Source organism: Mesorhizobium hawassense (assembly GCF_003289945.1).
Classification (GTDB): domain Bacteria; phylum Pseudomonadota; class Alphaproteobacteria; order Rhizobiales; family Rhizobiaceae; genus Mesorhizobium; species Mesorhizobium hawassense.
Map to the genome: position 1 here is coordinate 344620 of NZ_QMBP01000002.1, position 55654 is coordinate 400273.

A 55654-nucleotide genomic window follows, 5' to 3' on the forward strand; every position below is an offset into this window, starting at 1 on the left:
ATGGTTTGTCTGCAGGGGTGTGGAGCGCCAGCATCGACACCTGCATGTCGGTGGCGCGCGGTGTGCGTTCGGGGACGGTCTGGGTGAACACGTTCATGGAAGGTTACCCCGAGCTGCCTTTCGGGGGCTACAAGCAGTCCGGTCTCGGACGCGAACTCGGCAAACGCGCCGTCGAGGATTATACCGAAGAAAAGACTATCCAGTTTCATCGCGGCCAGCGCACCGGTTGGTGGGTCGGCTGAGTTGGGAGACCCCGGCGGACACCCGCCGGTTATGTGCATGCAACAAGGGAGGTAGTACATGTTGCGCAAACTGCTTATCGGAACGGCTCTTGCGACGAGCTTCGCGTTCTCGGCGCACGCCGCGGACGTCAAGGAAGTGCAGATGCTGCATTGGTGGACGTCGGGCGGCGAGGCGGCTGCTCTGAACGTGCTGAAGCAGGATCTGGCCAAGGAAGGCTATGCCTGGAAGGACGTGCCGGTGGCCGGCGGTGGCGGCGACGCCGCCATGACCGCGCTGAAGGCCATGGTCGCGGCCGGCAACTACCCGACCGCCTCGCAGATGCTCGGCTACACCGTGCTCGACTATGCCGCCGCCGGCGTCATGGGCGACCTGACCGAGACAGCCAAGAAGGAAGGCTGGGACAAGTCGGTCCCGGCGGCCCTGCAGAAGTTCTCGGTCTATGACGGCAAGTGGGTTGCCGCTCCGGTCAACGTCCACTCCGTCAACTGGCTGTGGATCAACAAGGCGGTGATGGACAAGATCGGCGGCACCGAGCCGAAGACCTTAGACGACTTCGTCGCCCTGCTCGACAAGGCCAAGGCTGCCGGCGTCACCCCGCTCGCTCTGGGCGGGCAGAACTGGCAGGAAGCCACCATGTTCGACTCCGTCGTGCTGTCGACCGGCGGACCGGAGTTCTACAAGAAGGCGATGAACGACCTCGATGAGGCCTCGCTCAAGTCCGACACGATGAAGAAGTCGTTCGACAACCTCGCCAAGCTCGTCACCTATGTCGACCCGAACTTCTCGGGCCGCGACTGGAACCTCGCCACCGCCATGGTCATCAAGGGCGACGCGCTGGTTCAGGTCATGGGCGACTGGGCCAAGGGCGAGTTCCACGCCGCCAACAAGACCCCGGGCACCGACTTCCTCTGCTACCGCTTCCCGGGCACCGACGGCTCCGTGATCTACAACTCCGACATGTTCGGCATGTTCAACGTTCCGGACGACCGCAAGGCCGCCCAGGTCGCTCTGGCCACCGCCACCCTGTCGAAGAGCTTCCAGTCGGCCTTCAACGTGGTGAAGGGTTCGGTCCCGGCCCGTACCGACGTGCCGGACACCGACTTCGACGCTTGCGGCAAGAAGGGCATCGCCGACCTGAAGAAGGCCAATGATGGCGGCACGCTGTTCGGCTCGCTGGCTCAGGGTTATGGCGCCCCGCCGGCCGTCGCCAACGCCTACAAGGACGTCGTGTCGAAGTTCGTCCATGGTCAGATCAAGACCTCGGACGAGGCCGTGACCGAACTGGTCAAGGCGATCGACGACGCCAAGTAAGGCCTTTTGGCATAGATTGACTCTCCCCCGCTTCGGCGGGGGAGGTCTCCAGTCGAGACAATATCCGGGATTGCTTCCTGGCGTGCACGGCACGCCGGCGGATTCCCGCTAACCGGTACTGGATGAGCCGATGAGCACAGTTGCCGAAACCCAGATCAAGCTGACACCGGAGCATGACGCCCGTCCTGGCGCGTCGGTCCGATCGCGGCTGCAGGATTTGTTGCCGAAGATCGTTCTGGCGCCGAGCTTCGCGGCGACGATCGTCTTCGTCTACGGCTTCATCCTCTGGACGATCTATCTGTCCTTCACCAACTCCAAGACCTTCCCGTCCTATGACATCACCGGCGCCCGCGCCTATCAGCGGCTGTGGCGCTGGACCTTCGAGAGCGACCCGCCGTCGAGCTGGTACACCTCGATCACCAACATGGGCATTTTCGGCTTCCTCTACATCGGCATCTGCCTGGCGCTCGGCCTGTTCCTGGCCATCCTGCTCGACCAGAAGATCCGCGGCGAAGGCGTGCTGCGCCCGATCTACCTCTACCCGATGGCGCTGTCCTTCATCGTCACAGGCGTCGCCTGGAAATGGTTCCTCGACCCTGGCCTCGGGCTGGAGCAGACGCTGCATCAATGGGGCTGGACGAGCTTCCATTTCGACTGGATCAAGAACAAGGATTTCGTCATCTACACGGTGGTGATCGCCGGCGTCTGGCAGGCTTCCGGCTTCATCATGGCGATGTTCCTGGCCGGCCTGCGCGGCATCGACGGGGAGATCATGAAGGCGGCGCAGATCGACGGCGCCACCACCTTCCAGCTCTACCGCCGCATCGTCATCCCGCTGCTGCGGCCCGTCTTCCTGTCGGCCTTCATCGTGCTGGCGCACCTCGCCATCAAGTCCTACGACCTCGTCGTGGCGCTGACCAGCGGCGGCCCCGGCGGTTCGGCCTGGCTGCCATCGAACTTCATGTATGAATTCACCTTCAAGCGCAACGAGATGGCGGTCGGCTCGGCCAGCGCGGTGATCATGCTGATGACGCTGACCGCGATCATCGTGCCTTATCTCTATTCCGAGCTCAGGGAGAAGCCGCGATGAGCGCTGTCACCTCACCTGCCCGCCAGGCTTCGAGCGGCATGAGCGCCAGGACGATCAACCGCATCGTCATCTACGGCCTGCTCGCGCTGTTCGCGATCTTCTATCTGATGCCGCTCTTCGTCATGCTGGTCACCTCGTTCAAAACCATGGACGAGATCCAGAACGGCAACATGCTGGCGCTGCCGCAATCGCCGACGATCGAGCCCTGGTTCAAGGCCTGGGGCCAGACCTGTGTCGGCCTCACCTGCGCCGGCATCAAGGGCTATTTCTGGAACTCCATCAAGATGGTGGTGCCGGCGGTGCTGATCTCGACGCTGCTCGGCGCGCTCAACGGCTATGTGCTGACCAAGTGGCGCTTCCGCGGCCACACCCTGGTCTTCGCCATGATGCTGTTCGCCTGCTTCATCCCGTTCCAGTCGGTGCTTTTGCCGATGGCGACCATCCTCGGCAGCATCGGCCGCTTCGGCGTCACGCTGCAGAACGCGACCGGCTTCAATTTCGGCCTCGGCAACTCGACGGTCAACCTCGTCTTCGTCCATGTGGTCTACGGCCTCGGCTTCACCACGCTGTTCTTCCGTAACTACTACGAGGCCTTCCCGACCGAGTTGATCAAGGCGGCGCAGGTCGACGGCGCGTCCTTCTTCCAGATTTTCCGCCGCATCATGCTGCCGAACTCGATGCCGATCTTCGTCGTCACGGTCATCTACCAGTTCACCAACATCTGGAACGACTTCCTGTTCGCCTCGGCCTATGCCGGCACCGGCGACGTGATGCCGATGACGGTGGCGCTGAACAATGTCGTCAACACCTCGACCGGCGTCGTCGAATACAATGTCAACATGGCCGCGGCGATGATCGCCGCGCTCCCCACCCTGATCGTCTATGTCGTCGCCGGCCGCTATTTCGTGCGCGGGCTGATGGCTGGCGCGGTCAAGGGCTGACCACATTCGGAAGGAACGACCATGGCTTTTCTGGAAATTGATGGGCTGAAGAAGCGCTTCGGGAATGTCGAGATCCTGAAGGGCATCAATGTCGAGCTCGAAAAGGGCGGCTTCCTCGTGCTGGTCGGTCCTTCCGGCTGCGGCAAGTCCACGCTGCTCAACACCATCGCCGGTCTCGAAAACATCACCGAGGGCGAGATCCGCGTCGAGGGCCGGGCGATCAACGACCTGCATCCTTCGAAGCGCGATATCGCCATGGTCTTCCAGAGCTACGCGCTCTACCCGAACATGACCGTGGCGGGGAACATCGCCTTCGGCATGGAGATGCGCGGCGTGCCGGCGGCCGAGCGCCAGGCGGCGATCGACAAGGTGTCGAAGATCCTGCAGATCGGCCATCTCCTGCAGCGCAAGCCGAGCCAGCTGTCCGGCGGCCAGCGCCAGCGCGTCGCCATGGGCCGCGCCCTGGTGCGCGACCCGAAACTCTTCCTGTTCGACGAGCCGCTCTCCAACCTCGACGCCAAGCTGCGCGTCGACATGCGCATCGAGATCAAGCGCCTGCATGCCACGACCGGCACGACGATCGTCTACGTCACTCACGACCAGATCGAGGCGATGACGCTGGCGACCAAGATCGCCGTCATGCGCGACGGCGAGGTGCAGCAGTTCGGCACGCCGGCCGAGATCTACAACAACCCGACCAACATCTTCGTCGCCGACTTCATGGGCTCGCCGGCGATGAACCTGATCCCGGCCAAGATCGACGCCAATGGCGGCGGGCTTTCCGTGGTGCTCGACCGCGAGTCGCGCCAGCCGATCGTGCTGCCGATGCCCGGCGCGCCCGCCGGCCTCGCGGCTTTCAAGGACAAGCCGGTGATCTTCGGCGTCCGCCCCGAGGCGCTGACCGACCCTGAAGGCGCCGAGCGCAATGGCTCCAGCATCGCCACCGCCGACTGCCACATCGAAGTGGTCGAGCCGGCCGGTTCCGACACGTTCGCCGTCACCAATCTCGGCGGCAAGGGTGTCGTGGCGCGGCTCAGGGCCGATGCCAAGATCCAGCCCGGCACCAGCACGCCCTTGGCCTTCAACCTCAGCAAGGCGGTGTTCTTCGACCCGGCCACCGAGAAGCGCATTCTCTGATGCATGTCGCTCAAAAGTGGCTCCGGTTTTGGGGCGACGACATGCATCGAAACAAAGACCTTTAGACCATGAACCCGGATATCGTCATCATCGGCTCCGGCATCGGCGGCGCCACGATCGCCTCCGGCTTGGCCGGCAGCGGCGCCTCGATCCTGATCCTGGAGCGCGGCGAGCCGCTGCCCGCGACGCCGCATGCACGCTCGACGCGCTCGATCTTCGTCGACGAGCATTACCGGCCGAAGGAGATGTGGCGCGAGGCCGGCGGCCCTGCCTTCAACCCTGGCAACTACTACTATGTCGGCGGCAATTCGAAATTCTTCGGCGCGGTGCTGATCCGCTACCGCAAGGAGGATTTCTCCGAGCTCGAACATTTCGGCGGTGTGTCACCCGCCTGGCCGTTTTCCTATGACGAGTTCGAGCCCTGGTATTCGAAGGCCGAGCAATTGTTTCGCGTGCGCGGCACCCTCGGCGAGGATCCGACCGAGCCGTTCCATTCGCTTCCCTACGCTTTCAGGCCGGTGCCCGACGAGCCACCGATCGCGCGCGCCCGCGCCGAACTGAAGGGGCTCGGCTTGCACCCAGCCTCGCTGCCGCTCGGCGTCGACATCGAGGCCTGGCTGAAGGATGGCAAAACGGGCTGGGACGCTTTCCCCAACACCGGCCAAGGCAAGATCGATGCGCAGACCGGCCCGCTGACCGAAGCGCTGAAGGACCCGAACATCCGGCTCGAAACCGGCGCCTATGTCGACTGGCTGGAGACGACGCCGGATGGCAAGACGATCGCCGCGATCCACTACACCCAAAACGGCGCGCGAAAGACGCTGTCGCCGAAGCTCGTCATCCTGTCGGCCGGCGCCATCAATTCCGCCGTCATCCTGCTGCGCTCGCCTTCCGCGACAGGCAAGGGTCTCGCCAACAGCTCCGACCAGGTCGGCCGCAATTTCATGAACCACAATTCGAGCGCGATGCTGGCGATCGATCCGCGCCGCCGCAACGACAGCGTCTACCAGAAGACGCTGATGCTCAACGACTACTATCTGTCGGACGGCAGGGGCGGCAAGCCGCTCGGTAATGTGCAACTGCTCGGCAAGATCGACGGCAACATGCTGAAGGCCAATGTGAAGCGGGTGCCAAAATTCGCGCTCGACTTCATGGCCGGCCGCGCCGTCGACTGGTATCTCATGTGCGAGGACCTACCCGACCCCGAAAGCCGCATCATGGTCGACGGCAAGGAGATCGTCATGCAATGGCGCCGCTCCAACATGCAATCGCTGGAAGGCCTGACCAAGGTGATGCGCGAGAACCTTCGCGCCTGCGGCTATCCGATCGTGCTGTCGCGTCCCTTCGACAAGCGCACACCCTCGCACCAGTGCGGCACAGTGAAGATGGGCAACGATCCGGCCACTTCGCCGCTCGATCCGTACTGCCGCGCCTATGATCATCAGAACCTGTTCGTCGTCGACGGTGGCTTCCTGCCGACGTCCGCCGCGGTCAACCCGGCGCTGTCGATCGCGGCCCAGGCGCTGCGCGTCGCCGACTATATCCGCAAAACGGAGCTTGCCGCATGACCCGCCCGGCGGCCATCGTCACCGGCGGCGCGCGCGGCATCGGGCTCGCCTGCGCCGAGGCGCTGGCCGATGCCGGCTTCGACATCCTCGTCGCCGACCTCGCGGAGAAGCACGACGATAGCGTCGCTTCCAACATCACCGGGCGCGGCGCGAAGTTTGCCTACCATCGTTGCGACATCGCCGATCTTACCGGCCATGCCGCTCTTGTCGAAGCAGCGATCGATGCCTTCGGCCGCATCGACTGCCTGGTCAACAATGCCGGCGTCGGCGCCCTCGTGCGCGGTGATCTGCTGGAACTGAAGCCCGAGAATTTCGACCGCGCACTGGATATCAACCTGCGCGGCACGGTGTTTCTCAGCCAGGCCGTCGCCAAGGCGATGCTTGCGGCACCTGCAAACGTCGCCAAGTCGATCATCACCATCACCTCGGTCAGTGCGACAATGGCCTCGCCCGAACGCGCCGACTACTGCGTGTCCAAGGCCGGCCTTTCCATGTGGGTGAAGAACCTGGCGCTGCGGTTGGCGCCCGAAAACATAGGCGTGTTCGAAGTGCGGCCCGGCATCATCCGCACCGACATGACATCGGTCGTTTCCGCCAAATATGACGCGCTGATCGATGGCGGCCTGGTGCCGGCAAAACGCTGGGGCGAGGCCGCCGATATCGGCGCAGTGGTTGCAGCGCTGGCCTCGGGAAAATTCGGCTTTTCGACCGGCTCGGTCATCGACGTCGACGGCGCGCTTTCCGTGCCGCGTTTGTGAGGAACAATGGCTGACTACATCATTGTTGGCGCCGGTCCGGCCGGCTGCGTTCTCGCCAACCGGCTGAGCGAGGACCCGGCAAATTCGGTGCTGCTGCTCGAAGCCGGCGGCAAGGACTGGCATCCCTATATCCACATGCCGGCTGGCTTCGCCAAGATGACCAAGGGCATCGCCTCCTGGGGCTGGTCGACCGTGCCGCAGAGAAACATGAAGGACCGCGTCTTCTGGTACACGCAGGCCAAGGTGGTCGGCGGCGGCTCGTCGATCAACGCGCAGATCTACACGCGCGGCAATGCCCGCGATTACGACGCCTGGGAGAAGGAAGAGGGGCTTATCGGCTGGGGCTATCGCGACGTGCTGCCCTACTTCAAGCGCGCCGAGAACAACCAGCGCTTCGCCAATGATTTTCATGGCGACCAAGGTCCGCTCGGCGTCTCCAATCCGATCTCACCGCTGCCGATCTGCGAGGCCTATTTCCGCGCCGGCCAGGAAATGGGCATCCCCTTCAATCCGGATTTCAACGGCGAGAGACAAGAAGGCGTCGGCTACTACCAGCTTACCCAGAAGAACGGGCGCCGCTCATCCGCGTCGGTCGCTTATCTGAAGCCGATCCGCGACCGCAAGAACCTGACGGTCCGGACCGACGTGCTGGTCACCCGTATCGTCGTCGAGAAGGGCCGTGCGATCGGCGTCGAGGTCGTCGACAGACCGGGCGGCGAAAAGACCGTCCTGCGCGCTGAAAGCGAGGTGATCGTCTCCTCAGGCGCGATCGGCTCGCCCAAGCTCCTGATGCAGTCCGGCATCGGCCCGGCAGACCACCTGAAGTCCGTCGGCGTCACGCCAGTGCATGACCTGCCTGGCGTCGGCTCCAACATGCAGGACCATCTCGACCTGTTCGTGATTGCCGAATGCACCGGCGACCACACCTACGACAATTATGCCAAGCTGCACCGCACCATGTGGGCCGGCCTGCAGTATCTGCTCTTGAAGAAGGGGCCGGTCGCCTCCAGCCTCTTCGAGACCGGCGGCTTCTGGTACGCCGACCCGACTGCCGCCTCGCCCGACATCCAGTTCCATCTCGGACTCGGCTCCGGCATCGAGGCCGGCGTCGAGAAGCTGAAGAACCCGGGCGTAACGCTGAACTCCGCCTTCCTGCGCCCGCGTTCGCGCGGTACGGTGCGGTTGAAGAGCGCCGATCCGGCCGACCATCCGTTGATCGATCCGAACTACTGGTCCGACCCCTATGATCGCGACATGTCGATCAAGGGCCTGCGGCTGGCGCGCGAGATCATGCGGCAAAGAGCGCTGCAACCCTATGTGCTGCGCGAAGTGCTGCCCGGTCCAAACCTGCAGAGCGGCGACGACCTCGTCGACTATGCCTGCCGCACCTCCAAGACCGATCATCACCCCGTCGGCACCTGCCGCATGGGCCGCGACGCGATGGCGGTGGTGACGCCGGATCTCAGGCTGCGCGGCATCGAGGGTCTGCGCGTCTGCGATGCCTCGGTGATGCCGCGCGTCCCCTCCTCCAACACCAATGCGCCGACCATCATGGTCGGCGAAAAGGGCGCCGACCTCATCCTCGGCCGCGAGCCGCTGCCGCCGGCCGTGTTCAAGGGCAACCAGGCGGCGTGAGGCATAAAGGATGATCCGCCACTGCGTCTTTGTCCGCTTTCGTGACGACGTCCCGGCAACCGAGCGCGCGGCGATCCATGCCGACCTCGAAGCACTGCGCGCCGTCATCGACGGCATGGGCAAGGTGCATCTCAGCGCCAATGTCAGCCCGGAGCCGTTCGCGCGCGGCTTCACGCATGGCTTCACCATCGACTTCCGCGAAGCCGCCGCCCGCGATGCCTATCTCGTGCACGAGGCGCATCAGCGCGCCGGCGCCCGGCTGGTCGCAGCACTTCAGGGCGGCACCGACGGGCTGATGGTCTTCGATCTCGAGTTTACGCAAATGTGACCGGAAACTGGCCTCCGGAGCGTTCTCTTTTGCACATAACAGGACATATCGTTCCTTTGGCGGGGGCAAAGGAGGAATGTCTTGGATCTCAATTCACAACAGAAGAAGACCGTTATTGCATCATTTCTGGGCTGGACGCTCGACGCGTTTGATTTCTTCCTTCTGACTTTCCTGCTCACCGATATTGCTGCTGAGTTTCACACCGAGGTGCCCGCCGTCACCAAGGCGATATTCCTGACGCTTGCGACGCGCTTCATCGGCGCGTTCCTCTTCGGCATGCTTGCCGACAAATACGGCCGCAAGCCGATCCTGATGCTCAACATCGTCAGCTATTCGGTGATCGGTGCTTTAGCCGCGTTCTCGCCCAATCTCGGTATCTTCCTGGCGCTCCGCGCCCTGTTCGGCATCGCCATGGGTGGCGAATGGGGACTGGGCAGTTCGCTTGCCATGGAGTCCATCCCGCCCAGCGCCCGCGGCATGGTTTCGGGCATTCTGCAATGCGGTTATCCGGCCGGCTATCTGCTGGCTGCGGTTGTCTACGGCCTGCTCTACGGCCAGAAGGTCGGCGAATTCACCTTCGGCTGGCGCGCCATGTTCCTCTTGAGCTTCGTGCCGGCGCTGATCGTGCTCTTCATCCGCTCGCATGTGCCGGAATCACCCGCCTTCGTAGAGGCCCGCCAGCATGTGAAGCCGGGACTGCTCGAAACGCTTCAGAAGCACTGGGGCATCGCGCTCTATGCCGTGGTGCTGATGATGTTCTTCAACTTCTTCAGCCACGGCACGCAGGACCTCTATCCGACCTTCCTGAAGAAGCAGCACGGCTTCGACCCGCACACGGTGAGCTGGATCACCATCGTCGCCAACCTCGGTGCAATTGCCGGTGGCCTGGGCTTTGGCGCGCTGTCGGAGAGGATCGGCCGCGTCAACGCCATCACGCTGGCCTGCCTGATCGCGCTGCCGGCGCTCCCTCTATGGGCCTACTCGACCACGCCCTTCATGCTGGCGGTCGGCGCCTTCGTCATGCAGGTGGCGGTGCAGGGTGCCTGGGGCGTCATACCGGTGCATCTCAACGAGCTCTCGCCCGGCGCCGTGCGCGCGACCCTGCCCGGCTTCATCTACCAGGCCGGCAATCTGGCGGCGTCCTATGGCGGGCCCTACCAGGCCGGCATCGCCGAGGCGCCCGGCAGCAGCTATGGCTACGCACTGGCGCTGTTTGCCGGCGTGGTCGCCGTCTGCATCATCATCGTCATCCGCTTCAGCCCGGAGAAGCGCGGCCAGGTGATGACCGTGTTGGACCGGGAAGTCAGCGCAATTCCAGGAAAAGTGTGAAGCAGTTTTCCGTCCGGGATTGCGCCGAAACAAACGAGAGATAGAGCGGTTTGCCGTTTCCGTGAAACGGTGAACCGCTCTATCCAAGTCTGAGTGCAACGACGCCGGCGACGATGCTGAGTGCGGCAGCACCCCGCCAGCCCGTCATCTTCTCGCCCAGCGCGAAGACCGAGATCATCATCGCGAACAGGATCGAGGTCTCGCGCAGCGATGCCACCGAGGCGATCGGCGCCTTGGTCATTGCCCACATGACGATCCAGTAGGCCGCGCCGCTGAGCACGCCAGTGAACAGCCCGGCCTTCCAGTCGCGCGCCAGCAAGGGCAGCGACTGTGTTCCGCGGAACACGACGCACAGCACCAAGGCCCATGCCGCGTCGCAGACGAACAGCCATGCCGCGTAGCTCTGCGCGGTCGCCGCCAGCCGCGCGCCGCTGCCGTCCGACAGCGTGTAGCTGGCAATGAAGATCGAGGTGCCGAGCGCAAAGCCGACAGCTCGTAGATTGAATCGCTCGAGATGTACGCCGCCACGAAACGACATCACCAGCGTGCCTGCCGACAACAGCAGGATGCCGAGAATGGCGAACGGCGCCGGCACCTCCCGCACCACCACAATGCCACCAAGTGCCGCCAGCAGCGGCGCCGTGCCGCGCGCCAGCGGATAGGTCTGGGCGAAATCGCCGGCCTTGTAGGCGCCGATCAGGAACGTTCGGTAGCCCATGTGGAAGACCACCGAAGCGAGAATGAATGGCCACACCTCGGCCTTCGGGAACTCGACGAAGGGCAGCACGAACAGCGCGGCAAACCCCATGCCCAGTGTCATCAGTGTGATCGACAGGAAGCGGTCGAGATGCACCTTGACCAGTGCATTCCAGATCGCATGCATGGCGGCGGCTGCAAGCACCGCGAAGAAGACGAAAAGCGTCATGCCCGGCTCATCCGCCTCCGGAAGTCGTGGCGAGCCCCGGCGTCTCCAGGTCGATGTCGATCCTTACCGGAAAATGATCCGAAGCGACTTCGCCGATGTCGGCGCCGACCGAGCGCACGCGCCCGGCAAACATGCCACCGACGAAACAGTGATCCAACCGGCGTTCTGCCAGCCTGCCATCGATGATCTTCTCATGCGTATGGAAGTCCGTCGCCGGCTCGATGGCCACAGAAGCGGCATCGACGAAGCCGTCGAGATAGGCAGCCTCGCGATGGTATGGCGTGCTGCCGACGATGCGGCGGTATTCGACGCTGCCAGGTTCCATGTTGAAGTCGCCCAGCCAGATCGCCGCCTGCGGGTTCTCCGGCTCCGGCTGGCCGTTCGTCCAGTTGCGTTGCGGCTCGTCGTCGGCGCCGCTCCAGGGGCCGCCGTCCCAGCGCGCGCGGCGATGCTCGGCCAGCAGATAGTCGATCTGTTCCAGCCGCTCCTCGGTCGCGATATGCGCCAGATGCAGCGAAAGCACCCGCACCGGCCCCGCCGGCGTGCGGATCATGCATTCGAGCGCCGCGTTGCGGGTGTTGAGCGGCCTGACCGTGCGCCGCAGCGGCAGCGTGTGCAGGCGCGACCAAACGATCGGCAGCTTCGACAGGATCATCGTGCCGAATTGCCGCCGCCGGTTGACGACGCGGCCGTCGCGCGTCTCGCTGGCGTCCATGTCGAAGGCCGGGCCGTAGACCCAGTAGTAGCCGGGCAGCAGCCTGGACAGGATCTCGGGCTGGTCGTCGCCATTGCTGCGCTGCCAATGCCGCTCGACCTCCTGCAGCGCGATGATGTCGGCGCCGGCCACCAGCCTTGCGCAACGGGCAAGATCGTAGCGCCCGTCGCTGCCATAGCCGTACTGGATATTGTAGCTGATCAGCTTCATCGATTAACCGGCTCACTTCTGATGATCGCACTAGCGCCACGCCCCTTGCGTTGCAATGGACCGCGAGGGCAAGTGGAATGGTCCAATGGAACCCGGCGGAACCGGCACTCTAGTAGGTTGTGAGCGGCTGGTAAGTTCCGGCGGGCGATGCCGCCAGCTCCGACCAGTCGATCTCCTCTTCCAGCCGGTGATAGGCCTCGTCGCCGATGGTGCCATTGCGGCGCAGTTCCTCCAGCGTGTCGCGCTGGCGTTTGATGGCATAGAGGCGCAGCCGGTCATACTCGGTCGCCGCTTGCGCATCCTCGGGGTTTTCCGCGACCTTGCGCTGCGCCTCATACTGCTCGCGCACCACCGCCGCCGCCGCCGATGTCTTGCGGCTCAACACGTCGAGCGCGGCTTGCATGATGGCAACGCGCGCCAGCGCCACCTCGCCGTCGACCGTGGTATCGCGCGGGAAGTCGAGCCAGCGCAGCAGCGGCTTCAGGCTCATGCCTTGCAGCACCAGCGTGCCCAGCACCACGGCGAAGGCGGCAAGCACGATCGGGTCGCGGCCGGGAAAACCGGCAGGCAAGGCAACGGCCGCGACAAGCGTCACCAGCCCGCGCATGCCGCACCAGCCGACGAGCACGGCGCCGGGAAATGTCGGGCCATCGCGCCTTTCTTCTTCGCTGGCGTAGCGGGCGAACCAGCGTATGACCGCGACATAGCCTGCCACCCAGGCGATACGCGCCACGATGACCACGGCCAGCACCGTTGCCGCGAACAGAAAGGCCTCGCCCTGTCCGTCGCCGGAGAGCCGGCCGACGATCGACCGCGCCTGCAGGCCCATCAGCACGAAGGCCAGCACGTTGAGCACGAACACCGCCGACTCCCAGACCGAATAGGTGCTGACGCGGCGTCTCGCGGACATGCGGCGCGGCGCCCTGCGCGCAAGCGTGATGGCATAGACGACGATGGTGATGATGGCGGAGAGGCCGAGCTTGTCGGCGATGATCCAGACGGCGAAGGTCCCGGCGAACTGCACCACGGTGCTGCTTGCCGCATCCTCGATGCGCGTCAGCGTCAGCAGCGAGAAGCGGCCGAACAGATAGCCGGCAACGACGCTGCCCACCGTCGACAGAAGGATCACAGGCACCGCGTCTTTCAGCATCAGCGTGCCGACCGCTGCCGCAACCGAGATCCGGTAGATCAACAGCGCCGTAGCGTCGTTGAGCAGGCTCTCGCCCTGCAGGATCGCGGTCAGGCGGTGCGGCACCTTGAACTGGTTGAGCACCGCGCTTGCCGCCACCGCATCCGGCGGCGCGACGATGGCGCCGAGCGCGATCGCCGCCGCGATCGGCAGACCGGCCATCTTCCAGCCGACGAAGGCAACCACCACGGCGGTGAAGATGACGGCGCCGAGCGCCAGAAGCGCCAGCGACAGCCGGTAGCGCTTCAGGTCGCGCAGCGAAGTATCGTAGGCGGAATCGAGCAGCACCGGCGCGATGAACAGCGCCAGCGCCAGTTCCGGATCGATCTCGATCGTCGGCGCGCCCGGCACGAAGGCCAGTCCGACGCCGGCAAGAGCGAGCAGGGACGGATAGGGAACCTCAAGCCGCCGCGACAGCGCCGTCAGCGCGACGGCGATCAAAAGCAGGATGAGGGTGAGTTCGAACAGCGCCATGGCTCATCGTAACGATGGAACCAGGCGTTTGGCACTGCAAAAGTGAATGGTGAATGGTGAATGGTGAATGGTGAATGGTGAATGGTGAATGGTGAATGGTGAATGGTCATCGTCATAAGAATTCGAGCACGTAAAGTACTTTCTTCGCTGACTACCATTCACCATTCACCATTCACCCTCTCCCCTTAGTGCAGGACCAGCATATCGCCCGACGAAAACGAAATGTCCGCCTTGTCGCCGACGGCCGGGGGCGGTGTCGTCGAATTGTTGAAGGTGTCGAGCGACACCGTGTTGCCGCCGATACCGACACGCACGCGGATGACCGAGCCGAGGAAATGCACTTCGGCGATCTCGCCCGACAGGCTGGTGTCGTGGCCGGGCTGGCGCGCCAGCGAGATGGCCTCGGGGCGCAGCGCCAGCGACAGCGTATCGCCGGACTTTGAGCCGTTGAGCTTGCCCTTGAGGTCGACCTCCTGGCTGTTCACGCGCACCCTGCCGGCGCCGGCATCGGTCACCGTGCCTTCGAGCACGTTGAGCGTGCCGACGAAATTGGCGACGAATTTGGTCGCCGGCCGGTTGTAGATCTCGAACGGCGTGCCGACCTGCTCGGCCCTGCCGCCATACATCACCGCGATGCGGTCGGAAATCGACAGCGCCTCTTCCTGGTCGTGCGTGACGAAGATGGTGGTGATGTCGAGCTTCTTCTGGATCGAGCGGATTTCCTCGCGCAGCGACACGCGCACCTTGGCGTCGAGCGCCGACAGCGGCTCGTCGAGCAAGAGCAGCTTCGGCTTCGGCGCGATGGCGCGCGCGAGCGCGATGCGCTGCTGCTGGCCGCCCGAGAGCTGGTAGGGATAGCGGTCGGCCATCTGCGGCAGCTTGATGATGTCGAGCATTTCGGCGACCCGCCTGTCTGAGTCAGCCTTCGGCATGCCGGCGACCTTGAGGCCGAAGGCGATGTTCTGCGCCACCGTCAGGTTCGGGAACAGCGCATAGGCCTGGAACACCATGCCGACATTGCGCTGGTTGGGCTTCAGCCGGGTGATGTCCTTGCCGCCGACGACGATCTTGCCGGCCGACGGCTCCTCGAAGCCGGCGACCATGCGCAGCACCGTCGTCTTGCCACAGCCGGACGGGCCGAGGAAGGAGACGAATTCGCCGGGTTCGACGTCGAGATTGAAGTCCTCCACGACCGTTGTCGCACCGAAGGATTTTCGCACGTGCTGGATGGAGAGGAATGGGTCGGCCATGGCTTTGACTTTCAGTTCGGTCGATTTGCCGATTTCGGCGCGAAGCGGGACAGGATCTGGATCAGCGACATGCAGCCCCAGGTGATGGCGAAGGCGATGATGGCGAGCGCCGCCGGTTCATACGCACGGTTGGCCCCGATATTCTGCAGATAGGGGCCAAACGCCGGACGGTTGAGCAGGCTCGCCATCGTGAATTCGCCGATGACGATGGCGAAGGTCAGGAAGGCGCCCGACAGCACGGCGATCAGCACGTTGGGCAAGATAACCCGGGTGATGATCGTCGACCAGCCCGCCCCGAGGATCTGTGCAGCTTCCGTCAGCGTGCGCACGTCGATGGTGCGAAGACCGGTATCGACCGCCCTGTACATATAGGGCAGCGACAGCGTCGCATAGCCGATGACGAGCAGAGCATTGGTGGCCGTGTCGTTTGCCAGGAACGGCAGTGGCGAATTCGAGCCATACATCCGGATATAGCCGAAGACGATGACGATTGCCGGGATGACCAGCGGCAGCAGCGTGATGAACTCGACGATCGGCCTGAGCTGCGGCAGGCGCAGCCTTATCCAGTAGGCCGCCGGCACCACTATCAGCACGCCCAGAATGATGGTGAAGACTGCGGCAATCACCGAATACATGAACGTAGCCTGGAAGCGGGCATCGCCCAGCACAATCTGGTAGGCGTCAAAGGAATAGGCCCCGCGTCGCATGCGCATGGAAAATTCCACTGTCGCGATCAGCGGGATGAAGAAATAGGCCGCGCCGAGAATAAAGACGACCCAGGCCCAGAATCTGCCGGACTTCATTTGAGCCACCTTTCGGAACGGGTCCGGAACCAGATGTAGAAGACATTCGCCAGCCCGGTGATGACGATCATGCCGAAGGCGATCGCATAGCCGAGATGTGCGTTGTGCAGCACGTCGCCGCGGATTTGCGCATAGAGCAGGATCGGCACGATGTTGAGGGACGAGCCTGTCAGCGCATAGGCTGTGGCAATGGCGCCGAAGGCGTTGGCGAAGAGCAGGATCACGGTGCCGAGGAAGCTCGGCCAGATCACCGGGATGACCACCATGCGCCAGTATTGCGCCGTGGTCGCGCCCAACGTAGCGGCTGCCTCGCCCCATTCCTTCTTCAGTCCGTCGATCGCCGGGGTGATGATGACCACCATAAGCGGAATCTGGAAATAGACGTAGGTCAGCGTCAGCCCCCAGAACGACAAGATGTTGAAGCCGTGGGCGTAAATGTTGAGGCCGAACAAGGTGTTGAGCAGCACGGTGGCGAGGCCGAGCCGACCGAGTGTGGCGAGGAAGGCGAAGGCCAACGGCACGCCGGCGAAATTCGAAGCGACGCCTGAGAAAGTCAATGTCGCTGAGCGTATCCACTCCGGCAGGCCGCCGCGCACGATGGCGATAGCGATCGCCAACCCTGCAAACGCCCCTATCAGTGCCGATGCAAGGCTCACCTTGATCGAGATCCAGTAGGCGGCAACGATTGACGGTTGCGCCAGCGCCACGATGTTTTCCAGCGTGAATTCGCCTGCATCGTTCTGGAACGCGCCCAGCATCAGATAAAGCGTGGGCAGGATCAGGAACATCAATGCAAAGATGAAGAACGGCGCAACGCCGATCCATTGCGTCGGAAGCCGCAAGGCCCGCGCCTCGCTGGGCGGCGCGGTCTTCCCCGCAATGGCCTGGTTGGAAAGCGAGAGATCGGTCATGCGCCGGCTACCGTTTCTGGGAAGCTCCGGGCGGCCTTGTGGCCGCCCGGACGATTTGCATGATTACTTCACATTGGCGCCGACGACGGCGTCCCAGTTCTTGGTGATGGCTTCCTTGGCCTTGCCCTGCTCGTCGAGCGTCGGAAACACCGCGGAGGCGTAGGCCTCGGCCGGCGGCAACTTGGCCAGCACGTCCGCCGGGATCTTGCCGTTCTTGGCAAGATCGTTGAAGCGGATCGGGTGGCAATAGCCCTTCAGCCAGGCGATCTGGCCTTCGTCGGAGTAGAGATACTCCAGCCAGAGCTTGGCGGCGTTCGGATGCGGCGCGTAGGCACTGATCGCCTGCACGTAGACGCCGGCGACGACACCCGTCTTCGGCACGACGACGTCGACCGGCGGGTTGCCCTTCAGCGTGTCGCGGCCGGCAAGCGCGTTGTAGTCCCATGTGACCAGGATCGGGGTCTGGCCCTGGGCGAGCGTCGCCGGCTTGCCAATCACCGGCACGAAATTGCCGGCCGCATTGAGCTTCTTGAAGAAGTCGAGGCCGGCGGTGCCAGCAGCTTCACCGGCGGCTGCGCCACCGGAAATGCCGGCGGCGTAGACAGCCTGGATGGCCTGGTTCGAGGCTCGCGGATCGCCGGCGAGCGCCACGGTGTTGGCATAGTCCGACTTCAACAGATCAGCCCAGTCGGCCGGCGCTTCCTTGACGAGGTCCTTGTTCACCAGGAAGGACAGCACGCCGTAATAGTCGCCGGTCCAAAAGCCCTCGGCATCCTTGGCGCTGTCCGGGATCGAATCCCAGGTGGACACCTTGTAAGCCTGGATCAGGCCATCCTTCTTGGCGGAGGGGCCGAACGACAGACCGACGTCGATGACGTCGGGAGCCTGCGGGCCCTTGTTGTCCTTGTTTGCCTTGATCGCCTCGACCTCGTCGCCGGAGCCGGCATCGGGATTGAGTTCGTTGATGGTGAGCTCAGGATATTTCGCCTTGAAGCCGTCGATCACTGCCCCGTAGCCGCACCAGTCATGCGGAAGCGCGATGACAGTGAGCTGGCCTTCAGCCTTCGCGGCCTTGACGAGATCGTCCATCGAAGCGGCGGACGAAATCACCGTCGACGCGAAGAGCGCCGCGGCCGAGAGGGAAAGCACCTTCCCCGTGAACTTGAACATGTGTTCTCTCCGTTGAACTGGCGCGCTAAGCGCCTGCGATGCGGGTATCGTTTTCGTGTGACAGCCAGATGAAGGCTTTTTGAAACCCGAGCCCCGCGGCACAAAAAGTTAACTCTTTTTAACGGACTGTAGCAATTAGCCCGCACTTAATTTTCCGGCTAATGGTTAGTCACCTTGTTTTTTGCCCTCTTCCCTCCCCTTTCGAACGCCTCTTAATTCAACTTTCGGCATTGAAAAGCCGGCTCTTAGACGGAGCCGGCGATCGCATTTTCGAGCAGCGTCAGCGCCGCTTTCTTGGTCAGCTTGACCGGGTTGCCGCCGGCCGTCGGGTCGACCACCGCCATGTCGGCGATCAGTCCCTTGCGCTTCTTGTCCATGTCGAGGCCCTTGATCAGGCCGGGAAGCGCATGCGGCACCTTGAGCTCCTTGCGCAGCTTGATGATCGCCTTGGCGAAGCCGTCGAAGCCGCCCCTGATGCCGCAATAGGCGGCGAGCCTGGCGATGCGGTCCTCGACCGCCTCGCGGTTGAAGGCGAGCACATAGGGCATGAACACTGCATTGGTCATGCCGTGATGGGTGTCGTAGAGCGCGCCGATCGGGTGCGACAGCGAATGGATGGCGCCGAGCCCTTTCTGGAAGGCGGCCGCGCCCATGGCCGCCGCGCTCATCATATGGGCGCGGGCTACCAGATCCTTGCCATTGGCGAATGCCTTGGGCAGGTTCTCGAACACCAGCCTTATGCCCTCCACCGCGATGCCGTCGGCCATCGGATGATAGCCCGGCGCGCAATAGGCCTCGAGGCAGTGGGCGAGCGCGTCCATGCCGGTGCCTGCGGTGATGAAGCCGGGCATGCCGACCGAAAGCTCCGGATCGGCAATGACGATTGCCGGCAAAAGTTTCGGATGGAAGATGACCTTCTTGGTGTGGGTCGCCTCATTGGTGATGACGCCGGCGCGGCCGACTTCCGACCCGGTGCCGGCGGTCGTCGGCACGGCGATGATCGGCGCGATCGCATCGGAATTGGCCCTGGTCCACCAGTCGCCGACATCCTCGAAATCCCACACCGGGCGCGTCTGCCCGGCCTGGAAGGCGATCAGCTTGCCGAGGTCGAGCGCCGAGCCGCCGCCAAAGGCGATGACGCCGTCATGCTTGCCTTTCTTGAACACGGCGATGCCGGCAGTGAGGTTGGAATCGACCGGGTTCGGCTTCACTTCCGAGAACACGCCATAGGGGACCTTGGCGTCGTCGAGGATCTTCAGCGTCGAGGCGACGACCGGCAGTTTGGCCAGGCCCGGATCGGTGACGAAGAGCGGCCGCTTGATGCCCGTGGCCGCCAGCACGTCGGGCAGTTCCTTGATGCGCCCGGCGCCGAAGCGGACGGTGGTGGGGTAGTTCCATTTGGAGATCAGCTTGGACATTTCGACCTTCTAGAATGCTGGGATTTTCGTTTCGTCGTTAGTTCACAAAGGTGTTGGCCACACGCGCGGATCGCATCATGTAAGGAATCCAGATGATCGCGCCCCAGATCGTTCGCGAGATCGACCGGACCGTGTCCTTGTCGTAAGCGTCGGCCAGCGTCGGAAAGGTGTCGGGAAAGGTCAGATGCGCGGCCCACGGATCAAGGAGCAGATAGACCGGCGTAACCGCGGCCCAGATGATGTACCAGCCAGGAAACATCTCCGAGCGCCTGAACATGAAGAGCAACAGCAGCGCCGGGGCCGTGAGGTTCAGGATGCCGCTGGCCACGAGCTCCGCGACAACCAGCACGATTTGCGAAGCACTCAAGGCGTGCCAGTTCTGCAGGATGCCGACATAGTCCGTGTCGTATAGCAGTATCAGCCCCACGATTGGCGTAAGCATCAGCCCGAGCATCGGCAGGACGAGCCATCCGCCAATGCCCTCAGGCCCTTCGCGCGCCGGCAAGGCCGACGATTGCTGCGTCTCCGCCATCACTCCTCTCTCTAAGCCTATCCGATGCCCCCCTATCGATCGCCCGCTCAGATCGCCTCACGCAGGTGGTATGATTTCGGCCGGGTCAGATTGTCGTAGCCGATGGCCGAGAGAGCGGCGCCCTTGCCGGTATCCTTGACGCCGGTCCAGACCAGCGCCGGGTCGAGATAGTCGCAGCGGTTCATGAACACCGTGCCGGTCTCCACACGATCGCCGATGGCGATCGCCCGCTCGCTATCGCGCGTCCAGATCGAGGCCGTCAGGCCGTAGGGGCTGTCGTTCATCAGCGCGATCGCCTCCTCGTCGTTGCGCACCTTCATGATGCCGACGATCGGGCCAAAGCTTTCCTCGCGCATGACGCTCATCTGGTGGTCGACCTCGGTCAGCACCTCCGGCGCCAGATAGGGCGAGCCCGCTCTGTCGTTCTCGACCTTCATGTGGATGTGGGCTTTGGCGCCCTTGCGCAGCGCCTCTGCCTTCTGCTCGCGGATCAGGTCGGCGAAGCGCGCCTGCGCCATCGGCCCCATCGTCGTCGCCTGCTCCAGCGGATTGCCGACGACATAGTTCCTGGTCTCGGCGGCAAAACCCTCGACGAACTCGTCATAGACCTTCTCATGCACATAGACGCGCTCGATGCCGCAGCAGCACTGCCCCGAATTGAAGAAGGCGCCGTCGACCAGATTGGCAACCGCGTGGTCCATCTTCGCGTCGGGCAGCACATAGGCCGGGTCCTTGCCGCCGAGCTCTAGGCCGAGCGTCATGAAGGTGCCGGCCGCGGCCTTCTCGATGGCGCGTCCGCCGCCGACCGACCCGGTGAAGTTGACATGGTCGATCTTGCCGGAGCCGAGCAGCTTTTCGGTCTGGCCGTGGTTCATGACCAGGTTCTGGAACAGGCCCTTGGGCAGGCCGGCCTTGTCGAAGGCTTGGCTGAAGCGCTCGCCGACCAGCAGCGTCTGCGCCGCATGTTTGAGAATGACGGCGCTGCCCGCCATCAGCGCCGGCACGATTGTGTTGACCGCGGTGAGGTAGGGGTAGTTCCACGGCGCGATGACCATGACGACGCCGAGCGGCACCTTCTTCACATAGCGGCGGAAGCCGTCCTTCGGATTGGAGGCCGGCACCGGCTTCAGCGCGGCTTCAGCGATCTCGACCATGTAATTCGTGCGTTCCTTGACGCCGCCGAACTCGCCGCCATAGCGCACCGGCCGGCCCATCTGCCAAGCGATCTCCGGCACGATTTCGTCGGTCATGGCGACCAGGGCTTCCAGCATCGCCAGCATGTATTTGCCGCGCTCGACGACCGGCGTCTCGGCCCATTTCTCCTGCGCCGCCCTGGCGCGCTCGACCGCCGCGTTGATCGCATGGTCGGTCGCGACCGGCCGCTCGGCATAGATCGAGCCATCGATGGGGGATTTGAGTTTTACCGTTTCCAAAAGATGCTCCATTAGCAGGCTAGTGTACGCAAATGGCCGTTGCGGCCGTAGCGAAGGATGGGCTCGTCTCGCGTCACAAGAACCATGTCCAAGACTCTTGCGGTGGAAATCAGTATTCGATCCATGGGATCGCCATGAGGCGACCCGGGCAAGTTGGAAGACGCAATCAGAATGGCCGGCGAAATCGCGCTGAGCTTTGCCGACATGCGCTCAATGAATCGCTCTACGAAATCGAGCGGCGCTATGGGCAAGTTGAGCCGGCCTTTGGCTACGCCGATGCCGATCTCCCATGCTGACATTGGCGAAAGGTAGAGACGGCCGTCATAGGCCGCTTCCGAAATGTCCTGACTTGCCTGAGGATCGATTTTACTGTCGTTGGCAATGAAGATCATCGCGCACGTGTCCAGGAGCAGGCTCGGCTCTTCACTCATTTGCGCACCACATGTTTGCCATGGTGCGCCTGAGTTTCACCGCCCAGATATCCCTGGTCCCAGGGCTCATCATCGAAAGGTTTGGTGGCGTCAAATCCGGCCTCGATCGTTATCAAGCCCTTCATGAAACCGAAACCGGGGTGACGGCGCTCACGAACCGCAGGTGCGCCGTCGCCGGGTGCCAGCTTGCGAACGCGGCGAAAGACAAGCTTGCCGCTGCCTACGTTGACGGATTCGGTTTCGAACCCAGCCTCAAGCCACTCCCTGGTCATTGGATTGTTGCTCGGATTGTTGCTCCACCACGCGGGGTATTGCTTCGATGCGGGCAACGGCAGGCTAAGCACAGTCTCGATCTCGTCGAATGACATAGGCACACGGTCCGCATTCTGGGCGACCAGAAATTCCTTCAGCGGCGCATATTTGGACATCGCGAATTCCTCAATGTAACAAACTGTAGTTTACAGCCTTTATATGGGCCGAATTAACCACACTGTCAACATTAAAGCTGCATAAAGCTTCAGTACCGTTCAAAACCCCGGTGCAGTTCCCAATCCGTGATGCGGCGGTCGTATTCGAACTGCTCCCAGCGGGCGGTGTGCACGTAGTGCTCGACGACGTCGTCGCCGAAGGCCTGCTTTAGCATCTTCGACTTGGCGAGCGTCTCGGTCGCGTCGCGCAGCGTCTTCGGGATCTCGGGCAGGCGCGAGGCCTGATAGGCGTCGCCGACGAAGGGCTTCTGCAACTCCAGCTTCTCGTCGATACCGGCGAGGCCCGACGCGATCAGCGCCGCGAAGGCCAGATAAGGGTTGAGGTCGGCGCCACCGATGCGGCACTCCATGCGGATGCCCTTGGTGCCTTCGCCGCAAAGCCGGAAGCCGGCGGTGCGGTTGTCCTCGCTCCACATGATCTTGGTCGGCGCGAACGTGCCGGCCTGGAAGCGCTTGTAGGAGTTGATGTAGGGCGCCAGGAACCAGGTGAACTCCTTGGCGTATTTGAGCTGGCCCGCCGCCCATTGCTGGCCGAGCGTGGAGAGTGTCCATTCAGCCTTCTTGTCGAAGAACAGCGGCGTCTTGCCGTCGGCGCTCCACAGCGAATTGTGGATATGGCTGGAATTGCCGGCGAGGCCGTAATTGTACTTGGCCATGAAGGAGATGGCCTTGCCTTCGGAGTCGGCGATTTCCTTGGCGCCGTTCTTCAGGATGACGTGGCGGTCGGCCATGTCGAGCGCCTCGGCGTAGCGCACGTTGATTTCTTCCTGGCCGGGACCCCACTCGCCCTTGGAATTCTCGATCGGGATGCCGGCGGCTTCCATCTCGTTGCGGAGCCTGCGCATGACGCCTTCTTCCTTCGAGGTGATGCCGATCTGGTAGTCGCCGATATAGGGCGAAGCGGAATCGAGTCCCTGCCAGTGTTTCTTGCGGGCGGAATCGTAGGTTTCGCTGAACAGATAGAATTCGAGCTCGGAAGCGAAATAGCCGATATAGCCGCGCTCCTGCAGACGCTTGACCTGCTTCTTCAGGATGGCGCGCGGCGAATGCGCGAGGTCGTCATGCGTGTGATGGTCGAGCACGTCGCAGATGACCAGCGCCGTCTTTTCCAGCCACGGAATGCGCCGCAGAGTCGAAAGGTCCGGCTTCATGACGAAGTCGCCATAGCCCTTCGACCAGCTCGCCGCCTTGTAGCCCGGCACCGGCTCCATATCGATGTCGCAGGCCAGCAGATAATTGCAGCCATGCGTCTCGCCATGCGCGGAATCGACGAAATACTGAGCCAGGAAGCGTTTTCCCGAGAGCCGACCCTGCATGTCGACGATACAGGCCAGCACCGTGTCGATCTCGCCATTCGAGACCGCCTTCTTCAACTGATCGAACGAGAAATTCCCGGCCATTCCTTTGGCGCTCCAACACTTGTCGATTGAAAGGGAGAAACGAAACCCTGGCCGGCATGACGCCGGCCAGGGCGATGATGGTCGAGTCAGTGGCCGGTTTCGCCCACTGCCTGCTCCGCTGCCTGGATGGCTGCCTGGCGCGCCGCGATGATGTCGCCGAGCGGTGGGCCCTGGAAGCGGTTGCGCTCGAAAGCGAACCAGACGATCGCCGTCAGGATGAAGAAGCCGACGGTGATGTAGAGCGCCCAGTCGTTCGGCGGCTGGATGCCGATGACGAAGATCAGGATCATCGACACGATCGAAAGGAAGGCGAACAGCATGAAGATGCCGCGGCCCATGTTCCACGGACCCATCTTGTCCCACTTCGGCGTTCCCCAGGCCATCATGCCGAGCACGATCGGCACGGTGAAGGAGAGGAACAGGAAGATGACGGTGCAGGACACCACGATCGTATAGGCCGAGGTGCCGGCGACCGAAACCACCGACGAACCCCACACGAACAGCACCGACAGGATCGACGCCGTCCAGATCGCCGCCACCGGCGTGCGGTAGGTCGGGCTGACCTTGGCGAGCGCCGAGGAACCTGGCAGGCCGCCGTCGCGCGAGAAGGCGAAGATCATGCGCGATGCCGAGGTGACCGTGGCGAGGCCGCAGAGCAGTTGCGACACAAACACCACCAGATACACGAACTCCTTGATGCCGGACGGGACACGCTGGTCGAAGGCCCAGAAGAATACATTCCAGCCCTGCTTGGCGGCGTCGTCCATGTTCGGGATCATCACGACGAAAGCGGCCAGGAATAGATAGCCGAACAGCGCCGACCAGATGACCGACATCACCATCGCGCGCGGCACCGAAGAGGCCGCTTTTATGGTTTCCTCCGAAGTATGCGCCGAGGCGTCATAGCCTGTAATCGTGTAGATCGGCAGCAGCAGCCCGAGCGCGAACACCCAGGCGTTCGACACTTGCGGCCACACGCCGCCGCCGGGGTCGCCGGAGTAGTTGTGGAAGGTGAAGAGGCGGCCGAAATCCCAGGTCTGAGCGCAGAGCAGGCAGACCACGGCGATCAGGATCGAGCCGAAGAAGATCAGATAGCCCGAGAAGTCGGTGAGCTTGGCCGTCAGCTTGATGCCGAGATGGTTGATCAGCGCCTGCGCACCGGTGATGATGACCAGGAAGATCATCTGGTTGGTCAACGAACCGTCGATCCCCAGAGCCGGGCCGAAGGCCCCGATGAAGAAGGTCCAGGTGCCGACATTGATGGCGCCGAGCACGGTGATCAGGCCGAGCAGATTGAGCCAGGCCGTGACCCAGCCAGTGCCGCGATTGCCGAGGATCGAGCCCCAGTGGTAGAGGCCGCCGGCCGTCGGATAGGCCGAGCTGATCTGCGACATGGCGACGGCGAAGGTGAGCGACACGAAGCAGCCGACCAGCCAGCCGATGCCGATGCCGATGCCGCCTGCGCCCGACGTCGCCTGGGCCAGCGAATTGATGCCGCCCGACAGGATGCAGATGATCGAGAAGGAAACCGCGAAATTCGAAAAGCGGCTGAGCCGCCGCTCCAATTCCTGGGCGTAGCCCATGCTGTGGAGGTGTTTTACGTCCTCCGCCTTGTCTGAGTCTGTATAACCCGGTGTCGTCATGTCGGTATTCCCCTATGGTTCTTGGCTGGCGGGTCCTGCATATCGATGCCCGATCGACCTGAGCCGATCGGGCGATATTGCGTTTGCCGTTAGCCTGCTGTCTGGCCGACGGCTTTTTCCGCGGCTGCGATCTCCGCGGCGCGACGGGCAATGTCCGCGCCGATCGGCGGACCCTTGAAGCGGCGCGATTCGAGACCGAACCACAGCACCACGAGCAGTATGATCAGCCCAATGGCGTAGTTGATCAGGATGTCGAAGGGTGGCTGGATGCCGGCGTACATCAGCACCAAGACACCAAGCACGGTGATGATGGCGAAAGGCTTTGACCAGACGCCGAGGCGGAACGGACCGAACTCGGTCCAGGTCTTGCCTTCCGCAAGAAGTCCGGCTGCGATCGGCATGGCGTAGGAGACATAGAGGAAGAGAGCGCAGCCGGCTGCGAGCGCCGCGAAAGCCGGCGAATAGAGCGTGGCGGCAATCGCCAGCACGACGCCCAGCCAGATGGCCGGGACCGGCGTGCGCCAGGTCGGCGAAACCTGCTTCCACACCGACGACCCCGGCAGGCCGCCGTCACGCGAGAAAGCGAAGATCATGCGCGAGGTCGACGTGAGCCCGGCGAGCGCGCACAGATAGTTCGACAGCACGATGGCGATGCCGAGCAGGGCTTTGAGCCAGGTCGGCGCCGGCAGGTTGTTGAACAGGTTGAACCAGGCATTGCCGCCGTCCTTGGCGGTTGCCACCAGATCGGGGCTCGCCAGCACGAAGGACACCGCCATGACGAAGCCGAAGATGAGCGACCACAGCACCGCGTGGATCATGCCTCTCGGCACCGCGACGCGGGCGTTGTGCGTTTCCTCGGCGGTGTGGGCCGAAGCGTCGAACCCGGTGATCGTATAAAGCGGATAGAGAAGGCCAATGAGGAAGGCCACGAGCGCCGTGCGGGCCGTCGGAACATAGCCACCACCCAGATCGCCGGTCGTGTTGACGAAGGTGGTCAACCGCGACAGCTCGAAGCCATGCGCGCCCCAGATCAGGAAGGTCAGCGTCAGCACGACCGCGACAACGAGGATCAGATAACCGGAGAAGTCGGTCAACATCGTCGTCGTCTTGATGCCGAGGTGATTGAACAGCCCTTGGGTGACGGTGATGATGACGACTGCCGTCGTCTGCTGCCAGAAGCCCCAGGTCGAGGTGTCCCAGCCGAAGATCGGTCCGGCGACGAGACCCTGGAAGAGCAGGTAAACGCCGACGTTGACCGAAGCGACGACGAAGATCAGGCCGAGCAGGTTGATCCAGGCCGTTGCCCAGCCCCAGCCGCGCCCACCGAGAATCGAGGACCAGTGATAGAGGCCTCCGGCGGTGGGATAGGCCGAGCCGATCTGGCCGAGCGAAGCGGCGACCACAAGAGCGAAGACACCGCCGATGATCCAGCCGACAGTGGCCTCGAAACCGCTGCCGGTGCCCATGGCCAGCGGGAACGACGTGATGCCGCCGGCCAGGATGCAGATGATCGAGAAGGAAATGGCAAAGTTGGAGAAGCCGCTCATGCGGCGCGCCAATTCCTGGGCGTAACCCATGCTGTGAAGGATCTTTACGTCCTCCGATTTGTCGCTGTGATCCGGTGTAGCCATCTGGAAGTCCCCTTATTTTCTTAGCTGGCCGATTGTGCTGACTTTCCCATTGCGCTTTGTCGGGAGCCCCTGGCCTCCTCGGGCTCCAGATTGGAAAAAATGCCGGTGAGCATATCCGCCCATTTCCGCTGCCCGGTCTCGCCGGCGATTTCATCGTTGCGGATTTCGATCATCGCGCAGGCAAGGCCGCGCGAGCGCGCGTGCCGCTCGAGCGTGAAATAGACGCGGTCGGCCGGCGAATAGGGTTCGTTGACGCCGACGGTGACACCGGCAAGCCGCTGCAGCGCCGATATCAGCGGCGCCGCCAGGCGTCGGTCGTCATCATGGATGATGCCGATATGCCAGGGCCGGCTCTTGCCTTTGTAGACCGGCGTAAAGGAGTGAACCGAGACCAACCGCGTCTCCTGTCCACGCGCCAGCCGCCCGTCGATGATCCGCGCGATCGTGTCGTGGAAGGGACGCCAGGACAGATCGACCCGCGCGGCGCGCTGCTTCTCGGAAAGGCCGGCATTGCCGGGAATGACGGTCGCCTCGCTGACCGGCGGCACCAGGTCCGGCGCGTCGAGCGGCCGGTTGCAGTCGATGACCAGCCGCGAGACGCGGGTTTCGACCAGAGGAGCGTCCAATGCCTCGGCCATGCGGCTGGCGACGGGAAGCGCGCCCGGATCCCAGGCGATGTGACGGGAAAGGTCTTCGGCCGGCAGCCCGAGCGTGCCGAATTCGGCCGGCAGGAAGTTCGAAGCGTGGTCGCAGGTGAAGACGAAGGGGCTCGAGCCGCCAGGGTTGCTCACCCTTACGGTCTCCGACGGTGCAAGGCTGGCGGGCCGTGCTTTCTCCATACTGCCGTCCCCTGGGGAGCGCTGTATCTTATGTTACGTATTTTGCCTCATTGCGTCCCGGTGAATGATTTCATACAGTTTAAACGGCTTTGTCAAACGCGAATTCCGCAAAACGGCGGCGACGGGTCGACAGGCGGGGGAAAACCATGATTTCCAGCATTGCCGAACTGATCTCGGACCGCATCGGCACGATGCCGGCCGGCGAGCGCCGCGCCGCCCAGACGCTGATCGCCAACTATCCGCTGACCGGGCTGAAGACCGTCGCCGAGTTTTCGACCGCGGCCGGCGTGTCCTCGCCGACGATCCTGCGCTTCGTCGCCAGGCTCGGCTTCCAGAACTATCCCGAATTCCAGTCCGCGCTGCAGGACGAGTTGGCGGCGCAGTTGCAGTCGCCGGCCTCGCGCACGCTCGATCCGAGCTCGACCGGCGGCGCCGCCTCGCCGATGCTGGAGGCGACGCTCGACAATATGCGCGAGACGTTCCGGCACCTCACCGACAAGCAGCTCGCCGACATCGCCGCAAGGCTTGCCGAGCGGCGCGGCAAGACCTTCCTGATCGGCGGCCGCTTCACCGATCCGCTGGCGCGTTACATGGCCGCCCATCTCGCCATCATCCAGCCGGATGTCTACCACCTCGCCGGCCAGGAGAGCATCTGGCGCGACCGGCTGATCGACATGGGCAAGCGCGACGTGCTGGTGATCTTCGACATCCGCCGTTACCAGGAAAGTCTCGTCCGCTTCGCCGAGAAGGCGCATCAGCGCGGCGTGCAGATCATTCTGTTCACCGACCAGTGGCTGTCGCCGATCGCCCGCTTTGCCCGCCATGTGATTGCCGGGCGCACCGCCGTGCCTTCGGCATGGGATTCCTCCGCCGCGCTCTTCGTCGTCGCCGAAACGCTGATCGGCGCCGTAACCCGGCAACTGGAAGCCGCCGGCGCCAAGCGTATCCGCGATTTGGAGAGCCTGCGCTAGACTCTTTGTCTTGACGCAATTCCGAACGGAAGGCTGCGACGAAGACGCCGAACCTAACCGCTCACACTTTTCCTGGACTTGCTCCGGCTATTTCGAAGGCCGGCCTTCGATCGACCAGCGCGCCGCGAGGAAATTCAGCACGGCCGCGACGATCACGCCGCCGATCTTTGCCGGCCACACGCCGGCGAACCCCGCCAGCGCGGCGATGGAAAGGCTGGAGACGCCCAGCGAAATCAGTGCCCCGAGCGAAACGAAGCGCAGGAAGGAATGATGCAGCCGGATGTCCGGGCTGCGCTCGAACGACCAGAAGCGGTTCGCGACGAAGGAGAAGAGCACCGCGACGAACCAGGAGGCTACATTGGCGGCCAAAGGCGGAACCGCGAGCTTGAGCAGCACGAAGAACGCGGCAAGGTCGATGCAGGTGTTCACCAGTCCGACCAAGGCGAAGCGGATGATCTTGCTGCCCGTGGAACGTCCTGGTTCGCCGGCGCCGCTCATCTCTTTCCATCCATGATGCGGACGCCGGCTTTATCGAGCCTGACGCCAAAATCCTCCGAGCCGAGCACCGCGAACTCGATCTCGCGCACGGCCTGCATCGGATCGCGGGCACACAAGGTCTCATCGACATGGCCGGGATGGCACATGAAGACCCCTTGTTCCGGCAACGTCTCGATCGCGGCTTGCAGCGCCGGCGCGAAGTTTTGCGGCTGGCGCCAATCATAGATCCCGCAGAGCGGTGTCATGATGGTGAAGCCTGCGCCTCGCATCGCGCGATTGAAACCCGCTGCAAGTGCGGCGATCGCCGCGGACTTGGTTGCAGCGCCGGATGCCAGCGTCGGCGCCCCGCGCAGAGCCGGCCTGCCCGTGTCGTGGGCAAAACGCGTAAGCAGCCACTTTCGCACCGCCGGGAGAAAATGCACATGCTGGTGCCCGTCGATGAAGTCGGGCCGGCGGCCCAGCGCGTCGAGGAAGCGATCGTACTGGGCATCGAGCTCGGCCTGCACCGCGCGCTCCTCGATGCGGCCGCGCCGGATCGGCAAAGCGAGCGAGGACAGCGGCGGCAGCCTTCCCTCCGGCGCCAGGCTCGACGGGCCGGTGACGGCAGTCTGGTCGGTGAGCGTCAGATGCAATCCGATGGCGGCGCTGTCGCGGAACGGCTTTATGCGCGCCGCCGCCTCTTCCCATTCCGGAAAGCCCGTCATGCAGCCGGTGCCGGTCAGGCGGCCGCGCTCGATGAGGTCGAGGATCGCGCTCGATACGCCCGGCGCCAGCCCGTAATCATCGGCAATCAGGCGGATCGACCGGGTCATTTGCCTGAAGTGGCCTGCTCGACGGCGTTGCCGTGGAGGACGTCTCGCACGATGTAGACGGGCCGGTCCTTGCTTTCGCTGAGGGTGACCCAGACATATTCGCCGATCAGGCCGAGCAGCGCCAGGTTGAGGCCGCCGAGCAGCACGACGGCGACCATGAGGCTTGGATAGCCTGGCACGGCGACGCCGTAGAACAGCACCTCGAAGAGCACCTTCACGCCATAGGCGACACCGGCAAATGCCGCCAGCAAGCCGATGAGGCTGATGACGCGCAGCGGGATCACGGAAAACGAAGTGAACCCTTCGAGCGAGAACGCGATCAGGTTGAGCCTGCTCCATTTCGAGGTGCCGCTGGCGCGGTTCTCCGGCGCGTAAGGCACCGCCTTCTGGCGGAAGCCGGCCCAGGCGAACAGGCCCTTGTTGAATCGGCGCTTGTCGCGCACGCTGGTCAAGGCGCGCGCCACCGCGCCGCGCATGACGCGGAAGTCCCCAGCGTTCTCGGGAATATCGAAACGCTGGCTGCTGTTGATCGCCTTGTAGAAAAGCCGCGCCAGCTGGCTGCGCCGCCAGCTTCCCTCGCGCCGGTCGTTCTGCGCGTAGACGACGTCGATCTCCGGGTTGTCGACCAGTTCGCCGATCATCTTCAGGCTGATATCCATGGAATGCTGGAGATCGGAATCCATGATCAGGACCATGTCGCCACGCGAATGATCGAGTCCAGCAAGCACCGCTGCTTCCTTGCCGAAATTGCGGCTGAGCCGCACGATCTCCCAGGAGCCCGACAGTGCCGCGGCGAACGTCTCGGCGCTGCCGTCGCGGCTGCCGTCGTCGACGAGGATCTTGCGGACCGTCATGCCGAAGCGCTGCGCCACTGCCGCCTCGAGCTTGCCGAGCAGGCCGACGAAGGCAAGCGCGGATTCGGCCTCGTTGAAGAACGGCGCGATGACGTCGAGCATCTCAGCCATGCGCGACGGCTCCGGCGGCCGGCATCTTCTGTCTGCCTTGCGCCCAGAACCAGGCGATCAGCACGCAGGCAATGATGCTGAGGCTGATTGGTCGGAACCACAGATGAAAAAAATCGTGCAGTCGAAGATCGACACTGGTCAGCCCGGTAATGAAGAGGAGCGCTGCCAAAAACCAGCGCATGGCCCCGGCTCCCTTCTCCCGCCACAGTAGGGCGATGGATAGGCCGGCAGGCACCGCCACCATGGCATAAGTGTTCTGCTCGACTCGCGGATTGAAGACGCACATATAGAACGCCGCGGTGAGGAAGATGGCGAGGCCGCCAATGCCTGGCTCCAGTCTGCGCTCGAACTGGAGCACCAGCCAGAGCGTAAGCAGTCCCGCGATGACGCGCACGATCGTCGCCACGGATTCGGGAACCGGTATCCCGAACTTGGTGAAAGGCGCCGTGAAGTCGGCCGGGACGAAGGGGCCGGTCGGGTCGACGGTCATCGACGTCAGCAGCCGGAAGAAATCATGGTATTGCGCGTTGACATAGTCGGTCGGCGCAAAGCCATAGGGGATGGCCAAAGCGACCAGGACAGCCAGCACGAGCACCGGGATCAGCCTGGGACGCAATGCTCCCGCCAGAAGCAGCATGATAATCGCGGTCGGCTTGGCGATGATCGCGAGCGTGGCCCAGAAGAAGGTCTCGGCCCGGCGCCCCTCGAGTGTCGACAGCGTCAGCAACCAGCACGCGCCGGCGAGCAGGATCGTTGCCTGGCCGTTGCGAAGTGCCGCCAAGGCCACCGGCAAGGCGAGGAAAAGACCGAAGGACAGCAGCCATGTCTGCTCCTTGCCGCCGAGCCTGCGCACCTGACGCATCGCGGCGAAGGTCAGCACCCCGAAGCCCAGCATGTGCCACAACAGATCGCCCACATGCGGCCCAAGCTTCATGAGTGGAATGTAAAGCGCGGCAAAGGCGGGCGCGTAGAGATAACCCATGGCAACATGGACTTGGTAGAGTGGCCGCCCAGCGACAAAAGCTTCGCTGCCGTGCCGGTAGATCGTAACGACCGAATGGGCGCTCGGCGCCCACCAGGCCATGGCAAGAACAATCACAAAAGCTCCGACCCACAGCCAGAGTCCCAGGCGGTCGAAAACCGGCTTGGTTATCACCATAGCGCACCCCGCATTCCGACCAGGATGGCTTTCCCATCGCCGCCTGCTCTTCAGCGCCGGCGAGATATCACGTCTGTGTGGAATAGAACATCCGAGCGTGACTGTTACCGGCGCAGGCGAAGGACTGGAAAACAGCGGCATTTTTCCGCCGCTCTGCAGGCGATCACAACATTGTGTTCGAAGGCATTGGGCCGATAGCTGCGATCAGCGGCTTACGGCCTGATGAACACCTTTCCGTTCGGCTTGGCGAGTTCGGCCGGCAATCGCGCCATCGCCTCGCTCAGCGGCACGACCGCCGTGACGTCGGTCGACCAGCGCCCGTCGGAAAAGCGCTTTTGCGCCTCCAGCACCGCCGGACCCAGCCTGTCGCGGAACTGCCGCATCCATTCGGCCAGCCAGAAACCTTCGACGCGCTTGTGCTGGAAGATCAGTTGGCCAGGCTCGCGGATCACCGTCGGTTCGGCGTCGAGCCGGCCATAGACGATCCAGCGCGCGCGCTTCGGCATGGCGTTGAAGATGGCCGAAGCCAGCGGCCCGGTGACCGCGTCGAGGAAGATGCGCGGCTGCTCGGCCTTCATCGCCTCGCGCAGCGCCGCTTCGAAATCCGCCGCCTTCTCGTTGAGCACATGGGCTGCGCCCAGCTCCTTCAGCAGCGGGATCTGCTCGTCGCGGCGCACCGTGACGATCGGCCGGAAGCCTGCCTCCTTCGCCAGCCCGATGATCAGTTTGCAGAGCTGACTGGCGCCGGCGGTCATGATGAAGGCCTTCTCGCCCTCCTGCTTGACGATGTCGAACATCGCCAGTGCCGTCAGCGGATTGACGATCATCGCCGCGCCATCCTCGTCGCGCACGGTGTCGATGAGCGGAATGCAGGACGCAGCGTCGGCTACCGCATAATCCGCCCACGCCCCCCAGTTCGACACGCCGGTGGCGAAGGCGACGCGCTTTCCCGCCAGGCTCCTGGCATAGGCGTCGTCGCCGGTGGCAACGACGGTGCCGACACCTTCGAAGCCGGCCGGTCGACCCTTGACGCGCGGCTGGCCGTACTGGCCCTTGATGAAGGCAATGTCGGACGGGTTGATCGAGGCGAGGCTGACCTTGATCAGCGCCTGCGACGGACCAGGCGCCGGCACGCCGATGCTGCCCGGCTGGAGATAAGGCTCCATCGCCTCCAGCGCGGCCGCCGAAGGCGTCCTGGTGTAACCGTCGCCGACCAGCAGCAGACCCTGCATTTGCGATGGAAGCGTCATGGCTCTCAGACCTTTTCCTGCGTGTATTTTTTCAGTTCCGTGCGCGCCACCTGCCGCCGGTGCACGGCGTCCGGCCCGTCGGCCAGCCGCAGCGTCCGCAAATGCGTCCAGGAGCGGGCGAGCGGCGTGTCCTGACTGATGCCTTGCGCGCCGAACATCTGTACCGCCTCGTCGGTGACCTTGAGCGCGACGCGGGGCGCCACGACCTTGATCTGGCTGATCCAGGGCGCGGCCGCGCGAGCGTCTCCCTGGTCGATCATCCACGCAGCCTTGAGGCACAAGAGCCGCGCCATCTCGATCTCCATGCGGCATTCGGCGATGATGTCGAAATTGGCGCCGAGCTTGGCCAGCGGCTGGCCGAAGGCCTCGCGCCGCACCGAGCGCTGGCACAGCATCTCCAGCGCCATCTCGGCCTGGCCGATGGCGCGCATGCAGTGGTGGATGCGGCCTGGCCCCAGTCGCCCCTGCGCGATCTCGAACCCCCTGCCCTCGCCGAGGATCAGGTTCGCCGCCGGCACCCGGACATTATCGAATCTCAGATGCATATGGCCGTGCGGGGCGTCGTCGTCGCCGTAGACCTGCATCGGCCGCAGCTTGGTGACGCCCTTGCTGTCGGCGGGCACCACGATCATCGAATGCCGGCGATGCTGCGGCTCCTCGTTGGAACCAGTCCTGACCATGACGATGTAAATGGCGCAGCGCGGATCGCCGGCGCCCGACGCCCACCATTTCTCGCCGTTCAGCACATAATCGTCGACCTGCCGCTCGCAGCGCATCGAAATGTTGATCGCGTCCGAGGAGGCGACGTCCGGCTCGGTCATCAGATAGGCGGAGCGAATCCTGCCCTCGAGCAGCGGCTCCAGCCAGTCGCGCTTGTGCGCTTCCGACCCGTAGCGCTCCAGCACTTCCATATTGCCGGTGTCCGGCGCCGAGCAATTGAAGGTCTCCGCGCCCAGATGCGCCTTGCCCATCTCCTCCGCCAGATAGGCATATTCGACGGTGGAAAGGCCGTAGCCGCGTTTGGAATCGGTCAGCCATAAGTTCCACAGCCCGCGCTCCCGCGCCGTCTTCTTCAGGCCTTCCAAAATCTCCGTCTGCCTGGCCGTATAGGCCCAGCGGTCGCCACCCTTGCCGACCTCGGCAAGGAATTCCTCGCCGAGCGGCGCGATCTCGTCGCGCACCATCGCCGCCACACGTTGGTGGATCGGCTTCAGCCGCTCGGTCATACCGAGATTCATATCCGCCATCGCTGCCGGCCTTTCCGAAGTTGCATCTTTACCCGTGGCAAGGATGACCGTACTTCGGCTAGCCTTGTCAACGCGAGTCCTTGGGCGAGTCCCCGGCCGGGTGGAATGCGGAGGAATGCGATGAGCTATCTGGACAAGCTGTTCTCGGTCGCCGGCAAGACCGCGCTGGTGACGGGTGCGGCGACCGGCATCGGCCGCATGGTGGCGACCGGGCTGGTGCGCGCTGGCGCTGAGGTGATGATCGCCTCGCGCAAGGGCGAGGATTGCATGAAAGTCGCCAACGAATTGAACGCGCTCGGCGGCTCCGGCCGGGCCGAGGGATTTGCCGGCGACGTGTCCAGCGAAGCTGGCATCGGGGCACTCGTCGCCGAGGTCAAGGCGCGCACCGAGTGCCTGCACATCCTGGTCAACAATGCCGGTATTTCCTGGGGCGCGCCGCTGCGGGAGTTCCCTTATCACGCCTGGGCCAAGGTGTTCGGCGTCAACGTCACCGCCGTCTTCCACCTGACAAGAGAGCTGCTGCCGCTGCTCGACGCCGCCGCGAGCGACGAGGACCCGGCCCGCGTGATCAACCTCGGCTCGGTGATGGGCACCCAGCCGCTGGCCGACGACGCCTATTCCTACACCGCCTCGAAGGCTGCGGTGCACCATCTGACGCGCACGCTGGCGATCGAGTTCGCCGCCCGCCGCATTACGGTCAACGCTTTTGCGCCCGGTCCCTTCCAGAGCCGGATGACGGCTTTTGCCACCGCGACCGAGGAGCAGGCGAAACACATCGGTAACCATGTTCCGCTCGGCCGCATCGGCGTGGCGGATGACATTGCCGGCGCAACGCTTTATTTGTGCAGCCGTGCCGGCAGCTACGTCACCGGCGCCATCCTGCCCATCGACGGCGGCCAGTCGGTGCAGCACGGAATGACGTTGTTCAAGGAATAAGACGCCCGGCTCAAGGAATCCGGGCGGGGTTCAAGGAATAAGGCGCCCGGTTCAAGCAATCCGGGCGGGGTGCGGAGGACATCAGCGTGGAACCGATCAGTCTCGATACGCTTCTGGCAAGCGTCGGCAAGGAGGTCGGCGTGTCGCCATGGCGCACGGTCACGCAGCGCATGATCGACCAGTTCGCCGATGCCACAGATGACCACCAGTTCATCCATTGCGATCCGGAGCGTGCCCAGCGCGAGACGCCGTTTGGCGGCACCATCGCGCATGGTTTTCTGTCGCTGTCGCTTTTGTCGGCAATGACGTTCGAGACCATGCCGCCGCTCGAAAACGGCAAGATGGGCGTCAACCACGGCTTCGACACGCTGCGCTTCCTGGCACCGGTGAAGACCGGCTCGCGCATCCGCACCCGTTTCGTGCTGGCTGACGTCAAGGTCAGGCCTTCAGGCTGGGTGCAGACCGCGCATGACGTGACCATCGAGATCGAGGGATCGAAGAAGCCCGCTCTGACCGCGCGCTGGCTGACCCTGACCTTGCTTGAGCGCCTGCCAGAGACCGCATGAGCGGCGACGCCAATATCCTGGATCCAGAGACGCTTGCGCCCTATCTCGAAGCGCACATCCCGGGTTTTGCTGGGCTGTCCGCGATCGAGAAATTCAAATCCGGACAGTCCAATCCGACCTATCTCTTGACCGCCGCCAGCGGCCGGTACGTATTGCGCGCCAAGCCGCCGGGACAGCTCTTGAAATCCGCGCATCAGGTCGACCGCGAATTCCGGGTGATGCAGGCGCTTGCCGGCACGGCGGTGCCGGTGCCGCGCATGCTGCATCTCTCAGGCGAGGACTCGCCGATCGGCCGCATGTTCTACGTCATGGAATATCTTGACGGCCGCATCTTCTGGGATCCGTCTCTGCCGGACGCCTCGGGCAATGACGAGCGTGCCGCGATCTACGACGCCATGAACGCCACGCTCGCGGCCTTGCACGACGTCGATGTCGCGGCGGTCGGCTTGAGCGATTTCGGCAAGCCCGGCAGCTATTTCGAGCGCCAGTTCGCCCGCTGGACCAGCCAGTATCGCGCGTCCGAAACCGAAACCATCGCCGACATGGACCGGCTGATTGCCTGGCTCGAAACGCATATGCCGGCCGATGATGGCCGCGTTTCGCTTGTCCACGGCGACTTCCGGCTGGACAACATGATCTTCGCGCCCGACGCATCGAAAGTCATTGCGGTGCTCGACTGGGAATTGTCGACGCTCGGCCATCCCTTTGCCGACCTCGCCTATCAATGCATGCAGTGGCGGCTGCCGCATGCCTCGGGCTTTCGCGGCCTCGGCGGCATCGACCGAGCGGCGGCGGGCCTGCCTTCCGAGGAGGCCTATGTCGCCGCCTATTGCAAGCGGCGCGGCATCGAGGCGATCGGCAACTGGACGTTCTTCCTGGCCTTCTCCTTCTTCCGGCTGGCGGCGATCTGCCAGGGCGTCTATCGCCGTGCGCTGGACGGCAACGCCTCCAATCCTGAAAAGGCAAAAACCTACGGCCAGGCGGTAAATCTGCTCGCCGCGCTCGCGGTGAAATTGATCGATAGGGAGCGCTGAGCGATGGGCCGATTCGAGGGAGCGACCGTGCTGATCACCGGCGCGACCGGTGGCCTCGGCAGCGGCGCGGCAAAAGCCTTCGCCGCCGAAGGCGCACGGCTGGTGCTTTCCGATCTCGACGAGGCGGTGCTCGCCGGTTTCGCCGCAACGCTCGACGTCGAGACAGCTTGCCTTGCCGGCAACATTGCCGACGAAAAGCTGTCGGAGGACCTCGTGAAGTTGGCCGTCGAGAAATTCGGCCGGCTCGACATCGCCGTCAACAATGCCGGCATCGTGCACTCATTCGTGCGCCTGCCGCAGGTGACCTCCGAGGAGGCCCGCCGCGTGGTCGAGGTCGATCTGCTCGGCGTCTTTTATGCCATGAAGCACCAGATCCCGCAGCTGGAACGCCAGGTCAGGGAGAGTGGCAAGGGCGGCGTCATCGTCAACGTCGCGTCGGTCGCCGGCCTCTCCGGCGCGCCGAAGCTCTCGGTCTATGCCGCCGCCAAACATGGCGTGGTCGGCCTGACGCGCTCGGCGGCGGTGGAATATGCCAGCAAGGGTATTCGCATCAATGCGGTCTGCCCGGCCCACACGCGAACCGCGATGGTCGACGGCTTCGTCCGCTTTGCCGGCGCGCCCGAAGCCGAAGCGCTTGCCGAACTCACCCGCGGCGTGCCGATGAAGCGTGTCGGTGAGGTCGACGAGATCACCACCGGCATTCTGTTCCTCGCCGACCCGGCCAATTCCTTCATGACCGGCCACACGCTGGCGCTCGACGGCGGCATCGGCGCCATCTGAGCAATTCCAGGAAGGTGCCCGGCGGTTTTCCGCCGGAATTGCGTTGAAACAGCAGGTTAGAGCGGACGTAACGGAACCGGAACGCTCTCTTGTCCGTTTCCGTACAGCGTATATAATTTCGCCAGGCAACCAACGACAAAGGCAGCGGACATTGACGCTGAGCGTTCAGAAACGCCGCGAGAAACAGAAGGCGGAGCTTCGCTCGGAACTCGTCGCGGCGGCTCACAAGCTGGTGCAGGAGGAAGGCTATGAGGGCCTGACCATCCGCAAGCTGGCCAAGCGCGTCGGCTATGCGCCGATGTCGGTCTATTCCTATTTCGCCGACAAGCAGGACATATTGTTCGCGCTGGCCGAGGACGCTTTCGAGACGCTGGCGCGGCGCATCGAGGAGCATCCGGCCGACGATCCGATCGAGGCGCTGCAGGCGGTGATGACCGAATACGCCGCCTTCGGCCTCGGAAATCCCAACGAATACCGCACCGTTTTCATGACCGAGAAGACCAGGCTGCCGGAAGGCCGCAGCTACGAGGACATGGAAGAGGGCAACCCGGCCATGAAGGTGCTGATCAGCCGGGTCGAGGCCTGCGTCGCCGCCGGCAAGCTCAAGGGCGACCCGCGCGCTATCGCCACCATGCTGTGGACCGTCGGCCACGGCACCATCTCGCTGCTGATCACCTTTCCCTTCTATCCGTTCGGCGACGCCCAGGCCTATGTGAAGCGCATGTGCGATTTCACGCTGGCGGGACTTTCGGCGCGCGACGTTCCCCCCCTCACCGAGACGCCGATCGACTGTTGATCGCTTTCGCCGGCATTTCGCGCCCGATCGCTTGATTCACGCAGGCGAATTCCTACGTTCAAAAAAAGTTGCCGTACATGTACAGATTTTCCCTTGAACTTCACCTCCGTCGGTCGTATGTGTACGCTATATCGTACATGTACGGAAACGACTGGAGACGGACAATGAAGAAGACCATCCTCACCCTCGCCGCCGTGCTGGCTTTCTCGGGCGCCGCCTTTGCTGGCGCTACCCAACCGGCCAAGCATGCGCCTGCTGCCTGCACCAAGGCCAATGTGACGCTTGATTGCACTGCGACTGGCTCGGTCGAGAAGGCGGACGCCACCAAGAACGACACCAACAAGGGCCCGCGCCTCGGCATCGACGTGAACCCATGGTTCGTGCCTGGCCTCTAATCACTATCGGCAACACCTCAAACGAAAACGGGCGGCACTTGGCCGCCCTTTTTCGTTTTGCCTCCCGCCTTGGGCGATCCGCCCAAGCCTATTTCTGGCGCGATTTCGTTCCAGCGACGCTTTTAGCCTTGCCCGGCTTGGCCGGCGCGCCGGGGATGGAAGTGCTGGTGATCGACACCGGATCGCTGGCCGGAAACGTGTCCTCGAGGCCTTCCTCGAGTTCTTCTTCCTCGATCTCGTGGCGCCGCTCCTGCTCCAGCGAGCGGACGGCCGCTGTCTTCTTCGGCGACTTCGGCGCGGTTTTGGACGGCATCGGAAATCTCCCTCGCGAGCTGCGGAAACGGACACGGCCAGCGATGGTTCCTGCCGCGCGGCTTTCCGACAGTACAGCGTGAAGATCAGTTCGCCGCGTCGCCGGCCGCTTCCGACAGCAGAGTAAAGACATAGTCCGAGAAGGAACGCCAGCACTCCACCCGGAACGCATCTTCCGCGGTGCGCAAGAGCACGATCTCGGCCTTGCCGAGGATGGTGCGCGAGGCAGCACCCACCGGGAACGCGTCGAGTGACAGGTCCTGCGGGCAGCCGGAGTTCACCGTCACGGCGGCCGCGGGTCCGGCAACCGAAATCCCGACATTGCGGTGCGAGATGCCGACCGCCGAATGCAGCGCCGAGACCTTGGCGCAGTCGGCAAGCGGATCGTTGCCGGCCTCATCGATGATCAGCCATTCGTCCGGGCCGAGCCACAGCGCCGTGCGCCCGTCCTTCGTCGCCGAGGTCTTCGGCTTGACCGGCAGCGTCACGCCGAGCGCCTTGGAGAGTGCGGCCAGCGAAGCCTCCGGCGCGCGCAGCGAAATGCGCTCGGCCGGCGGCAGCATCTCCACCTTCACGCTGGGCGCCGAGAGCGTGCGGCCGGCAAGTGCGGGACGCCGTTCGACGGAAGCAGCGGCGGCATTGGTCTTGGCAGCAGCCTTAGCCATTGAGGCGTTCTCCCTTCTCGTCGACGAACACCATGCCGGTGACTTCCACCTCGATCGTGCCGTTCGGCATCGGCACATAGAGCGTCTCACCCATGCGGTCGCGGCCGCCGGCGACCAGCGCAAGCGCGATCGAGCGGCCGCAATTCTCCGACCAGTAGCTGGAGGTGACGTGGCCGATCATCTTCATCGGGATCGGCTGCTTCGGATCGGCGACGATCTGCGCGCCCTCTTCCAGCACGACCTTCGGGTCCTTGGTCTTCAGACCGACGAGCTGCTTGCGGCCCTTGGCCACCAGGTCCGATCGGGTCAGGCCGCGAATGCCGACGAAGTCGGTCTTCTTCTTGCCGACCGCCCAGTCGAGCCCGGCATCGTTCGGCGTCACCGTGCCGTCGGTGTCCTGGCCAACGATGATGTAGCCCTTTTCGGCGCGCAGCACGTGCATGGACTCGGTGCCGTAAGCGGTCGCGCCATGCTTCTGGCCTTCGGCCCACAACGCTTCCCAGACCGCCTCGCCATAGTCGGCCGGCACGTTGACTTCGAAACCGCGCTCGCCGGTGAACGACATGCGGAACAGCCTGGTCGGCACGCCGCAGATCTTGCCCTCGCGCACCGACATATGCGGCATCGCCTCGTCCGACATGTCGATGCCTTCGACCAGCGGGGCGATGATGTCACGCGACTTCGGCCCTTGCACGGCAATGACAGCCCATTGCTCGGTGATCGAGGTCAGCCAGACATTGAGATGCGGAAACTCGGTCTGGAGGTAATCCTCCATGTGGTGCATGACGCGCGGCGCGCCGCCGGTGGTCGTCGTCACATGGAAACGGTCCGGCGCCAGCCTGCCGACGACGCCGTCGTCATAGATGAAGCCGTCCTCGCGCAGCATGATGCCGTAGCGGCAGCGGCCGGTTTCCAGCTTCTCCCACGGATTGGTGTAGAGCAGCTCCATGAATTTCGCCGCGTCCGGCCCGACCACCTCGATCTTGCCCAGCGTCGAGGCATCGAACAGGCCGCCCACCTTGCGCACCGTCACGCATTCGCGGTCGACCGCCTTGTGCATGTCCTCGCCGGCTTTCGGGAAATACCAAGCGCGCTTCCAGTGGCCGACATCCTCGAACACAGCGCCTTGCGACGCCGCCCAGCCATGTGTTGCCGTGCGGCGGGTCGGATCGAACAGCGCGCCGCGCGCGTGACCGACGATCGAACCGAAGGTCACCGGCGTATAGGGCGCGCGGAACGTGGTGAGGCCGACTTGCGGGATCGGCTTGCCGAGTTCCTCGGCGGCGATCGCCAGGCCGTGCATGTTCGACGTCTTGCCCTGGTCGGTCGCCATGCCGTTGGTGGTGAAGCGCTTGACGTGCTCGATCGAGTGCATGCCCTCATGCACGGCCTGGCGGATGTCCTTGGCAGTGACGTCGTTCTGGAAATCGACGAAGGCCTTGACCGTGGTGCCCGGCCCGGCGCCGGGCCCGGCACCCAGCATGCCGCGCGACCAGCTTTCGCCGGCATCGACCTTCGGCTTGGCCCCCTTTCCGGCCTGGCCACCGGCATCCTTCGCCGCCTTGGCGCCGGCCGCATATGCCTCGTCGACCGAAGCAGCCAGTCCATCGGTGCCGTTGCAAGCGCCGACCGACACGCAGTCCTGCGCATAGGTGCCAGGCACGAAGCGCCTGGTCTCGTCGTTGAAGGCGACCTTGCCGCGCGACTGCGAGAACAGATGCACCGATGGCGTCCAGCCGGCCGACATCAATATGGCATCGACCGGAATGGTGCGCTCGCCGCCGCCATTCTTCGGCTGTACGGTCATCGAGGAGACGCGCAGCTTGCCGCCGGCGCTGACCACGGCGCGGCCGAAATTGATCTCGATGCCGAGCGCCCTCGCCTCGTCGATCACCGGCCCGGCCGGGTTGTCGCGCAGGTCGACGATGGCCGCGATGTTGACGCCGGCCTTCTTGAGGTCGATGGCCGCGGCGTAGGCGGAATCATTCGCCGTATAGACGCCGACATTCTTGCCGACCGCGACGCCATAGTGATTGAGATAGGTGCGCGCCGCCGAAGCCAGCATCACGCCCGGACGGTCGTTGTTGGCGAACACCATATGCCGCTCGATGGCGCCGGTCGCGATCACGACGCGATTGGCGCGGACCTGCCACAGGCGCTCGCGCGCCAGTTCGCGTCCCGGGCTCTTGAGATGGTCGCTGACCCGCTCGACCAGTCCGACGAAATTCTGCGCGTAGTAGCCAAAGGCAGTGGTGCGGGAGAGCACGCGGACATTGTCCATCGCCTTGAGCCTGGCGATCGCGGCTTGCGCCCAGGCGTAGCCATTCTCGCCGTCGATCCTGGCGCCGCTCTCGAAGCGCAGGCTGCCGCCGAATTCGGCCTGCTCGTCGGCGAGGATCACACGCACGCCGGTCTCGGCCGCGGCAAGGGCAGCGGCAATGCCGGCGGCGCCGCCGCCCAGCACCAGCACCTCGCAATGCGCGTAGCGCGCGGCATAGTGGTCCGGATCCGGCTTTTCGGGCGAAACGCCAAGGCCGGCCGCGGCGCGGATCTTCGGTTCGTAGAGGTTCTTCCAAGCCGACTTCGGCCACATGAAGGTCTTGTAGTAGAAGCCGGCCGAGAACAGCGGCGAGGCGATGTCGTTGACCGCGCCGATGTCGAAGGCGAGCGACGGCCAGCGGTTCTGCGAATTGGCGGTCAGCCCGTCATAGAGCTCCTGCACCGTGGCGCGTACATTCGGCGTCTTGCGCGCATCGTCGCGCACGATTTGCACCAGCGCGTTGGGCTCTTCCGCGCCGGCCGACAGGAAGCCGCGCGGCCGATGATACTTGAACGAGCGGCCGACCAGATGCACGCCGTTGGCGAGCAGCGCCGAGGCGAGCGTGTCGCCCTCGATGCCCGTATAGGACTTGTCGTCGAAGCTGAACGACGCGGTCTTGGCCTGCTTCAGGCGCCCGGCACCGGGGATGCGGAAGGCGGCGCTCATTTCGCGGCTCCAGGCAGCTTGGCGGGCTTCGGCTCGCCGGCCTTGTAGGTCATGACGAACTTGTCGGTGACGGTGTCGCGCACCGCGTTGAAGAAGCGCGCGCAGCCATGGATGTGCCGCCAGCGCTCATAGATGACGCCCTTCGGGTTGGCGCGGATGAAGAAGAATTTCTCGAAATCGTCGTCGCTCTCGCCGGCAATGTTGGTGGAGCGCGCGATATGCGCCTCGCCGGCATTGCGGAACTCGAGTTCGGGGCGCTCTTCGTCGCAATAGGGGCAGCGGATGAGAAGCATCTTGAGTTGATCCTACAATTCGCCATGGCCGACGCGGGCGCCGGCCGGTTGATCGCAAAGCCGCCGGCCGAGCGCCGCGTAAGGCGCGACGAGCCGCATGCGTTCCTCGACCCTGGCCGAGGGTTTGAACAAGCTGCGGTTCGGTATGTTGCCGACAGTCAGCTGCATCGGATCGGTGGTGACGATGACGCCGCGCGGCTGGAAGGGCTTGTCCTGATCGAGGTCTTTCGGCCGACTCTCGAAGAACATCACGACCCTTTGGCCGGCGCTCCAGACACAGGTCAGCATGCCGTCGTCGACCGCGAACGGCCAATCCGTCTCATGGTCCTCCCGGCTGATCGCCTGGAAGCGGACTTCGCCCGGCGTCGGCAGGTGAAACATCCCCTGCTCGCCGGCGAGCACCAGCGGCATCGCGACGGCCATCTCGGCCATCATCAGTGCGCCACCGCCGCCGCGGCGGCCTCGTCGATGAGGCGGCCGGTGCGGAAGCGCTCGAGCGTGAAGGGCGCGTTGATCGGGTGCGGGTCGTCCTTCGCGATCGTGTGCGCGAAGACATTGCCCGAGCCGGGCGTCGCCTTGAAGCCGCCCGTGCCCCAGCCGCAATTGACGTAGAGGCCCTTGACCGGCGTCTTCGCCAGGATCGGCGAACGGTCGGGCGTCACGTCGACGATGCCGCCCCAGGAGCGCAGCATCTTCATGCGCGTGAAGATCGGGAACATCTCGCAGATGGCGTCGAGCGTATGCTGCAATATGTGCAGGCCGCCGGTCTGCGAATAGGAGACATACTGGTCGGTGCCCGCGCCAATGACGAGCTCGCCCTTGTCCGACTGCGAGATATAGGCGTGCACGGTGTTCGACATCACCACGCAGGGCACCACCGGCTTGATCGGCTCCGACACCAGCGCCTGCAGCGGATAGCTTTCGAGCGGCATGCGCACGCCGGCCATGTTCATGATGACCGAGGAATGGCCGGCCGCGACCACGCCGACCTTCTTGGCGCCGATGAATCCGCGCGTCGTCTCCACGCCGCTGACCGCGCCATTGGCGGCGCGCTTGATGCCGGTGACCTCGCAGTTCTGGATGATGTGCACGCCGCGCGCCGAAGCGCCGCGCGCATAGCCCCAGGCGACCGCGTCGTGGCGCGCCGTACCGCCGCGCCGCTGCAGTGCTGCGCCCATCACCGGATAGCGCGCTTCCTTGGAGATGTTGAGCGGCGGACAGAATTCCTTGGCCTGCTCCGGCGTCAACCATTCATTGTCGATGCCGTTGAGGCGGTTGGCGTGGATGTGGCGCTTGAACACCTGCACGTCGTGCACGTTGTGCGCCAGCATCATGACGCCGCGCGCCGAATACATGACGTTGTAATTGAGCTCCTGGGATAGCCCGTCCCACAGCTTCAGCGCATGGTCGTAGATGCCGGCGCTTTCGTCATAGAGATAGTTGGAACGGATGATGGTGGTGTTGCGGCCGGTGTTGCCGCCGCCGAGCCAACCCTTTTCCAGCACCGCGATGTTGGTGATGCCGTGCTCAGTGGCAAGATAATAGGCGGTGGCCAGGCCATGCCCGCCGGCGCCGACGATGATGACGTCGTATTCCTTCTTCGGCTCGGGCGATGTCCACTGTTCTTCCCAGCCCTTGTGGCCGCGCATGGCCTCGCGGGCAATGGCGAATACCGAGTATTTCTTCACGTTAAGCCTCGCGCCAAAAATCGCGGATGTGGTTCGGGCCTCTCCCGTCACGCGAGGTGTATCACTAGCGAAACCGCGATGTCATCCTTGCGCTGATTGCGACGGCGCTTGCCGTTTTGCGCCGTCGCGGAAAGGATGCTTTCATCTGGCCGACAAGGCAGCATTCGGCAACACTCGCCCGATCCAAGGATGGATTCGAGGATTCGGGGGACGATGATGGGTAACGCCTGGTGGAATCTGACTTTGCGCTTTCTGCTGGAACTTGCAGCGCTCCTTGGGCTCGGCATGGCCGGCTGGAGCCTGTCCGAAGGATGGTGGCGCTGGATTCTTGCCATCGCCTTGCCGCTCGTCGCGGTGGTGCTGTGGGGCACTTTCGCCGTGCTCAACGATCCGAGCCGGTCGGGCCGGGCTCCGGTGCCAGTGCCGGGTGCCGTGAGGCTGGCGCTGGAGCTTGTCATCCTGTGCGGCGGTGCCGCGGGATTCTATCTGACCGGCCACGCAGCCATTGGCATCGTCATGGCTCTGCTAATTGCCCTCAGCTACGCCGTCTCGGTGGACCGATTGGCTTGGCTTTTGCGGCAGTAGGGCAATAGCGGCCTTTGCCGGTTTCGGGTGGCTGCGTCCATGCCGATCTGCGACCAAGCATCCACCCGCCGGCAAGCCGGCACAGAGGAAGGATGCACAGACATGTTCACCCTGACAAACAAGGTCGCCATCGTCACCGGCGCCAGTTCCGGTATCGGCCGCGCCACGGCGAAACTGTTCGCTGAGCAAGGCGCAAGCCTCGTCGTCGCGGCACGTCGCCAAGCCGAGCTCGACGCGCTCGTTAACGAAATCGAAACAGCCGGCGGCACGGCGGCCGCCCTTGCCGGCGACGTCAGGGATGAAGCCTATGCGCAGGCCTTGGTCGAACTCGCGGTTGCCCGCTTCGGCGGCCTCGACATCGCCTTCAACAATGCCGGCGCCGTCGGCGCGATGGGACCGGTGCCGGACATGGCGCCGGCGACCTGGCACGAGACGATGGACACCAATCTGACCAGCGCCTATCTCGCCGCGAAGCATCAGATCCCGGCGATGCTGGAGCGCGGCGGCGGCTCGCTGATCTTCACCTCGAGCTTCGTCGGCTACACCGCCGGCATGCCGGGCATGGCGGCCTATGCCGCCGCCAAGGCCGGCCTGGTCGGGCTGACGCAGGTGCTGGCCGCCGAATACGGTCCGAAGGGTTTGCGCGTCAACGCACTGCTGCCCGGCGGCACCGATACGCCCGGCGCCACGACCACCACGCCCGAGGCGCGCGCCTTCGTCGAAGGCATCCATGCCTTGAAGCGGATGGCGCAGCCGGAGGAGATCGCCCGCTCCGCGCTTTACCTGGCTTCCGACGCCTCGAGTTTCACCACCGGCACGGCGCTGTTTGCCGACGGCGGCGTCTCGATCAACCGGACGTGATCCGCAAGGCGGACAGCAGATATGCTCATCCGCCGAAATCTCGCGACGCGGCCTTGCATTCCGGTTCGATTTGACGATTTGGTTCCCCGTCGAAATCGGACCGGAACGATGCTGCTGATCAGAACCTATGTTGCCCAGAGCGCCATCGAGGGCGTCGGCGTCTTCGCCGCCGAGCCGATCCGCAAAGGCGCTTCGATCTGGCGACTCGATCCCGATTTCGACCGGCTGATCCCGATGGAAAAATATGAGGCCGCGCCCCAGCATCTGCGGGAATTGCTCGATCGCTACGCCTATCCGAGCCCGGACAAGCCTGGCTTCATGGTCTATGAGGTCGACAATGGCCGCTTCATGAACCATGCCGAACGGCCGAACACCGATTTCTCGCAGTATGGCGGCGCCATCGCCACCCGTGACATCGCGGCCGGCGAGGAAATCACCTGCGACTATGGCGAATTCTTCGAGGATTTCGCGCGCCTCCATCTGGCGACGGCGGAAGGCTGAAACAGGGCAGGCGGAGCGCTCGGGTTTTTGATCGGGCTTTCTTGCAATCAACGGTGGACATCCCGGGCTGATTCTGCTATCAGCCGCCCACAATTCGCGGTGTAGCTCGCCGCGGAGGCATCTCGGCTATGGCCGACTGCCGATCGATTTCAAACCCGAAGACAGGATTGCCCGTGCAGGTACTCGTCCGCGACAACAACGTTGATCAGGCGCTTCGCGCGCTGAAGAAGAAGATGCAGCGCGAAGGTATTTTCCGCGAAATGAAGATGCGCGGGCACTACGAGAAGCCGTCCGAGAAGCGTGCCCGCGAGAAGGCGGAAGCCGTGCGCCGCGCCCGCAAGCTGGCCCGCAAGCGCGCCCAGCGCGAAGGCCTGCTGCCGATGACCCCGCGTCCGGCTCCAGCTGGCGCTGGTGGCGCGCCGCGTTCGCCGCGCTCATAACGCCTATTTTTCGTCCTTTTCGAAGGATACCGAGGTGGCGCGATGCGGAATCGCCGCCACCTTTTTGTTTACAGATTCGAGCCGGTTCGGAGAGGGAACGGACTGACGGCGGCGCGGCAGTGAGGACAAAGATGAACGCTATTACCGTGGAGCGCAGAACCGCTTTTCGCGGCTTCGCCCTGACGGCAGCCCTTGTTTCGGGTCTGACGCTTGCAGCATGCCAGACGACGCCGACCGGCGAGTTCAACAACATCGACAAGGCACAAGGCTCGAGCGAGAACATCTCCTCGCTTTCGGCGGTCATCCAGCGCAGTCCGCAGGATCCGGAAGGTTACAATGTGCGCGGCTCGGCCTATGGCCGCGGCGGCCAGTACCAGGCGGCGCTGAAGGACTTCAACCAGGCCATCCAGCTCAATCCGAATTTTTATCAGGCCTATTCGAACCGCGCGCTGATCCAGCGCTTCCTCGGCAATCAGGAAGCCGCTTTGGCCGACTACAACCGCTCGATCCAGATCAACGCCAATTACGACGCCGCCTACATCGGCCGCGGCAATCTCTATCGCAAGGCGGGCCGCACCCAGGATGCCTTCAACGATTTCCAGAAGGCGATCCAGCTCGACACCACCGACGCGCGCGCCTACCACAATCGCGGCCTGATCTATCAAAGCCAGGGCCAGCACAAATTCGCCATCGAGGACTTCTCGACCGCGATCTCGCTGGCGCCGGACGCCGCCGAGCCCTACAACGGCCGGGGCCTCTCCTATCTGGCGACGGGCGACGAGGACAACGCCTTCTCCGACTTCAACATGGCCATCAAGCTCGACGGCAAGAATGCCGAGGCCTGGGCCAACCAGGCGCTGATCTACGAGAAGCGCGGCGACAAGGTGAGGGCGGCCAAGTCCTACCGCGAGGCGATCCACCTCGACCCGAACTACCAGCCGGCCAAGGACGGCCTGTCGCGTACCGGCAGCAACGCCAGCTAAGCGGACGCTGATTTCGGCAAGATACGCAGCACGACGCCGAGCCATCGCCCGTGATCGCTCAAGCGTCGCTGGTGATCGCTCAGGCGTCGCTGACGATCGCAGCGTTGCGCCGCTGAGACGCCGATAGCGGCCCGTTAACCCCGAGCGCAATGCGTTAACCTTTGCCATGTTCGCGCCAAGTTTTCGGCGGAACGCTCAATGCACCTCGCTCGTTTAAGCCGGGGCCAAAATTTTCGCGAAAGGACCTTTCCAATGATCAAATCCCTTGCCTGTGCCGCTGCAGCGCTCGCCGCCACGGTCCTTGCGTCTCCGGTCAGCGCCGGCACGATCCGGCTCGGCACGCTCGATTGCACCATCGACGGCGGCGTCGGCTACGTCATCACCTCGAACAAGGGCGTCTCCTGCACCTTCCGCCCTTATCATCACGGGCCGGCCGAACAGTATACTGGTATGATCTCCAAGCTCGGCGTCGACCTCGGCCAGACGCACCAGGGCCAGCTCGTCTGGGCGGTGCTTGCCGCGACGCGCCATCATGAGGCGGGCGACCTCGCCGGCAGCTATTACGGCGTCAACGCCGAGGCGTCCGTGGTGACCGGCGGTGGCGCCAACCTCATGGTCGGCGGCCTGGACGGCGCCTTCATGCTGGAGCCGCTCAGTGTCCAGGCGCAGACCGGTGTCAACCTGGCCGTCGCCGTGGCGTCGCTGGATTTGGTCCACTCCTACAAGTAAGGCGCACAGCCGCTGACGACGGCATACACTCCCTATACGCGCGGCCCGGAACAGGACATTGTAGCCGTTCCGGGCCGCATTCTTTTTGGGGGAACGTATGTCGAGGATCATCGCAGCCGCGATCGCAATCTTTGCACTGGCGGGACAGGCTCGAGCGGAGACCGGCGGCATCGAGCTCGGCGTTCTCGACTGCGCCATTGGCGGCGGCACCGGCTTCGTCTTCGGCTCCAGCAAGGATTTGAGCTGCACCTTCACGCCGGCCGACAAGACCTTCGCGCCCGAAGCCTATTTCGGCGCCGTCAACAAGTACGGTCTCGACATCGGCACCACCAATCAGAGCGTGATGCGCTGGCTGGTGCTGACGCCCATGAACAACATCTATGCTCCCGGCGCGCTGGCCGGCGACTATGTCGGCGCCAGCGCCGAGGTGACCGCAGCGGTCGGCGCCGGCGCCAACCTTCTGGTCGGCGGCACCGGCAACGCCTTCACCCTGCAGCCGCTCAGCGTCCAGACCCAGACCGGCCTCAACATCGCCATCGGCGTCAGCCAGTTCCAGCTGCGCAGCACGGCAAACTGAGTTTCAACACTGCCGACCGGGCTTCTCTTCAGCGATCGCAACTTTGTTCGAGATTCGCGAAAAAGCCTCTTGAGCTCAATCGCGCTTGAGGTTCTACAAGCCCTGCCTAACTGGATCTGGCGGCCCTTTCGAGAATGGATGAGGCTGCAAATCGCAAGCAGGAGATCGGCGTGACGGCGACAGGCGGCAGCAAATTGGGCAGCAACAGGGTGGATTGGCGGGCACTCTGGGCGAGCGGCGACCTGGCCCGCTTCTGTTTCGTCAGCCTGGGCATCCTGCTGCACGCCACCAACGAGACGATGGTGGCGACGGTGATGCCGGCCATGGTTGGCGAACTGGCGGGCGTGCAGTTGGTTGGCTGGTCGCTGGCGATCTACGAGCTTGGCGCCATTGTCGCGGGTGCCGCGGCCGGTCGGCTGGTGAGCTATGTCGCGCTGCGCTCCAACATGATGGTCGCTGCCCTGCTTTATGCGACAGGCGCACTGATCTGCGCCACAGCGCCTTCCATGCCGCTGTTCCTCGCCGGGCGCCTGATCGAGGGGCTCGGTGGCGGAGCGCTTGTGTCGCTGGCTTTCGTGTCGGTCGAGCGCCTGTTTCCGCGCAGTATCTGGCCACAGCTCTTCGGCATCATGTCCGCGATCTGGGGCGTCGCCGCCTTCAGCGGGCCGATGCTCGGCGCGCTCATGACCGAGTTCCTGTCGTGGCGTTGGGCCTTCGGCGTTTTCACCTTCGGTGGCGGGGCGATGGCTTTGGCAAGCTTCATAGTGCTCGACACGCCGGAGGCCAGGAAACCGCGGGCAGTCGGCGGCATCGTACCGCCCTTCCCCTATCTGGCGCTCGGCTGTCTCGCCCTCAGCGTGGTGCTGATAGCCGCCGCTGGCATTGACATTGCGCTGTTGCGCTCGTCGCTGCTGCTCCTCCTCGGCCTAGTCGGGCTGGCGCTATTCTTCCGCATAGATGCCCTCAGGCCCCGCTCGCGGCTGTTCCCGTCGCCTCTGTTCTCCTGGCGCTCGCCGCTTGGCAGCGGCATGACGATGGTTGCGGCATTCTCCGTGGCGACCTGCAGTTTCACCATCTACGGGCCGCTACTTCTAACCACGCTGCACGGCATTCCGATCTTGACCACCGGCTACATCATTGCCGCCGAATCGATCGCCTGGTCGATCCTGTCGATCCTCATCGCCAATGCGCCGCTGGAACGCGAAAGGCTGATCATCGCCGTCGGCGCGCTGATGATCGCCTCCGGCCTCGCCGGCTTCGCTTATACCATCCCTGCGGGCTCGATACCGCTGATCCTGCTCTGCGCCCTGCTGCAGGGCGGCGGCTTCGGCATTTGCTGGCCGTTCCTCACGCGTGTCATCGTCGCTTCGGCTCGCGACGGCGAGCAGACGATCGCATCCGCCGCCGTGCCGACCATGCAACGCATTGGCTATGCCGTCGGCGCAGCACTCGCGGGCATCATCGCCAATGCCAGCGGCTTTTCGGAGGGCCTGAACCGTGAGGCGGCCGCGGGTGTTGCCGGCTGGCTGTTCCTCGCCTTCGTGCCGCTTGGCGTCGTCGGATGCCTCGCGGCGCTGAGAATCCTTTCCGCGGCGAACCGGCCGCGGCTGGCGGCCGGATGACGCCGCGCTCAAAGCGACGGAAGAACCTTCCGGATGTGATCGGCAAATGCCTCGACCGCTGGTGACCGTTCCGCCTCGGCGAAGGCGACCAGGATGCCGAGGCCGGGCAACGCGGGAAGCGGGGCGCCGAGGATGTGGAGATCGGGCGGCACGGCCTCCTCGGCCATCACGCTGATCGCCAGCCCCGATCGCGCGACGGCGATCAACCCTGCCAGGCTGTTGCTGGCATAGGCTATCTTGTAGCGCAGCCCGGCGCGGGCCATGGCCTCGCAAGCCCCTTTGTGATCGATGGCGTTCGAGGCTGCCAATGCCAGCGGCACGGTGTCGCCGAAATCGTAAAGCTCCAGCGCGGGTCTGCTGCCCACCCACACCAGGGATTCCCGGCGCACCACATCCGCCGCATCGCCCTGATCTGGCGTGGAAACGAGCGCCAGGTCGATCTGGCGTCCATGCAGAAGAGTGCGCAGTTCGACCGTCGGCGCCGAAACCACCTTGATCTCGACATCGGGAAACATAGTGCCGAAGCTCTTCAAGAGCGCGGGAAAGAACGCGCTCAGATAATCCTCGGGACTGCCGAAGATGATCGACCCATGCAGACCCTTGTCGGAAAGCGCCGAGATCGCCTCATCGTGGATTTTCAGGATGCGCTCGACATAGGCGAGAAAACGTTCGCCGCTGGCGGTGAGCCGCACGCCGCTGCCGCTGCGATGAAACAGGCTCTGGCCAACCGCTTCCTCCAGGCGCTGGATCTGCATGGTCACGGCTGACTGGGTGCGCCCGACCTGCACCGCCACGGCGCTGAGTGTGCCCGAATGCGCCGCGCGCACGAATGTCGACAACAGCTTGAGATCGAGTGGAGCCTGCATATCAAATCCATTGATATCCGGATCCGATTACTATCAATTTTACTGCACCCATACCAGCCGCTATGAGTTGCCCGACACCTTGATGGAGTTGGACGATGTCGAAGAACCTGGACCAGGGTTTTTGGAATGCGGCGCAAAAGCACCTGATCCGCTATGGCGGCAGCTTCGAGCCCGCGATCATCGAGCGCGCGGCGGGATCTTTCGTCTACGACGCCGACGACCGGCCGATCCTCGATTTCACCTCCGGCCAGATGAGCGCGCTGCTCGGGCATTCCCATCCGCGCATCGTCTCGACGGTAAGCCGCCAGGTCGGGCAGGTCGCGCATCTGTTCAGCGGCATGCTGTCCCGCCCCGTCGTCGAACTTGCCGAGCGCCTCGCGGCGCTGGCGCCTGGGCTCGACCGGGTGCTGCTGTTGTCGACGGGCGCGGAATCGAACGAAGCCGCCATCCGCATGGCCAAGCTGGTCACCGGCAAGCACGAGATCGTCGCCTTTTCGAAGAGCTGGCACGGCATGACGGGGGTCGCGGCCTCGGCGACCTACAGCGCCGGCCGCAAGGGCTACGGGCCGGCCGCCGTCGGCTCGCTCGCGATCCCCGCGCCGAACAGTTCCCGGCCGCGTTTCAAGCATGCCGACGGCTCGCTGGACTGGCAGACCGAACTCGACGATGCGTTCGATCTGGTCGACAGCCAGTCGACCGGCAGCCTGGCAGCCTTCGTCGCCGAGCCGATCCTGTCGAGCGGCGGCATATTGGAGCTGCCGCATGGCTACCTGGCGGCGCTGCAAAAGAAGTGCCGCGAGCGCGGCATGCTGCTGATCCTCGACGAGGCGCAGACCGGAATCGGCCGCACCGGACATATGTTCGCCTTCCAGCGGGACGGCGTCACCCCCGATATCCTCACGCTTTCCAAGACGATCGGCGCGGGCCTGCCGCTCTCGGCCGTCATGACGACGGCCGAGATCGAGGAAGAGGCGCATGCGAAAGACTTCCTTTTCTACACCACCCATGTCTCCGACCCGCTGCCGGCGGCCGTCGGCCTCGCCGTGCTTGAGGTGGTGGCGGAAGAAAAGCTGGTCGAGCGCGCCCGGTATCTCGGCGCGCGATTGTTCGACGGCCTGTCGCGACTCAAGCAGCGTTACGACTGCGTCGGTGACGTGCGCGGCCGCGGCCTCCTGCTCGGCGTCGAGATCGTCAAGGACCGCAAGGACAGGGTTCCCGATCACCAACTTGGCGCCGCCATTGCCGTCGAAGCCTTTCGGCGAGGTCTGAGCATGAACATCGTCAAGCTTCCCGGGATGGGCGGCGTCTTCCGCATCGCGCCGCCGCTGACGATCTCCGAAGAGGAACTGGACCTCGGGCTGAAGATCATTGCCGAGGCGGTCGAAGCCGTAGCAAAAACGAACCTTCCCAATATCGCCGCTGAATGAAGCCATGTGTATCGCGTCGGCGCACCAGCCCCGAGCTCTCGCCAACTAGATACTGTCGTTCGCCAAAGGATTGGCTAGTGTGCTGGGGAAACCCCCAGCGAGGATAGCCGATGTCCGCCGTACGGTACTTTGTCGACGATGTTCAGCAGGCAATTGCCTTTTACAGAGATGTCCTGGAGTTCGAGCTCATAGCGCAATACGGGCCTGCGATGGCAATCGTCAGGCATGGATCGTTGACATTGTGGCTCGCCGGTCCCCGCTCGTCGGCCGCGCAGCCGACCGCCGAGGGGGAGATCCCTTCGGCTGGGGGCTGGAACCGGATAGTCGTGACCACCGACGATTTGAAATCCCGCTTGCCGGGGATCGAAGCCGCCGGCTGCGTAATACGAGTGCCCTTGAGAACCGGCCCCGGCGGCTCGCAACTCGTCATCCAGGATCCTTCCGGAAACTGCATCGAGCTCTTCGAGGAAGGCTGAACGCGACGTTCAGACCACGACCGTCCGCAGCCGCTCGGCAATCAGCGCGGCGAGCCGCGCCGCCACCTCGTCCTTGCCCATTTCCGGCCATTCCTCGACGCCGGTCCTGGAGACGATGCGCACCTTGTTGCGGTCGCCGCCCATCACGCCGGACGGGCCGATGCCGCTTTCGTGGGAGACGTCATTGGCGACGATGAAGTCGGCGCCCTTCTTCTTCAGCTTGGCCTCGGCATTGGCGATGAGGTCCTGCGTCTCGGCGGCGAAACCGACGACGAGGCCCGGGCGTCGGGCATGATGGCCGACGCCGGCAAGGATGTCCGGGTTCTCGACCATCCGCAGCGACGGCGGTCCCTCGCCCGCCACCTTCTTGATCTTCTCGCCGGCGGCATTGGCCGTGCGCCAGTCGGCGACCGCGGCGACGAACACGGCCGCGTCCGCCGGCAGCAGGCTCTCGACCGCCTGCTTCATCTGCGCGGCCGTTTCGACATGTGTCGTCGCGACACCCGCCGGATCGGCGATGGTGACCGGACCGGAGACGAGCCGCACATCGGCGCCGAGCTTTGCCAGCGCAGCCGCGATCGCATGGCCCTGCTTGCCCGACGAGCGGTTGGCGATGTAGCGCACCGGATCGATCGGCTCATGCGTCGGCCCCGACGTGACGATGATCTTGCGGCCCGCAAGCGGCCCCGGCTTTTCGTCGAGCATCCCCTCGACCGCGGCGACGATCTCGAGCGGCTCGGCCATGCGGCCCTCGCCCGCCTCGTTGCTTTCAGCCATCTCGCCTCTGCCGGGACCGACAAAGACGATGCCGTCCTTCTGCAGGGTCGCGCGATTGCGCCGCGTCGCCGGATGTGCCCACATCCTCGGGTTCATCGCCGGCGCCATCAGCACCTTCTTGTCGGTGGCCAGAAGCACCGTCGAGGCAAGGTCGCTGGCATGGCCGTTGGCGAGCTTCGACATCAGGTCGGCGGTCGCCGGCGCGACCACCAGGAGATCCGCCTCGCGCGACAGCCTGATATGGCCGACATCGTGCTCGTCATTGCGGTCGAACAGCTCGGTGAAGACATGATCGGCCGAAAGCGCGCCGACCGACAGCGTGGTGACGAATTGCTGCGCGGCCGACGTCGTGACGGCTCGCACAGCAGCGCCGCGTTCGCGCAAACGCCGGATCAGGTCGAGCGCCTTGTAGGCGGCTATGCCGCCGCCGATGATGAGCAGGATGCGCTTGCCGGAGAGAGAGCCCCGCGGGACCGGCTTGCCGGACACGACGGCAGCCGGCACCGCCGGCTCGTTCGAGCCTGCTGCCAGCGCGCGCAGCGTCTCCTCGATCTGGCCGATGCGGTCGGCCTGCCCCGCCCGGCCTGCCACCGCGGCGCGGATCATTGCCCGCGCCTGCTCCTCCATCGAGCAGCCATTTTCGGCCGCGAGTTGC

At 64.1% G+C, this 55654-nt stretch carries 57 protein-coding genes (2 of these 57 running past the window's edge); 27 read left to right on the forward strand and 30 right to left on the reverse strand.

Translation table 11 applies throughout. The annotated features are described in order from the left end of the window. The 10 genes from DPM33_RS05850 to DPM33_RS05900 form a co-directional block, all read left to right on the forward strand. Window positions 1-242, forward strand: partial view of an aldehyde dehydrogenase family protein gene (locus DPM33_RS05850; protein WP_112096453.1) — the end only. 1270 nt of this gene lie to the left of the window's left edge; only the last 242 of its 1512 coding nucleotides appear in the window; its start codon lies beyond the left edge, outside the window; the stop codon is at window positions 240-242. Between the two features lie 58 nt (window positions 243-300). Beyond that, window positions 301-1554, forward strand: coding sequence for an ABC transporter substrate-binding protein (locus tag DPM33_RS05855; RefSeq protein WP_112096454.1), 1254 nt, complete (start codon window positions 301-303; stop codon window positions 1552-1554). A 130-nt stretch (window positions 1555-1684) separates the two neighbouring features. Then, a complete protein-coding gene (locus DPM33_RS05860; RefSeq protein WP_112096455.1) occupies window positions 1685-2644 on the forward strand; it encodes a carbohydrate ABC transporter permease in 960 nt (319 codons plus the stop codon). Beyond that, window positions 2641-3585 carry a carbohydrate ABC transporter permease gene (locus tag DPM33_RS05865; protein WP_112096456.1) on the forward strand — a complete coding sequence of 315 codons (945 nt, stop codon included), beginning with the start codon at window positions 2641-2643 and terminating at the stop codon, window positions 3583-3585. Before DPM33_RS05860 ends, DPM33_RS05865 begins: the two co-directional genes overlap by 4 nt. Before the next feature lie 21 nt (window positions 3586-3606). Beyond that, a complete protein-coding gene (locus DPM33_RS05870) occupies window positions 3607-4722 on the forward strand; it encodes an ABC transporter ATP-binding protein (RefSeq protein WP_112096457.1) in 1116 nt (371 codons plus the stop codon). A 68-nt stretch (window positions 4723-4790) separates the two neighbouring features. Continuing rightward, window positions 4791-6290 carry a GMC oxidoreductase gene (locus DPM33_RS05880; RefSeq protein WP_112096458.1) on the forward strand — a complete coding sequence of 500 codons (1500 nt, stop codon included), beginning with the start codon at window positions 4791-4793 and terminating at the stop codon, window positions 6288-6290. Continuing rightward, the gene (locus tag DPM33_RS05885; protein WP_112096459.1) at window positions 6287-7048 is read left to right on the forward strand and encodes a 3-ketoacyl-ACP reductase; all 762 of its coding nucleotides are present in this window, start codon (window positions 6287-6289) and stop codon (window positions 7046-7048) included. Before DPM33_RS05880 ends, DPM33_RS05885 begins: the two co-directional genes overlap by 4 nt. Before the next feature lie 6 nt (window positions 7049-7054). Continuing rightward, window positions 7055-8683, forward strand: coding sequence for a GMC family oxidoreductase (locus DPM33_RS05890; RefSeq protein ID WP_112096460.1), 1629 nt, complete (start codon window positions 7055-7057; stop codon window positions 8681-8683). Window positions 8684-8693: 10 nt separating this feature from the next. Further along, a complete protein-coding gene (locus DPM33_RS05895; protein WP_112096461.1) occupies window positions 8694-9011 on the forward strand; it encodes a Dabb family protein in 318 nt (105 codons plus the stop codon). 81 nt (window positions 9012-9092) lie between these two features. Then, window positions 9093-10340 carry an MFS transporter gene (locus DPM33_RS05900; RefSeq protein ID WP_112096462.1) on the forward strand — a complete coding sequence of 416 codons (1248 nt, stop codon included), beginning with the start codon at window positions 9093-9095 and terminating at the stop codon, window positions 10338-10340. Between the two features lie 79 nt (window positions 10341-10419). Here the strand turns inward: DPM33_RS05900 and DPM33_RS05905 are convergent, their stop codons facing one another. From DPM33_RS05905 to DPM33_RS05980, 16 genes are all read right to left on the reverse strand, one after another. Next, complete coding sequence (locus DPM33_RS05905; RefSeq protein ID WP_112096463.1) at window positions 10420-11265, reverse strand: EamA family transporter; 846 nt, start codon at window positions 11263-11265, stop codon at window positions 10420-10422. A gap of 7 nt (window positions 11266-11272) precedes the next feature. Beyond that, window positions 11273-12190 (reverse strand): endonuclease/exonuclease/phosphatase family protein, encoded by a 918-nt coding sequence (locus DPM33_RS05910; RefSeq protein WP_112096464.1) that lies wholly within the window; start codon window positions 12188-12190, stop codon window positions 11273-11275. A gap of 109 nt (window positions 12191-12299) precedes the next feature. Beyond that, window positions 12300-13853: a cation:proton antiporter gene (locus DPM33_RS05915; RefSeq protein WP_112096465.1), complete on the reverse strand. Its 1554-nt coding sequence runs from the start codon at window positions 13851-13853 to the stop codon at window positions 12300-12302. Window positions 13854-14038: 185 nt separating this feature from the next. Continuing rightward, window positions 14039-15103, reverse strand: a complete 1065-nt coding sequence (locus DPM33_RS05920) for an ABC transporter ATP-binding protein (protein ID WP_112096466.1) — start codon at window positions 15101-15103, stop codon at window positions 14039-14041. An 11-nt stretch (window positions 15104-15114) separates the two neighbouring features. Beyond that, on the reverse strand, window positions 15115-15906 hold the full coding sequence (locus tag DPM33_RS05925; protein ID WP_112096467.1) for an ABC transporter permease: 792 nt from the start codon (window positions 15904-15906) through the stop codon (window positions 15115-15117). Next, window positions 15903-16817, reverse strand: coding sequence for an ABC transporter permease (locus DPM33_RS05930; RefSeq protein WP_112096468.1), 915 nt, complete (start codon window positions 16815-16817; stop codon window positions 15903-15905). The genes DPM33_RS05925 and DPM33_RS05930 overlap by 4 nt, the downstream gene beginning before the upstream one ends. Window positions 16818-16880: 63 nt before the next feature. Beyond that, on the reverse strand, window positions 16881-17987 hold the full coding sequence (locus tag DPM33_RS05935) for an ABC transporter substrate-binding protein (RefSeq protein WP_112096469.1): 1107 nt from the start codon (window positions 17985-17987) through the stop codon (window positions 16881-16883). Window positions 17988-18232: 245 nt separating this feature from the next. Continuing rightward, the gene (locus tag DPM33_RS05940; protein WP_112096470.1) at window positions 18233-19405 is read right to left on the reverse strand and encodes an iron-containing alcohol dehydrogenase; all 1173 of its coding nucleotides are present in this window, start codon (window positions 19403-19405) and stop codon (window positions 18233-18235) included. Between the two features lie 37 nt (window positions 19406-19442). After that, window positions 19443-19937, reverse strand: coding sequence for a DUF2569 domain-containing protein (locus DPM33_RS05945; RefSeq protein ID WP_112096471.1), 495 nt, complete (start codon window positions 19935-19937; stop codon window positions 19443-19445). A gap of 47 nt (window positions 19938-19984) precedes the next feature. Continuing rightward, window positions 19985-21382: an aldehyde dehydrogenase family protein gene (locus DPM33_RS05950; RefSeq protein ID WP_112096472.1), complete on the reverse strand. Its 1398-nt coding sequence runs from the start codon at window positions 21380-21382 to the stop codon at window positions 19985-19987. Beyond that, window positions 21382-21801, reverse strand: coding sequence for a type II toxin-antitoxin system VapC family toxin (locus tag DPM33_RS05955; RefSeq protein ID WP_112096473.1), 420 nt, complete (start codon window positions 21799-21801; stop codon window positions 21382-21384). Before DPM33_RS05955 ends, DPM33_RS05950 begins: the two co-directional genes overlap by 1 nt. Then, window positions 21798-22229 carry a DUF7662 domain-containing protein gene (locus tag DPM33_RS05960; protein ID WP_112096474.1) on the reverse strand — a complete coding sequence of 144 codons (432 nt, stop codon included), beginning with the start codon at window positions 22227-22229 and terminating at the stop codon, window positions 21798-21800. Before DPM33_RS05960 ends, DPM33_RS05955 begins: the two co-directional genes overlap by 4 nt. A gap of 89 nt (window positions 22230-22318) precedes the next feature. Next, window positions 22319-23689 (reverse strand): glutamine synthetase family protein, encoded by a 1371-nt coding sequence (locus DPM33_RS05965; RefSeq protein WP_112096475.1) that lies wholly within the window; start codon window positions 23687-23689, stop codon window positions 22319-22321. Between the two features lie 86 nt (window positions 23690-23775). Then, a complete protein-coding gene (locus DPM33_RS05970; protein ID WP_112096476.1) occupies window positions 23776-25332 on the reverse strand; it encodes an amino acid permease in 1557 nt (518 codons plus the stop codon). A gap of 89 nt (window positions 25333-25421) precedes the next feature. Then, entirely contained in the window at window positions 25422-26963 is a 1542-nt protein-coding gene (locus DPM33_RS05975; protein ID WP_112096477.1) for an amino acid permease, read from the reverse strand. A gap of 20 nt (window positions 26964-26983) precedes the next feature. Further along, window positions 26984-27802 carry an N-formylglutamate amidohydrolase gene (locus DPM33_RS05980; protein ID WP_112096478.1) on the reverse strand — a complete coding sequence of 273 codons (819 nt, stop codon included), beginning with the start codon at window positions 27800-27802 and terminating at the stop codon, window positions 26984-26986. Window positions 27803-27948: 146 nt separating this feature from the next. Between DPM33_RS05980 and DPM33_RS05985 the strand changes: the two genes are divergently transcribed. Further along, a complete protein-coding gene (locus DPM33_RS05985) occupies window positions 27949-28773 on the forward strand; it encodes a MurR/RpiR family transcriptional regulator (RefSeq protein ID WP_112096479.1) in 825 nt (274 codons plus the stop codon). Window positions 28774-28860: 87 nt separating this feature from the next. On the opposite strand, the gene DPM33_RS05990 is transcribed toward DPM33_RS05985, so the two are convergent. From DPM33_RS05990 to DPM33_RS06015, 6 genes are all read right to left on the reverse strand, one after another. Further along, on the reverse strand, window positions 28861-29271 hold the full coding sequence (locus DPM33_RS05990) for a GtrA family protein (protein ID WP_112096480.1): 411 nt from the start codon (window positions 29269-29271) through the stop codon (window positions 28861-28863). After that, the gene (locus DPM33_RS05995) at window positions 29268-30083 is read right to left on the reverse strand and encodes a ChbG/HpnK family deacetylase (protein WP_112096481.1); all 816 of its coding nucleotides are present in this window, start codon (window positions 30081-30083) and stop codon (window positions 29268-29270) included. The genes DPM33_RS05990 and DPM33_RS05995 overlap by 4 nt, the downstream gene beginning before the upstream one ends. Continuing rightward, complete coding sequence (locus tag DPM33_RS06000) at window positions 30080-31048, reverse strand: glycosyltransferase family 2 protein (protein WP_112096482.1); 969 nt, start codon at window positions 31046-31048, stop codon at window positions 30080-30082. Before DPM33_RS06000 ends, DPM33_RS05995 begins: the two co-directional genes overlap by 4 nt. After that, a complete protein-coding gene (locus DPM33_RS06005) occupies window positions 31041-32147 on the reverse strand; it encodes a glycosyltransferase 87 family protein (protein ID WP_245442018.1) in 1107 nt (368 codons plus the stop codon). The genes DPM33_RS06000 and DPM33_RS06005 overlap by 8 nt, the downstream gene beginning before the upstream one ends. 272 nt (window positions 32148-32419) lie before the next feature. Further along, window positions 32420-33457, reverse strand: coding sequence for a zinc-binding dehydrogenase (locus DPM33_RS06010; protein WP_112096484.1), 1038 nt, complete (start codon window positions 33455-33457; stop codon window positions 32420-32422). A gap of 5 nt (window positions 33458-33462) precedes the next feature. Beyond that, window positions 33463-34704, reverse strand: coding sequence for an acyl-CoA dehydrogenase family protein (locus DPM33_RS06015; protein WP_112096485.1), 1242 nt, complete (start codon window positions 34702-34704; stop codon window positions 33463-33465). Window positions 34705-34824: 120 nt separating this feature from the next. Between DPM33_RS06015 and DPM33_RS06020 the strand changes: the two genes are divergently transcribed. The 6 genes from DPM33_RS06020 to DPM33_RS06045 all read left to right on the forward strand — a co-directional run bounded on the left by DPM33_RS06020 (window position 34825) and on the right by DPM33_RS06045 (window position 39211). Beyond that, entirely contained in the window at window positions 34825-35640 is an 816-nt protein-coding gene (locus tag DPM33_RS06020) for an SDR family oxidoreductase (RefSeq protein WP_112096486.1), read from the forward strand. An 80-nt stretch (window positions 35641-35720) separates the two neighbouring features. Further along, complete coding sequence (locus tag DPM33_RS06025) at window positions 35721-36206, forward strand: MaoC family dehydratase (RefSeq protein WP_281004787.1); 486 nt, start codon at window positions 35721-35723, stop codon at window positions 36204-36206. Beyond that, the gene (locus tag DPM33_RS06030) at window positions 36203-37240 is read left to right on the forward strand and encodes a phosphotransferase family protein (RefSeq protein WP_112096488.1); all 1038 of its coding nucleotides are present in this window, start codon (window positions 36203-36205) and stop codon (window positions 37238-37240) included. The genes DPM33_RS06025 and DPM33_RS06030 overlap by 4 nt, the downstream gene beginning before the upstream one ends. A gap of 3 nt (window positions 37241-37243) precedes the next feature. Continuing rightward, window positions 37244-38020, forward strand: coding sequence for an SDR family NAD(P)-dependent oxidoreductase (locus tag DPM33_RS06035; RefSeq protein WP_112096489.1), 777 nt, complete (start codon window positions 37244-37246; stop codon window positions 38018-38020). Window positions 38021-38171: 151 nt separating this feature from the next. Then, the gene (locus DPM33_RS06040; RefSeq protein ID WP_112096490.1) at window positions 38172-38816 is read left to right on the forward strand and encodes a TetR/AcrR family transcriptional regulator; all 645 of its coding nucleotides are present in this window, start codon (window positions 38172-38174) and stop codon (window positions 38814-38816) included. Window positions 38817-38980: 164 nt separating this feature from the next. Then, a complete protein-coding gene (locus tag DPM33_RS06045; RefSeq protein WP_112096491.1) occupies window positions 38981-39211 on the forward strand; it encodes a DUF680 domain-containing protein in 231 nt (76 codons plus the stop codon). Between the two features lie 88 nt (window positions 39212-39299). Here DPM33_RS06045 and DPM33_RS06050 read toward each other — a convergent pair whose 3' ends face one another. The 6 genes from DPM33_RS06050 to DPM33_RS06075 all read right to left on the reverse strand — a co-directional run bounded on the left by DPM33_RS06050 (window position 39300) and on the right by DPM33_RS06075 (window position 45155). Beyond that, the gene (locus DPM33_RS06050; RefSeq protein WP_112096492.1) at window positions 39300-39524 is read right to left on the reverse strand and encodes a hypothetical protein; all 225 of its coding nucleotides are present in this window, start codon (window positions 39522-39524) and stop codon (window positions 39300-39302) included. Window positions 39525-39609: 85 nt separating this feature from the next. Then, complete coding sequence (locus DPM33_RS06055; protein ID WP_112096493.1) at window positions 39610-40188, reverse strand: sarcosine oxidase subunit gamma; 579 nt, start codon at window positions 40186-40188, stop codon at window positions 39610-39612. Further along, window positions 40181-43174 carry a sarcosine oxidase subunit alpha gene (locus DPM33_RS06060; protein WP_112096494.1) on the reverse strand — a complete coding sequence of 998 codons (2994 nt, stop codon included), beginning with the start codon at window positions 43172-43174 and terminating at the stop codon, window positions 40181-40183. The genes DPM33_RS06055 and DPM33_RS06060 overlap by 8 nt, the downstream gene beginning before the upstream one ends. After that, window positions 43171-43467, reverse strand: coding sequence for a sarcosine oxidase subunit delta (locus tag DPM33_RS06065; protein ID WP_112096495.1), 297 nt, complete (start codon window positions 43465-43467; stop codon window positions 43171-43173). The genes DPM33_RS06060 and DPM33_RS06065 overlap by 4 nt, the downstream gene beginning before the upstream one ends. 12 nt (window positions 43468-43479) lie before the next feature. Next, entirely contained in the window at window positions 43480-43902 is a 423-nt protein-coding gene (locus DPM33_RS06070; protein ID WP_112096496.1) for a hypothetical protein, read from the reverse strand. Then, window positions 43902-45155 carry a sarcosine oxidase subunit beta gene (locus DPM33_RS06075; RefSeq protein WP_112096497.1) on the reverse strand — a complete coding sequence of 418 codons (1254 nt, stop codon included), beginning with the start codon at window positions 45153-45155 and terminating at the stop codon, window positions 43902-43904. Before DPM33_RS06075 ends, DPM33_RS06070 begins: the two co-directional genes overlap by 1 nt. Before the next feature lie 216 nt (window positions 45156-45371). Between DPM33_RS06075 and DPM33_RS06080 the strand changes: the two genes are divergently transcribed. The 8 genes from DPM33_RS06080 to DPM33_RS06115 all read left to right on the forward strand — a co-directional run bounded on the left by DPM33_RS06080 (window position 45372) and on the right by DPM33_RS06115 (window position 51453). Further along, window positions 45372-45740: a YrdB family protein gene (locus DPM33_RS06080; RefSeq protein WP_112096736.1), complete on the forward strand. Its 369-nt coding sequence runs from the start codon at window positions 45372-45374 to the stop codon at window positions 45738-45740. A gap of 102 nt (window positions 45741-45842) precedes the next feature. Continuing rightward, on the forward strand, window positions 45843-46601 hold the full coding sequence (locus tag DPM33_RS06085; RefSeq protein ID WP_112096498.1) for an SDR family oxidoreductase: 759 nt from the start codon (window positions 45843-45845) through the stop codon (window positions 46599-46601). A 108-nt stretch (window positions 46602-46709) separates the two neighbouring features. Beyond that, a complete protein-coding gene (locus DPM33_RS06090) occupies window positions 46710-47102 on the forward strand; it encodes an SET domain-containing protein (protein ID WP_112096499.1) in 393 nt (130 codons plus the stop codon). Between the two features lie 173 nt (window positions 47103-47275). Beyond that, a complete protein-coding gene (rpsU, locus tag DPM33_RS06095) occupies window positions 47276-47542 on the forward strand; it encodes a 30S ribosomal protein S21 (RefSeq protein WP_042639546.1) in 267 nt (88 codons plus the stop codon). Between the two features lie 131 nt (window positions 47543-47673). Beyond that, window positions 47674-48525, forward strand: coding sequence for a tetratricopeptide repeat protein (locus DPM33_RS06100; RefSeq protein WP_112096500.1), 852 nt, complete (start codon window positions 47674-47676; stop codon window positions 48523-48525). A 252-nt stretch (window positions 48526-48777) separates the two neighbouring features. After that, the gene (locus tag DPM33_RS06105) at window positions 48778-49254 is read left to right on the forward strand and encodes a DUF992 domain-containing protein (RefSeq protein WP_112096501.1); all 477 of its coding nucleotides are present in this window, start codon (window positions 48778-48780) and stop codon (window positions 49252-49254) included. A gap of 97 nt (window positions 49255-49351) precedes the next feature. After that, window positions 49352-49831, forward strand: coding sequence for a DUF992 domain-containing protein (locus DPM33_RS06110; protein WP_112096502.1), 480 nt, complete (start codon window positions 49352-49354; stop codon window positions 49829-49831). Window positions 49832-49965: 134 nt separating this feature from the next. Further along, window positions 49966-51453 carry an MFS transporter gene (locus DPM33_RS06115; protein WP_112096503.1) on the forward strand — a complete coding sequence of 496 codons (1488 nt, stop codon included), beginning with the start codon at window positions 49966-49968 and terminating at the stop codon, window positions 51451-51453. 8 nt (window positions 51454-51461) lie between these two features. Here the strand turns inward: DPM33_RS06115 and DPM33_RS06120 are convergent, their stop codons facing one another. Continuing rightward, window positions 51462-52319: a LysR family transcriptional regulator gene (locus DPM33_RS06120; RefSeq protein WP_112096504.1), complete on the reverse strand. Its 858-nt coding sequence runs from the start codon at window positions 52317-52319 to the stop codon at window positions 51462-51464. 95 nt (window positions 52320-52414) lie between these two features. Here DPM33_RS06120 and DPM33_RS06125 point away from each other — a divergent pair, with 95 nt between their 5' ends. Continuing rightward, window positions 52415-53746: an aspartate aminotransferase family protein gene (locus DPM33_RS06125; RefSeq protein WP_112096505.1), complete on the forward strand. Its 1332-nt coding sequence runs from the start codon at window positions 52415-52417 to the stop codon at window positions 53744-53746. A gap of 110 nt (window positions 53747-53856) precedes the next feature. Beyond that, window positions 53857-54222, forward strand: coding sequence for a VOC family protein (locus DPM33_RS06130; RefSeq protein ID WP_112096506.1), 366 nt, complete (start codon window positions 53857-53859; stop codon window positions 54220-54222). A 9-nt stretch (window positions 54223-54231) separates the two neighbouring features. Here DPM33_RS06130 and coaBC read toward each other — a convergent pair whose 3' ends face one another. Then, window positions 54232-55654, reverse strand: the 3' portion of a protein-coding gene (gene coaBC, locus DPM33_RS06135) for a bifunctional phosphopantothenoylcysteine decarboxylase/phosphopantothenate--cysteine ligase CoaBC (protein WP_208648366.1). The gene runs 53 nt beyond the window's last position; the window shows 1423 of its 1476 coding nt (coding positions 54-1476); the start codon falls outside the window, past its right edge — the gene reads right to left on this strand; it ends in the stop codon at window positions 54232-54234.

Bases quoted from the DNA above. Each gene is read 5' to 3' on its own strand.
- DPM33_RS05855 (WP_112096454.1), top strand. From the start codon at position 301: ATGTTGCGCAAACTGCTTATCGGAACGGCTCTTGCGACGAGCTTCGCG.
- DPM33_RS05860 (WP_112096455.1), top strand. From the start codon at position 1,685: ATGAGCACAGTTGCCGAAACCCAGATCAAGCTGACACCGGAGCATGAC.
- DPM33_RS05865 (WP_112096456.1), top strand. From the start codon at position 2,641: ATGAGCGCTGTCACCTCACCTGCCCGCCAGGCTTCGAGCGGCATGAGC.
- DPM33_RS05870 (WP_112096457.1), top strand. From the start codon at position 3,607: ATGGCTTTTCTGGAAATTGATGGGCTGAAGAAGCGCTTCGGGAATGTC.
- DPM33_RS05880 (WP_112096458.1), top strand. From the start codon at position 4,791: ATGAACCCGGATATCGTCATCATCGGCTCCGGCATCGGCGGCGCCACG.
- DPM33_RS05885 (WP_112096459.1), top strand. From the start codon at position 6,287: ATGACCCGCCCGGCGGCCATCGTCACCGGCGGCGCGCGCGGCATCGGG.
- DPM33_RS05890 (WP_112096460.1), top strand. From the start codon at position 7,055: ATGGCTGACTACATCATTGTTGGCGCCGGTCCGGCCGGCTGCGTTCTC.
- DPM33_RS05895 (WP_112096461.1), top strand. From the start codon at position 8,694: ATGATCCGCCACTGCGTCTTTGTCCGCTTTCGTGACGACGTCCCGGCA.
- DPM33_RS05905 (WP_112096463.1), bottom strand. From the start codon at position 11,265: ATGACGCTTTTCGTCTTCTTCGCGGTGCTTGCAGCCGCCGCCATGCAT.
- DPM33_RS05910 (WP_112096464.1), bottom strand. From the start codon at position 12,190: ATGAAGCTGATCAGCTACAATATCCAGTACGGCTATGGCAGCGACGGG.
- DPM33_RS05915 (WP_112096465.1), bottom strand. From the start codon at position 13,853: ATGGCGCTGTTCGAACTCACCCTCATCCTGCTTTTGATCGCCGTCGCG.
- DPM33_RS05920 (WP_112096466.1), bottom strand. From the start codon at position 15,103: ATGGCCGACCCATTCCTCTCCATCCAGCACGTGCGAAAATCCTTCGGT.
- DPM33_RS05925 (WP_112096467.1), bottom strand. From the start codon at position 15,906: ATGAAGTCCGGCAGATTCTGGGCCTGGGTCGTCTTTATTCTCGGCGCG.
- DPM33_RS05930 (WP_112096468.1), bottom strand. From the start codon at position 16,817: ATGACCGATCTCTCGCTTTCCAACCAGGCCATTGCGGGGAAGACCGCG.
- DPM33_RS05935 (WP_112096469.1), bottom strand. From the start codon at position 17,987: ATGTTCAAGTTCACGGGGAAGGTGCTTTCCCTCTCGGCCGCGGCGCTC.
- DPM33_RS05940 (WP_112096470.1), bottom strand. From the start codon at position 19,405: ATGTCCAAGCTGATCTCCAAATGGAACTACCCCACCACCGTCCGCTTC.
- DPM33_RS05945 (WP_112096471.1), bottom strand. From the start codon at position 19,937: ATGGCGGAGACGCAGCAATCGTCGGCCTTGCCGGCGCGCGAAGGGCCT.
- DPM33_RS05950 (WP_112096472.1), bottom strand. From the start codon at position 21,382: ATGGAGCATCTTTTGGAAACGGTAAAACTCAAATCCCCCATCGATGGC.
- DPM33_RS05955 (WP_112096473.1), bottom strand. From the start codon at position 21,801: ATGAGTGAAGAGCCGAGCCTGCTCCTGGACACGTGCGCGATGATCTTC.
- DPM33_RS05960 (WP_112096474.1), bottom strand. From the start codon at position 22,229: ATGTCCAAATATGCGCCGCTGAAGGAATTTCTGGTCGCCCAGAATGCG.
- DPM33_RS05965 (WP_112096475.1), bottom strand. From the start codon at position 23,689: ATGGCCGGGAATTTCTCGTTCGATCAGTTGAAGAAGGCGGTCTCGAAT.
- DPM33_RS05970 (WP_112096476.1), bottom strand. From the start codon at position 25,332: ATGACGACACCGGGTTATACAGACTCAGACAAGGCGGAGGACGTAAAA.
- DPM33_RS05975 (WP_112096477.1), bottom strand. From the start codon at position 26,963: ATGGCTACACCGGATCACAGCGACAAATCGGAGGACGTAAAGATCCTT.
- DPM33_RS05980 (WP_112096478.1), bottom strand. From the start codon at position 27,802: ATGGAGAAAGCACGGCCCGCCAGCCTTGCACCGTCGGAGACCGTAAGG.
- DPM33_RS05985 (WP_112096479.1), top strand. From the start codon at position 27,949: ATGATTTCCAGCATTGCCGAACTGATCTCGGACCGCATCGGCACGATG.
- DPM33_RS05990 (WP_112096480.1), bottom strand. From the start codon at position 29,271: ATGAGCGGCGCCGGCGAACCAGGACGTTCCACGGGCAGCAAGATCATC.
- DPM33_RS05995 (WP_112096481.1), bottom strand. From the start codon at position 30,083: ATGACCCGGTCGATCCGCCTGATTGCCGATGATTACGGGCTGGCGCCG.
- DPM33_RS06000 (WP_112096482.1), bottom strand. From the start codon at position 31,048: ATGGCTGAGATGCTCGACGTCATCGCGCCGTTCTTCAACGAGGCCGAA.
- DPM33_RS06010 (WP_112096484.1), bottom strand. From the start codon at position 33,457: ATGACGCTTCCATCGCAAATGCAGGGTCTGCTGCTGGTCGGCGACGGT.
- DPM33_RS06015 (WP_112096485.1), bottom strand. From the start codon at position 34,704: ATGGCGGATATGAATCTCGGTATGACCGAGCGGCTGAAGCCGATCCAC.
- DPM33_RS06020 (WP_112096486.1), top strand. From the start codon at position 34,825: ATGAGCTATCTGGACAAGCTGTTCTCGGTCGCCGGCAAGACCGCGCTG.
- DPM33_RS06030 (WP_112096488.1), top strand. From the start codon at position 36,203: ATGAGCGGCGACGCCAATATCCTGGATCCAGAGACGCTTGCGCCCTAT.
- DPM33_RS06035 (WP_112096489.1), top strand. From the start codon at position 37,244: ATGGGCCGATTCGAGGGAGCGACCGTGCTGATCACCGGCGCGACCGGT.
- DPM33_RS06045 (WP_112096491.1), top strand. From the start codon at position 38,981: ATGAAGAAGACCATCCTCACCCTCGCCGCCGTGCTGGCTTTCTCGGGC.
- DPM33_RS06050 (WP_112096492.1), bottom strand. From the start codon at position 39,524: ATGCCGTCCAAAACCGCGCCGAAGTCGCCGAAGAAGACAGCGGCCGTC.
- DPM33_RS06055 (WP_112096493.1), bottom strand. From the start codon at position 40,188: ATGGCTAAGGCTGCTGCCAAGACCAATGCCGCCGCTGCTTCCGTCGAA.
- DPM33_RS06060 (WP_112096494.1), bottom strand. From the start codon at position 43,174: ATGAGCGCCGCCTTCCGCATCCCCGGTGCCGGGCGCCTGAAGCAGGCC.
- DPM33_RS06065 (WP_112096495.1), bottom strand. From the start codon at position 43,467: ATGCTTCTCATCCGCTGCCCCTATTGCGACGAAGAGCGCCCCGAACTC.
- DPM33_RS06070 (WP_112096496.1), bottom strand. From the start codon at position 43,902: ATGATGGCCGAGATGGCCGTCGCGATGCCGCTGGTGCTCGCCGGCGAG.
- DPM33_RS06080 (WP_112096736.1), top strand. From the start codon at position 45,372: ATGGGTAACGCCTGGTGGAATCTGACTTTGCGCTTTCTGCTGGAACTT.
- DPM33_RS06085 (WP_112096498.1), top strand. From the start codon at position 45,843: ATGTTCACCCTGACAAACAAGGTCGCCATCGTCACCGGCGCCAGTTCC.
- DPM33_RS06090 (WP_112096499.1), top strand. From the start codon at position 46,710: ATGCTGCTGATCAGAACCTATGTTGCCCAGAGCGCCATCGAGGGCGTC.
- DPM33_RS06100 (WP_112096500.1), top strand. From the start codon at position 47,674: ATGAACGCTATTACCGTGGAGCGCAGAACCGCTTTTCGCGGCTTCGCC.
- DPM33_RS06105 (WP_112096501.1), top strand. From the start codon at position 48,778: ATGATCAAATCCCTTGCCTGTGCCGCTGCAGCGCTCGCCGCCACGGTC.
- DPM33_RS06110 (WP_112096502.1), top strand. From the start codon at position 49,352: ATGTCGAGGATCATCGCAGCCGCGATCGCAATCTTTGCACTGGCGGGA.
- DPM33_RS06115 (WP_112096503.1), top strand. From the start codon at position 49,966: ATGGATGAGGCTGCAAATCGCAAGCAGGAGATCGGCGTGACGGCGACA.
- DPM33_RS06120 (WP_112096504.1), bottom strand. From the start codon at position 52,319: ATGCAGGCTCCACTCGATCTCAAGCTGTTGTCGACATTCGTGCGCGCG.
- DPM33_RS06125 (WP_112096505.1), top strand. From the start codon at position 52,415: ATGTCGAAGAACCTGGACCAGGGTTTTTGGAATGCGGCGCAAAAGCAC.
- DPM33_RS06130 (WP_112096506.1), top strand. From the start codon at position 53,857: ATGTCCGCCGTACGGTACTTTGTCGACGATGTTCAGCAGGCAATTGCC.